Source organism: Acinetobacter sp. YH12116, from assembly GCF_013418895.1.
In the GTDB taxonomy this organism is placed as follows: Bacteria; Pseudomonadota; Gammaproteobacteria; order Pseudomonadales; family Moraxellaceae; genus Acinetobacter; species Acinetobacter indicus.
On sequence record NZ_VPBE01000018.1, the window covers coordinates 1 to 56,936 of the forward strand.

The 56,936-nt window shown below is 45.2% G+C and carries 61 protein-coding genes and 1 other RNA gene (1 of these 62 running past the window's edge); 36 read left to right on the forward strand and 26 right to left on the reverse strand.

What is annotated here, in order from left to right:
- The first annotated feature begins 260 nt into the window (after window positions 1–260).
- Together FTU54_RS10845 and FTU54_RS10850 are read left to right on the forward strand one after the other, a co-directional pair.
- Entirely contained in the window at window positions 261–668 is a 408-nt protein-coding gene (locus tag FTU54_RS10845) for a nuclear transport factor 2 family protein (RefSeq protein WP_075166817.1), read from the forward strand.
- An 82-nt stretch (window positions 669–750) separates the two neighbouring features.
- Window positions 751–1,863, forward strand: a complete 1,113-nt coding sequence (locus FTU54_RS10850) for a YheT family hydrolase (RefSeq protein ID WP_016659027.1) — start codon at window positions 751–753, stop codon at window positions 1,861–1,863.
- A gap of 83 nt (window positions 1,864–1,946) precedes the next feature.
- Here FTU54_RS10850 and FTU54_RS10855 read toward each other — a convergent pair whose 3' ends face one another.
- Window positions 1,947–2,363, reverse strand: a complete 417-nt coding sequence (locus tag FTU54_RS10855; RefSeq protein ID WP_005178512.1) for a hypothetical protein — start codon at window positions 2,361–2,363, stop codon at window positions 1,947–1,949.
- A 225-nt stretch (window positions 2,364–2,588) separates the two neighbouring features.
- Here FTU54_RS10855 and FTU54_RS10860 point away from each other — a divergent pair, with 225 nt between their 5' ends.
- From FTU54_RS10860 to rodA, 6 genes are all read left to right on the forward strand, one after another.
- On the forward strand, window positions 2,589–4,226 hold the full coding sequence (locus FTU54_RS10860) for a CTP synthase (RefSeq protein WP_005178510.1): 1,638 nt from the start codon (window positions 2,589–2,591) through the stop codon (window positions 4,224–4,226).
- A 30-nt stretch (window positions 4,227–4,256) separates the two neighbouring features.
- Window positions 4,257–5,114, forward strand: coding sequence for a 3-deoxy-8-phosphooctulonate synthase (gene kdsA / locus FTU54_RS10865; protein ID WP_005178509.1), 858 nt, complete (start codon window positions 4,257–4,259; stop codon window positions 5,112–5,114).
- A gap of 44 nt (window positions 5,115–5,158) precedes the next feature.
- A complete protein-coding gene (eno, locus tag FTU54_RS10870) occupies window positions 5,159–6,448 on the forward strand; it encodes a phosphopyruvate hydratase (RefSeq protein WP_016659026.1) in 1,290 nt (429 codons plus the stop codon).
- Window positions 6,449–6,455: 7 nt separating this feature from the next.
- Window positions 6,456–6,857, forward strand: coding sequence for a septum formation initiator family protein (locus FTU54_RS10875; RefSeq protein WP_075167982.1), 402 nt, complete (start codon window positions 6,456–6,458; stop codon window positions 6,855–6,857).
- Entirely contained in the window at window positions 6,817–7,554 is a 738-nt protein-coding gene (gene ispD / locus FTU54_RS10880) for a 2-C-methyl-D-erythritol 4-phosphate cytidylyltransferase (RefSeq protein WP_180074747.1), read from the forward strand. The genes FTU54_RS10875 and ispD overlap by 41 nt, the downstream gene beginning before the upstream one ends.
- Window positions 7,555–7,660: 106 nt before the next feature.
- Complete coding sequence (gene rodA, locus FTU54_RS10885) at window positions 7,661–8,797, forward strand: rod shape-determining protein RodA (protein ID WP_005178500.1); 1,137 nt, start codon at window positions 7,661–7,663, stop codon at window positions 8,795–8,797.
- Between the two features lie 47 nt (window positions 8,798–8,844).
- Here the strand turns inward: rodA and FTU54_RS10890 are convergent, their stop codons facing one another.
- Window positions 8,845–9,699 (reverse strand): YbgF trimerization domain-containing protein, encoded by an 855-nt coding sequence (locus FTU54_RS10890; protein ID WP_180074748.1) that lies wholly within the window; start codon window positions 9,697–9,699, stop codon window positions 8,845–8,847.
- A 291-nt stretch (window positions 9,700–9,990) separates the two neighbouring features.
- Between FTU54_RS10890 and ffs the strand changes: the two genes are divergently transcribed.
- An RNA gene (ffs, locus tag FTU54_RS10895) (signal recognition particle sRNA small type) lies at window positions 9,991–10,087 on the forward strand.
- A 138-nt stretch (window positions 10,088–10,225) separates the two neighbouring features.
- Here ffs and FTU54_RS10900 read toward each other — a convergent pair.
- From FTU54_RS10900 to yrfG, 4 genes are all read right to left on the reverse strand, one after another.
- Window positions 10,226–10,837 (reverse strand): regulatory protein RecX, encoded by a 612-nt coding sequence (locus tag FTU54_RS10900; protein WP_005178497.1) that lies wholly within the window; start codon window positions 10,835–10,837, stop codon window positions 10,226–10,228.
- A gap of 89 nt (window positions 10,838–10,926) precedes the next feature.
- The gene (recA, locus tag FTU54_RS10905) at window positions 10,927–11,970 is read right to left on the reverse strand and encodes a recombinase RecA (RefSeq protein ID WP_005178495.1); all 1,044 of its coding nucleotides are present in this window, start codon (window positions 11,968–11,970) and stop codon (window positions 10,927–10,929) included.
- A gap of 145 nt (window positions 11,971–12,115) precedes the next feature.
- Window positions 12,116–12,556, reverse strand: a complete 441-nt coding sequence (locus tag FTU54_RS10910; protein ID WP_180074749.1) for an RNA-binding S4 domain-containing protein — start codon at window positions 12,554–12,556, stop codon at window positions 12,116–12,118.
- Window positions 12,549–13,235, reverse strand: a complete 687-nt coding sequence (yrfG, locus tag FTU54_RS10915; protein WP_180074750.1) for a GMP/IMP nucleotidase — start codon at window positions 13,233–13,235, stop codon at window positions 12,549–12,551. The genes FTU54_RS10910 and yrfG overlap by 8 nt, the downstream gene beginning before the upstream one ends.
- A 12-nt stretch (window positions 13,236–13,247) precedes the next feature.
- Here yrfG and FTU54_RS10920 point away from each other — a divergent pair, with 12 nt between their 5' ends.
- The 3 genes from FTU54_RS10920 to FTU54_RS10930 all read left to right on the forward strand — a co-directional run bounded on the left by FTU54_RS10920 (window position 13,248) and on the right by FTU54_RS10930 (window position 17,937).
- Window positions 13,248–14,105 (forward strand): 3'(2'),5'-bisphosphate nucleotidase CysQ, encoded by an 858-nt coding sequence (locus FTU54_RS10920; RefSeq protein ID WP_180074751.1) that lies wholly within the window; start codon window positions 13,248–13,250, stop codon window positions 14,103–14,105.
- 55 nt (window positions 14,106–14,160) lie between these two features.
- Window positions 14,161–14,895: a histidine phosphatase family protein gene (locus FTU54_RS10925; RefSeq protein WP_005178488.1), complete on the forward strand. Its 735-nt coding sequence runs from the start codon at window positions 14,161–14,163 to the stop codon at window positions 14,893–14,895.
- A 363-nt stretch (window positions 14,896–15,258) separates the two neighbouring features.
- Complete coding sequence (locus FTU54_RS10930) at window positions 15,259–17,937, forward strand: M66 family metalloprotease (RefSeq protein ID WP_373685795.1); 2,679 nt, start codon at window positions 15,259–15,261, stop codon at window positions 17,935–17,937.
- Between the two features lie 281 nt (window positions 17,938–18,218).
- Here FTU54_RS10930 and rpsT read toward each other — a convergent pair whose 3' ends face one another.
- Entirely contained in the window at window positions 18,219–18,488 is a 270-nt protein-coding gene (rpsT, locus tag FTU54_RS10935; RefSeq protein WP_005178484.1) for a 30S ribosomal protein S20, read from the reverse strand.
- A 212-nt stretch (window positions 18,489–18,700) separates the two neighbouring features.
- Here rpsT and FTU54_RS10940 point away from each other — a divergent pair, with 212 nt between their 5' ends.
- The 7 genes from FTU54_RS10940 to FTU54_RS10970 all read left to right on the forward strand — a co-directional run bounded on the left by FTU54_RS10940 (window position 18,701) and on the right by FTU54_RS10970 (window position 26,988).
- Entirely contained in the window at window positions 18,701–19,366 is a 666-nt protein-coding gene (locus FTU54_RS10940) for an NAD-dependent epimerase/dehydratase family protein (protein ID WP_180046786.1), read from the forward strand.
- Window positions 19,367–19,377: 11 nt separating this feature from the next.
- Window positions 19,378–19,890, forward strand: coding sequence for a ribonuclease E activity regulator RraA (gene rraA, locus FTU54_RS10945; protein WP_005178481.1), 513 nt, complete (start codon window positions 19,378–19,380; stop codon window positions 19,888–19,890).
- Window positions 19,891–19,944: 54 nt separating this feature from the next.
- Window positions 19,945–20,721 (forward strand): glutathione S-transferase N-terminal domain-containing protein, encoded by a 777-nt coding sequence (locus tag FTU54_RS10950; RefSeq protein ID WP_034597779.1) that lies wholly within the window; start codon window positions 19,945–19,947, stop codon window positions 20,719–20,721.
- Between the two features lie 125 nt (window positions 20,722–20,846).
- On the forward strand, window positions 20,847–21,203 hold the full coding sequence (locus FTU54_RS10955; protein WP_075167974.1) for a hypothetical protein: 357 nt from the start codon (window positions 20,847–20,849) through the stop codon (window positions 21,201–21,203).
- Between the two features lie 129 nt (window positions 21,204–21,332).
- Window positions 21,333–24,794: a transcription-repair coupling factor gene (gene mfd / locus FTU54_RS10960; RefSeq protein WP_180074753.1), complete on the forward strand. Its 3,462-nt coding sequence runs from the start codon at window positions 21,333–21,335 to the stop codon at window positions 24,792–24,794.
- Window positions 24,795–25,012: 218 nt separating this feature from the next.
- The gene (locus FTU54_RS10965; protein ID WP_005178471.1) at window positions 25,013–25,447 is read left to right on the forward strand and encodes an HIT domain-containing protein; all 435 of its coding nucleotides are present in this window, start codon (window positions 25,013–25,015) and stop codon (window positions 25,445–25,447) included.
- Between the two features lie 83 nt (window positions 25,448–25,530).
- Window positions 25,531–26,988, forward strand: a complete 1,458-nt coding sequence (locus FTU54_RS10970) for an adenylate/guanylate cyclase domain-containing protein (RefSeq protein WP_218949095.1) — start codon at window positions 25,531–25,533, stop codon at window positions 26,986–26,988.
- 95 nt (window positions 26,989–27,083) lie between these two features.
- Here FTU54_RS10970 and fdx read toward each other — a convergent pair whose 3' ends face one another.
- The 8 genes from fdx to FTU54_RS11010 all read right to left on the reverse strand — a co-directional run bounded on the left by fdx (window position 27,084) and on the right by FTU54_RS11010 (window position 33,255).
- Window positions 27,084–27,422 carry an ISC system 2Fe-2S type ferredoxin gene (gene fdx / locus FTU54_RS10975; RefSeq protein WP_005178469.1) on the reverse strand — a complete coding sequence of 113 codons (339 nt, stop codon included), beginning with the start codon at window positions 27,420–27,422 and terminating at the stop codon, window positions 27,084–27,086.
- 15 nt (window positions 27,423–27,437) lie between these two features.
- Window positions 27,438–29,297, reverse strand: a complete 1,860-nt coding sequence (gene hscA / locus FTU54_RS10980) for a Fe-S protein assembly chaperone HscA (protein ID WP_163170183.1) — start codon at window positions 29,295–29,297, stop codon at window positions 27,438–27,440.
- A gap of 39 nt (window positions 29,298–29,336) precedes the next feature.
- Window positions 29,337–29,852, reverse strand: coding sequence for a Fe-S protein assembly co-chaperone HscB (gene hscB, locus FTU54_RS10985; protein ID WP_016659013.1), 516 nt, complete (start codon window positions 29,850–29,852; stop codon window positions 29,337–29,339).
- A 104-nt stretch (window positions 29,853–29,956) separates the two neighbouring features.
- The gene (gene iscA / locus FTU54_RS10990) at window positions 29,957–30,277 is read right to left on the reverse strand and encodes an iron-sulfur cluster assembly protein IscA (protein WP_005178462.1); all 321 of its coding nucleotides are present in this window, start codon (window positions 30,275–30,277) and stop codon (window positions 29,957–29,959) included.
- Between the two features lie 37 nt (window positions 30,278–30,314).
- Complete coding sequence (iscU, locus tag FTU54_RS10995; protein WP_005178460.1) at window positions 30,315–30,701, reverse strand: Fe-S cluster assembly scaffold IscU; 387 nt, start codon at window positions 30,699–30,701, stop codon at window positions 30,315–30,317.
- A gap of 102 nt (window positions 30,702–30,803) precedes the next feature.
- Window positions 30,804–32,021: an IscS subfamily cysteine desulfurase gene (locus FTU54_RS11000; RefSeq protein WP_005178458.1), complete on the reverse strand. Its 1,218-nt coding sequence runs from the start codon at window positions 32,019–32,021 to the stop codon at window positions 30,804–30,806.
- A 1-nt stretch (window position 32,022) separates the two neighbouring features.
- Entirely contained in the window at window positions 32,023–32,496 is a 474-nt protein-coding gene (locus FTU54_RS11005) for an Rrf2 family transcriptional regulator (protein WP_005178455.1), read from the reverse strand.
- Between the two features lie 111 nt (window positions 32,497–32,607).
- On the reverse strand, window positions 32,608–33,255 hold the full coding sequence (locus FTU54_RS11010) for a hypothetical protein (RefSeq protein ID WP_160241254.1): 648 nt from the start codon (window positions 33,253–33,255) through the stop codon (window positions 32,608–32,610).
- 186 nt (window positions 33,256–33,441) lie between these two features.
- Between FTU54_RS11010 and FTU54_RS11015 the strand changes: the two genes are divergently transcribed.
- From FTU54_RS11015 to FTU54_RS11025, 3 genes are all read left to right on the forward strand, one after another.
- On the forward strand, window positions 33,442–33,909 hold the full coding sequence (locus FTU54_RS11015) for a phasin family protein (RefSeq protein WP_005178447.1): 468 nt from the start codon (window positions 33,442–33,444) through the stop codon (window positions 33,907–33,909).
- 169 nt (window positions 33,910–34,078) lie between these two features.
- Entirely contained in the window at window positions 34,079–34,351 is a 273-nt protein-coding gene (locus FTU54_RS11020) for an HU family DNA-binding protein (RefSeq protein ID WP_005178445.1), read from the forward strand.
- Window positions 34,352–34,480: 129 nt separating this feature from the next.
- Window positions 34,481–36,352 carry a SurA N-terminal domain-containing protein gene (locus tag FTU54_RS11025; RefSeq protein ID WP_168399949.1) on the forward strand — a complete coding sequence of 624 codons (1,872 nt, stop codon included), beginning with the start codon at window positions 34,481–34,483 and terminating at the stop codon, window positions 36,350–36,352.
- 69 nt (window positions 36,353–36,421) lie between these two features.
- Here FTU54_RS11025 and FTU54_RS11030 read toward each other — a convergent pair whose 3' ends face one another.
- Window positions 36,422–37,294 carry a DUF2797 domain-containing protein gene (locus FTU54_RS11030; protein WP_075174536.1) on the reverse strand — a complete coding sequence of 291 codons (873 nt, stop codon included), beginning with the start codon at window positions 37,292–37,294 and terminating at the stop codon, window positions 36,422–36,424.
- Between the two features lie 35 nt (window positions 37,295–37,329).
- On the opposite strand from FTU54_RS11030, the gene FTU54_RS11035 reads away from it, so the two are divergent.
- Together FTU54_RS11035 and FTU54_RS11040 are read left to right on the forward strand one after the other, a co-directional pair.
- Window positions 37,330–37,800, forward strand: coding sequence for a DUF6231 family protein (locus tag FTU54_RS11035; protein ID WP_005178437.1), 471 nt, complete (start codon window positions 37,330–37,332; stop codon window positions 37,798–37,800).
- A gap of 107 nt (window positions 37,801–37,907) precedes the next feature.
- Entirely contained in the window at window positions 37,908–38,519 is a 612-nt protein-coding gene (locus FTU54_RS11040) for a YidB family protein (RefSeq protein WP_180074754.1), read from the forward strand.
- A 109-nt stretch (window positions 38,520–38,628) separates the two neighbouring features.
- Here FTU54_RS11040 and FTU54_RS11045 read toward each other — a convergent pair whose 3' ends face one another.
- The 5 genes from FTU54_RS11045 to FTU54_RS11065 form a co-directional block, all read right to left on the reverse strand.
- The gene (locus tag FTU54_RS11045) at window positions 38,629–39,690 is read right to left on the reverse strand and encodes a porin (RefSeq protein ID WP_180074755.1); all 1,062 of its coding nucleotides are present in this window, start codon (window positions 39,688–39,690) and stop codon (window positions 38,629–38,631) included.
- A 347-nt stretch (window positions 39,691–40,037) separates the two neighbouring features.
- The gene (locus FTU54_RS11050) at window positions 40,038–40,451 is read right to left on the reverse strand and encodes an HIT family protein (RefSeq protein ID WP_075167966.1); all 414 of its coding nucleotides are present in this window, start codon (window positions 40,449–40,451) and stop codon (window positions 40,038–40,040) included.
- Between the two features lie 27 nt (window positions 40,452–40,478).
- Window positions 40,479–40,748, reverse strand: coding sequence for a YARHG domain-containing protein (locus FTU54_RS11055; RefSeq protein WP_045795400.1), 270 nt, complete (start codon window positions 40,746–40,748; stop codon window positions 40,479–40,481).
- A gap of 82 nt (window positions 40,749–40,830) precedes the next feature.
- Complete coding sequence (locus FTU54_RS11060; RefSeq protein ID WP_160241257.1) at window positions 40,831–41,703, reverse strand: NAD(P)-dependent oxidoreductase; 873 nt, start codon at window positions 41,701–41,703, stop codon at window positions 40,831–40,833.
- Window positions 41,700–42,806: an alpha/beta fold hydrolase gene (locus FTU54_RS11065; protein WP_180074756.1), complete on the reverse strand. Its 1,107-nt coding sequence runs from the start codon at window positions 42,804–42,806 to the stop codon at window positions 41,700–41,702. The genes FTU54_RS11060 and FTU54_RS11065 overlap by 4 nt, the downstream gene beginning before the upstream one ends.
- A 137-nt stretch (window positions 42,807–42,943) precedes the next feature.
- Here FTU54_RS11065 and FTU54_RS11070 point away from each other — a divergent pair, with 137 nt between their 5' ends.
- The 9 genes from FTU54_RS11070 (at window position 42,944) to trpB (ending at window position 50,683) form a co-directional block, all read left to right on the forward strand.
- Complete coding sequence (locus FTU54_RS11070) at window positions 42,944–44,131, forward strand: O-succinylhomoserine sulfhydrylase (protein ID WP_005178426.1); 1,188 nt, start codon at window positions 42,944–42,946, stop codon at window positions 44,129–44,131.
- Between the two features lie 80 nt (window positions 44,132–44,211).
- On the forward strand, window positions 44,212–44,541 hold the full coding sequence (locus tag FTU54_RS11075) for a YbaB/EbfC family nucleoid-associated protein (RefSeq protein WP_005178423.1): 330 nt from the start codon (window positions 44,212–44,214) through the stop codon (window positions 44,539–44,541).
- A 12-nt stretch (window positions 44,542–44,553) separates the two neighbouring features.
- Window positions 44,554–45,150, forward strand: coding sequence for a recombination mediator RecR (gene recR, locus FTU54_RS11080; protein ID WP_005178420.1), 597 nt, complete (start codon window positions 44,554–44,556; stop codon window positions 45,148–45,150).
- 220 nt (window positions 45,151–45,370) lie between these two features.
- On the forward strand, window positions 45,371–46,513 hold the full coding sequence (locus tag FTU54_RS11085) for an HRDC domain-containing protein (RefSeq protein WP_104472778.1): 1,143 nt from the start codon (window positions 45,371–45,373) through the stop codon (window positions 46,511–46,513).
- A 129-nt stretch (window positions 46,514–46,642) separates the two neighbouring features.
- Window positions 46,643–46,951: a YcgL domain-containing protein gene (locus FTU54_RS11090; protein WP_005178417.1), complete on the forward strand. Its 309-nt coding sequence runs from the start codon at window positions 46,643–46,645 to the stop codon at window positions 46,949–46,951.
- Window positions 46,952–46,972: 21 nt separating this feature from the next.
- Window positions 46,973–47,356, forward strand: coding sequence for a hypothetical protein (locus FTU54_RS11095; protein ID WP_005178416.1), 384 nt, complete (start codon window positions 46,973–46,975; stop codon window positions 47,354–47,356).
- Between the two features lie 37 nt (window positions 47,357–47,393).
- Window positions 47,394–48,245 carry a MoxR family ATPase gene (locus tag FTU54_RS11100; RefSeq protein ID WP_045795395.1) on the forward strand — a complete coding sequence of 284 codons (852 nt, stop codon included), beginning with the start codon at window positions 47,394–47,396 and terminating at the stop codon, window positions 48,243–48,245.
- Between the two features lie 15 nt (window positions 48,246–48,260).
- A complete protein-coding gene (locus FTU54_RS11105; protein ID WP_005178414.1) occupies window positions 48,261–49,448 on the forward strand; it encodes a VWA domain-containing protein in 1,188 nt (395 codons plus the stop codon).
- Between the two features lie 26 nt (window positions 49,449–49,474).
- On the forward strand, window positions 49,475–50,683 hold the full coding sequence (trpB, locus tag FTU54_RS11110; RefSeq protein ID WP_005178412.1) for a tryptophan synthase subunit beta: 1,209 nt from the start codon (window positions 49,475–49,477) through the stop codon (window positions 50,681–50,683).
- A gap of 102 nt (window positions 50,684–50,785) precedes the next feature.
- On the opposite strand, the gene FTU54_RS11115 is transcribed toward trpB, so the two are convergent.
- The 3 genes from FTU54_RS11115 to FTU54_RS11125 all read right to left on the reverse strand — a co-directional run bounded on the left by FTU54_RS11115 (window position 50,786) and on the right by FTU54_RS11125 (window position 52,107).
- On the reverse strand, window positions 50,786–51,217 hold the full coding sequence (locus FTU54_RS11115; protein ID WP_005178410.1) for a CBS domain-containing protein: 432 nt from the start codon (window positions 51,215–51,217) through the stop codon (window positions 50,786–50,788).
- 145 nt (window positions 51,218–51,362) lie between these two features.
- Window positions 51,363–51,737: a DUF2750 domain-containing protein gene (locus FTU54_RS11120; RefSeq protein ID WP_005178408.1), complete on the reverse strand. Its 375-nt coding sequence runs from the start codon at window positions 51,735–51,737 to the stop codon at window positions 51,363–51,365.
- A 136-nt stretch (window positions 51,738–51,873) separates the two neighbouring features.
- Complete coding sequence (locus tag FTU54_RS11125) at window positions 51,874–52,107, reverse strand: hypothetical protein (RefSeq protein ID WP_005178404.1); 234 nt, start codon at window positions 52,105–52,107, stop codon at window positions 51,874–51,876.
- Between the two features lie 224 nt (window positions 52,108–52,331).
- On the opposite strand from FTU54_RS11125, the gene FTU54_RS11130 reads away from it, so the two are divergent.
- Entirely contained in the window at window positions 52,332–52,691 is a 360-nt protein-coding gene (locus FTU54_RS11130; RefSeq protein WP_005178401.1) for a hypothetical protein, read from the forward strand.
- Window positions 52,692–52,793: 102 nt separating this feature from the next.
- Window positions 52,794–53,129 (forward strand): hypothetical protein, encoded by a 336-nt coding sequence (locus tag FTU54_RS11135; RefSeq protein WP_005178398.1) that lies wholly within the window; start codon window positions 52,794–52,796, stop codon window positions 53,127–53,129.
- Here FTU54_RS11135 and FTU54_RS11140 read toward each other — a convergent pair.
- Window positions 53,053–54,636, reverse strand: coding sequence for a pitrilysin family protein (locus FTU54_RS11140; RefSeq protein WP_180074757.1), 1,584 nt, complete (start codon window positions 54,634–54,636; stop codon window positions 53,053–53,055). The genes FTU54_RS11135 and FTU54_RS11140 overlap by 77 nt on opposite strands.
- Window positions 54,637–54,647: 11 nt before the next feature.
- Window positions 54,648–55,967 (reverse strand): M16 family metallopeptidase, encoded by a 1,320-nt coding sequence (locus FTU54_RS11145; RefSeq protein ID WP_373685796.1) that lies wholly within the window; start codon window positions 55,965–55,967, stop codon window positions 54,648–54,650.
- 251 nt (window positions 55,968–56,218) lie between these two features.
- Between FTU54_RS11145 and ftsY the strand changes: the two genes are divergently transcribed.
- On the forward strand, window positions 56,219–56,936 hold the 5' portion of the coding sequence (ftsY, locus tag FTU54_RS11150) for a signal recognition particle-docking protein FtsY (protein WP_180074759.1). Its footprint extends 383 nt past the window's final position; the window shows 718 of its 1,101 coding nt (coding positions 1–718); the start codon lies at window positions 56,219–56,221; its stop codon lies off the right edge, out of view.

Here is a 56,936-nt window from a genome sequence, read left to right on the forward strand (position 1 = left end):
TCATGAAATACGGTATTCTGATGTGACAAAACCTGAATCCTGGTCGTTAAAGTGTTTGTTTGCACTCATATTTTAACTGTTAGGACTCAGGTTTTTTTATTTAAAGCAAACTATGGGACAGCAGTGGGTTGGGAGGGATTCTTGTAGAAAAACCCTTCTAAATCCCCCTTTCTTGCACTTCGTTTTAAAGCAATGCTTTAAAACTTGCTCAGGGGGAGTTTATATAGCAATGAAATATCAAAATAAAAAAGGACCCCAAAATGACCTTACACATCACCAAAACCGCGATTGCCCGTTGGCACCAGATGCTTGAACAGCGTGATATGGCCATCCTGAATGAACTGCTGGCCGATGAGGTGGTGTTTCGTTCTCCGGTGGCCTATCAGCCTTATGCCGGCAAGCAGGTGGTGTTTTTTATTCTGACCAATGTAATTCAGGTCTTTGAGAACTTTAGCTATCACCGTGAATTTTATGCTGCAGACGGTAACAATGTTGTGCTTGAGTTTTCTGCCCAGGTGGGAGATAAAAAACTCAAGGGTATTGATATGATCCGCTTCAATGATCAAGGTCAGATTATTGATTTTGAAGTGATGATTCGTCCTAAAAGCGGCCTCGAAGCTTTGGCTGCCGAGATGGGACAACGGATGGCACAATTTATGCCCACCTGATCTAAGCCCTGAACTCAACTGACTTCATAACATGAGAGAACTAGCATGATATAAGCCAAACCATAAAAGGGGGGAACAAAACATGAAATTTGTGATCCAGAAAATGGCCCAGCTCACCCAGCGCTTGATTGATGAATGGACCGGCGCCGCAGAACCGACCTTATATTTTAATCCCGAAGGTCAAATCCGGCGCTGTATAGATGTTTTACCGCAACTGAAACAGAAATACCGGCCAACCCCGTGGCTGTCCAATACCCATGCGCATCTGCTTTATTTTGACTTAATCAAGAAAAAAACCATCCGCCTGCATTACGATGCCATTGAGCAGCTGAACATGTCCGATGGTGGCGTAACGGCTATTGCCTGGTACGGTCTGCATCTGCCACCACGCACCCCAACCATTATTGTAATGCACACCATTGTCGGAACTGCCGAGAGCATGAGCGAGCTGGTGCGGGATTTACATCAGCAGACCGGCTGGCGTATTGCCTTATGTTTACGCCGTGGTCATGCCAACTTGCCTATGCCGGTTCCGAAAATCTGCCTGTTTGGTTCCACCGAAGATTTACGGGAACAGATCCAGTTTATTCAGAAAAAATTCCCGGTTTCTGCCCTATATGGGGTAGGTTCATCGGCCGGTACCGGTTTGCTGGTGCGTTATTTAGGTGAAGAAGGCGACAAAACGCCGCTAAAAGCTGCTTTTGCACTGTGCCCGGGGTATGACACCGAAATCGGCTTTAACCATGTTCATCCGTTTTATAGTAAGGTCATGACCAAAAAGGTGATTCAGGCCTTTATTGATCCTTATCGGAGTAGCTGGCAGAAAACCAAATCGCTGGCCAAAGTCATTACCGCGCAAAACCTGGCCGAATTTGAACAGGCCTATTTTGAGATGGCCGGCTATCATGATTATGAAAGTTATAGCAAAGCCATTAACCCGATTTATGTGTTCCAGAATGTCAAAATTCCCCTGATGATTTTAAACGCCGAAGATGATCCGGTTTGTCATATTAAAAATCTGGAACCGTATAAAGAAAGTATTCAGAAAATGCCGAATATTATGGTGGTGACCACCAAAAAGGGCAGTCATTGCGGTTTTTATGAAGGTTTAGGTGCGCCACAGTCCTGGGCCACACGTTTAATGGCTGATTATTTAAAGAACCAGCATCAACAGGGTGAACGTTCTTATTCCTGAATGGAACAGCTTCATAAAAAGGCCAATAAAAAACCCAGTACATGGACTGGGTTTTTTTATGCAACAGTGCTTGAAGGCTGAAATCAGTTTTCAAGCGCTGGGGTTGCTGCGGCAATGGCTGCGGCAACAGCGTCATCTTGTGACTGGCTGTCCGGGTCCGGGTTGGCTGGACGGGCTTCTACCGGCTTGTCTTCAGCAGGAGCGGCCTGAGCTGGCTGAGGGGCTGGCGCAGGTTCACGTGGCGTCACTTCACGACGAATTTCAGTTGTGGTGTTTTCAGTTTCAGTACGTTCAACTTCGTATTCCACTGGCGCTTCAGTTTCAGACACTTCTGGCGTTTCTGCTTCAAGTGGCTCGAACTGGGCTGGCTCAGTGATCTGCTCAGTTTGCTGAACCTCAACTTCAACCTGTTCTTCTTCCTGAGGTGCTTCTTTTTTAACACAGGCACTCAGGAATAAACTGGTTGCAATTGCACCACAAATCAAAAATTTTTTGTTCATAATCTAAAAAAGGAGGGTTCAACGAGATGCGCGTATTATAACAGCAAAAAATCAGATGAAAATCCTATGAATAAAATCTAATTTTTTATCGGAAATGCTGATAGAATAGCCAATTGTTTATTGTTCTATGAATTGATGCGGAATGACTTTGCTTTATAGGTGCAGAGTAAAGTAAAATTGCGCAACATTGCAGGCCAGTTTAGGCTCGATTGTACGAGAAACCCAATGACCCATTTTATTTTCGTGACTGGTGGTGTTGTTTCATCACTAGGTAAAGGTATTTCAGCTGCTTCAGTTGCTGCACTTTTAGAAGCCCGTGGTTTGAAAGTAACCATGGTCAAAATGGATCCATACATCAATGTCGATCCAGGGACGATGAGTCCTTTCCAACATGGTGAAGTTTTTGTCACAGAGGATGGTGCTGAAACTGACTTAGACTTGGGTTATTACGAACGTTTCTTGCGTCGTGCGAAGATGACGAAGTTAAACAACTTCACATCAGGTCGCGTGTACCAAGACGTCTTAAATAAAGAGCGTCGTGGTGATTATCTGGGCGGTACCGTTCAGGTGATTCCACACATCACAGATAATATTAAAGAGCGTGTCCTTCGCGCAGGTGAAGGTTATGACGTTGCCATTGTTGAGATTGGCGGCACGGTCGGTGACATTGAATCTCTCCCATTCATGGAATCGGTCCGTCAGCTCATGGTTGAGCTCGGTCATAAACGTACCATGCTGATGCATTTAACCCTGTTGCCATACATCAAGTCTGCAGCAGAGTTAAAAACCAAGCCAACCCAGCACTCGGTTAAAGAATTACTGTCAATCGGTATTCAGCCAGATATCCTGATCTGCCGTACTGAGCACGATGTAGACGCAGATACTACCCGCAAAATTGCACTGTTCACCAACGTTGAAGCGCGTGCAGTGGTGGTATGTAAAGATGCCAAAACCATTTATCAAATTCCACGTACCTTCTATGAGCAGGATGTGGATGATCTGATCTGTGAACGTTTTGGTTTTGATGTGCCAGAAGCAGACCTGTCTGACTGGGATAACGTGGTTGAAGCCTTACTGAATCCGGAATACACCGTACGTGTAGCGATGGTTGGTAAATACGTTGAACTGCCAGATGCCTATAAATCGGTGAACGAAGCGTTATTGCATGCTGGTATTCAAAACCGTGTCAAAGTACAGATTGACTATGTCAATGCAGAAGACCTGGAAAGCCAGGACGTTGCAGCCGTACTGAAAGATGCTGACGCAATTCTGGTCCCTGGCGGCTTTGGTGAGCGCGGTACTGAAGGTAAAATGGCGGCCATCCGTTATGCACGTGAAAACGGTGTACCATTCCTGGGCATCTGTTTAGGTATGCAGCTTGCCGTAATCGAATACGCACGTAACGTTGCCGGTATTGCAGATGCGACTTCAACTGAATTTAACCGCTCAACCAAATCTCCATTAATTGGTCTGATTACCGAATGGTTAGATGAGCGTGGTGAAGTACAGCAGCGTTCAGTTGATTCTGACCTCGGCGGTACCATGCGTTTAGGTGCACAAAAATCAGAACTGGTTGAAGGCACCAAAACCTGTGAAGTGTACGGTTCAGCAGAAATTATTGAACGTCACCGCCACCGCTATGAAATGAATAACCGTTATATTCCTGTTCTTGAAGAAAAAGGCATGAAAATCTCAGGTTATTCACCAGTACAGCACTTGGTGGAAACAGTTGAAATCCCTCAACATCCTTGGTTTATTGCGGTACAATTCCACCCAGAATTTACCAGCTCGCCACGTGATGGACATCCGCTGTTTGCAAGCTTTATTGATGCTGCCAAAAAGCAGTACCAAAACAAGCACTAAGCGGTAAAAGGAATAAACCAGGAAGTTTAAATGTCACAATTAAAAGCACAAGAAGTTGTACGTTTAGGCGATATACAAATGGCAAACCACTTGCCATTTGTACTATTCGGCGGCATGAACGTACTTGAGTCCAAAGATTTGGCCTTTGAAATTGCAGAAACCTATATTGATATCTGCACACGTTTGAATATTCCTTACGTTTTTAAGGCCAGCTTTGATAAAGCCAACCGTTCAAGCCTGAACTCATTCCGGGGCCCAGGCCTGGAAAAAGGGATTGAGTGGCTGGCAGACATCAAAAAACACTTCAATGTTCCGATTATCACCGACGTGCATGAGCCGTATCAGGCTGCGCCGGTGGCTGAAGTTGCTGACATTATTCAGCTTCCTGCCTTTTTAAGCCGTCAGACCGATTTAGTTGAAGCTATGGCCAAAACACAGGCCATCATCAACATTAAAAAAGCCCAATTCCTTGCGCCGCATGAAATGCGTCATATCCTGCATAAATGTCTGGAAGCTGGTAATGACAAGCTGATTCTTTGTGAGCGGGGCTCAGCCTTTGGTTACAACAATCTGGTTGTTGACATGCTGGGCTTTGACATCATGAAAGAGATGAATGTGCCGGTATTTTTCGATGTGACCCATGCGCTGCAAACGCCGGGTGGCCGTGCCGATTCAGCCGGCGGTCGCCGTGCGCAAATCACCACACTGGCGCGTGCCGGTATGGCGACCGGGCTTGCAGGTTTATTCCTGGAAGCGCATCCAGATCCGGATGTGGCCAAATGTGATGGCCCGTGTGCGCTGCGCCTGTCACAATTAGAGCCATTCTTGGCGCAATTAAAAGAATTGGATACTTTAGTTAAAGGATTCAAAAAGTTAGATACTCATTGATGCCCGCAACAGCATCTATTATTCAATCAACTGAGGAATTGTTCATGAGCCAAATCGTTGACATTCGTGCACGTGAAATTTTGGACTCTCGTGGTAACCCAACCATCGAAGCAGACGTAATCTTAGCATCTGGCGTAGTTGGCCGTGCATGTGCACCATCTGGTGCTTCAACTGGTTCTCGTGAAGCTTTAGAACTTCGTGATGGCGATAAAGCACGTTACTTAGGTAAAGGTGTGAAAACTGCCGTAAACAACGTTAACACGCTAATCCGTGATGCGCTGGTGGGTAAATCAGTATTTGAGCAAAAAGACATCGACAATACGATGATTGCTTTAGATGGTACTGAAAACAAAGAAAAATTAGGTGCAAACGCAACGCTAGCCGTATCTTTGGCTGCTGCACGCGCTGCTGCTGATGAAAAGAAAATTCCTCTTTTCCAATACATCGCAGATTTACGTGGTCAAACCATTTTGACTATGCCTGTGCCAATGATGAACATCCTGAACGGTGGTGCGCACGCAGACAACACTGTTGACATCCAAGAGTTCATGATTGAGCCAGTAGGCTTCACTTCATTCGCTGAAGCATTACGTTCAGGCGCTGAAGTATTCCATGCGTTAAAATCAGTATTAAAGAAAAAAGGTTTGAACACAGCTGTAGGTGATGAAGGTGGTTTCGCGCCGAACTTACGTTCAAACGAAGAAGCAATTACCGTAATTCTTGAAGCAATTGAACAGACTGGCTACAAGGCAGGTTCTGACATGATGCTTGCGCTTGACTGTGCATCTTCTGAATTCTACAAGAATGGTCAATACGTACTGGAAGGCGAAGGCAACAAAGCATTCACCAGCAACCAGTTTGCTGACTATTTAGCTGGCCTGGTAAACCAATATCCAATTATCTCAATTGAAGATGGTTTAGATGAATCTGACTGGGAAGGCTGGTCTTACCTGACGTCAATTCTTGGCGACAAGATCCAGTTGGTCGGTGATGACCTGTTCGTGACTAACCCTAAAATCCTGCAACGCGGTATCAACGAAAAAGTGGGTAACTCGATTCTGATTAAATACAACCAGATCGGTACCTTGACTGAAACTTTAGATGCCATCTACCTTGCAAAAGCCAATGGTTACTCAACGGTTATTTCTCACCGTTCAGGTGAAACTGAAGATTCGACCATTGCTGATCTTGCAGTAGGTACAGCAGCAGGACAAATCAAGACAGGTTCTCTATGCCGTTCTGACCGTGTAGCGAAATATAACCAATTACTTCGTATTGAAGAATTGACGAATGCTGCATATCGCGGTAAAGCTGAGTTTAAAGGTTTAAACTAAGCGACAGATGTCAATGTTAAGTGTATTCGACTCGAAATCGAGTAAAGTACTGTTGGGCCTTGCGATCGTTCTGATCGCAGGGTTTCAATATTTATACTGGTTTGGTGAAGGTGGTTATCGTGAACATCAGGAACTGACCCAGAAAATACAACAACAAACCGAACTCAATAATGAATTAAAAGAACGTAACCGGGTTTTGGCCGCGGAAGTTTATGATTTAAAAAATGGTGTAGAAGCCATCGAAGAACATGCCCGTCTTGATCTGGGCTTAATTAAACCACATGAAACTTTTGTACAGATGAGTACCATCAGTACCCAATATAAGCCGATTTATATCAATCCGAATGCCCAGGTAGATTTACGTACCAATGAAGCACCACAGCCAGCTGCAACAACCCCTACACCATAAACTTTGGGCCGTTATTCCGGCAGCAGGCTCGGGCAGTCGCTTTTCCAAATCCGAACTCAAGCAATATCAGATGATCCAGGACCACACGGTGCTGGAGCATACGGTAGCGCGTTTAAATCAGTTGCCGCTGGCAGGTTATGTGCTGGCCATTGGTGCGCAGGATGATGTGGCCCAGCGTTTGCCGTTTGCACATCAGGATAAAGCTCATCTTTGTCTGGGTGGCGCAGAGCGGGTCAACTCGGTACTGAATGCCTTGCAGTATTTATCTGCTATTGCATCGGATGAAGACTGGGTGCTGGTGCATGATGCCGCGCGTCCCTGTGTGGCGGTTGAAAACTTATATGCGCTGGTGAATCAGGCGGTACACAGCAACCAGAGTGCCATTCTGGCCATTCCGGTCCGTGACACCCTCAAGCGCGTAGAGACGCAGCAGCAGATTCAGACCACAGTAGACCGTGCCCAGCTGTGGCAGGCGCAAACCCCGCAAATGGCGCGTTTAGGTGAGCTAAAACGCGCGATTGAACAGGCATTGGCGCAAGAGGTGAATATTACCGATGAAGCCAGTGCGTTGGAGCATGGTGGCTATCCGGTACAGGTGGTACAGGGACGCTCTGACAATATTAAAATTACCTATCCCGATGATCTGGAGCTGGCGCGTTTAATTCTGCAAGCCCAGCACGCCGGAAGTACTGCATAAAAAATCTTTGCTGAAATCATGAGTCGGGTGTGTATTTCCGATTCACTCTGCGCATAGTTCATCCTATAATTGCCGATGATTTGTTATCTGGATTGAATGGGGCGCAATGATACCTTCTCAGCAGTATCGTTTTTTACGTCACTCTTTACGTGATGGAAGAAGCATTAAAAGCGATACCTCTCGCTGGACCAAACTACACCTCGATCCTTGGCTATTATGCTTCCTGATCCTGAATGCAATTTTAGGGCTGATGGTGGTGTATAGTGCCACCGCACAGGATATGGGAATGGTGATGCGTCAGGGCATCAGCTTTGGTATCGGCTTTATTGCCATGTTTATCTGTGCGCAGATTCCGCCCAAGGTCTATCAGGCCGCCAGTCCCTATTTTTATGCCCTGGCCGTGCTCATGCTGGTACTGGTGCTGCTGATTGGTGAAACCCGCATGGGGGCCAAACGCTGGATCAGTCTGCCCGGTATTGGCAGTATGCAGCCCAGTGAATTCATGAAATTTACCATGCCACTGATGATGGCCTGGTATTTTGCTCGTAAACCGTTTCCACCCAAATTCCTGCAAATCGTCGGTGCGCTGGTGCTGCTCGGCATTCCTTTTGTGCTGGTGGCGCTACAGCCGGACTTGAACATTGGCCTGATTATTCCGGGCATTTTTGTATTGTTTCTGAGCGGCATGTCCTGGCGTTTAATTGGCGGGGCATTTGCGGCGATGGCCATTGTTGCACCGCTGGCCTGGATGTTTTTATTACAGGAATATCAAAAGAAACGGATTTTAACCCTGTTTGATCCGGAATCTGATGCACTCGGCGCTGGCTGGAATATTATTCAATCTAAAATTGCCATTGGTTCGGGTGGTCTGACCGGTAAGGGCTATCTGGAAGGCACTCAGTCGCATTTGGGTTATTTGCCGGAGCATCATACTGACTTTATTATGTCGACCTATGCTGAAGAATTTGGCTTCTTTGGCGTATTTTTACTGTTCGCGCTGTTTGCTGCAATTATTATCCGCTGCCTGATTATCAGCCTGAGCTGTTTTCATAATTTCGGTCGCCTATATGCCGGTGCAGTTGGCTTGACCTTCTTCTTCTTTGTGTTTTTAAACTCCGGTATGGTCAGCGGGATTTTACCGGTAACCGGCGATCCATTACCGTTAATGAGTTATGGCGGTACGGCTGTGGTCAGTCTGCTGGCCGGGATGGGCATTGTTATGTCAGTACATACCCATCGTTAAACACGATCCTGCTGTTATAAAAAAAAGCCTCATCTGAGGCTTTTGGGTTATGAGCTTTTCACAAAGCCTGCTTCCTGGGAAGACGGGTATTTGGTCAGCAGGGTGCTACGATACTGCGCGGCTAGTGCATCATTCTTGTCGACATTTTTGGCAATGCTATACAGACGATACACCGCATTAGAGGCTTTAGACGAATTTGGATATTTGCTGGCAACAATTTCAAAATTCTTTTTGGCTTCGTTGTAGTTGGTTGGTTCAATTGCCAGATTAAACTCGGCCAGCCAGAAATAGGCATTGCTAATATACACGCTATTCGGATGGTTTTTAATAAAGTTCTGCATCGGGGCAATGGCTTTTTTTGCACCGCCTTGTTTATAGGCATCCAAAGCGATGGTATAGGCCGCTTTTTCCAGTTCTTCCGTCGAGCTTTGTGTGCTAACCACGGTGGTCGCTGCTGGTGCTGGGGCAGCGGTATTATTTATGGGGTTACTGGTGGGTTGGCTGCTGCTGGCTGTACTGGGAGAACTATCCTGTTGATTATCCTCCTCTACAGCAGGTGCTGCTTCCGGATCAATTTTCTGATTGAGCAGTTCAAGACGCTGGTCTAAATCGGTATAACGGTTGGTCAGTTCATGCTTGAGCTGGGCAATCTCGTTTTCCTGTTCTTCCATTTTGCCACGCAGGGTGCGAATATCATTTTCAAGCTGCTGGTTTTTTTGCATCAATTGCCAGTTCAGGTTGGTGGTGACCGGAGCGCCGCTATTGGAGGCGCCAATGGCCGCCGGGGTGCTGGCGCTGCCGCTGTTCTGACTTAAGCCGCGTGATTCAATGGGAATATTGGCCAGTGCTGGCGCAGAGCAGAGCAGGGTGAGTGCACAGAGTGTATGCTTTTTTAGCATCATTTTCATATCCATCTTTTATCTTTACTGGGAATGAGCGGGCAGGAAAGGGCTCATTCCAAATCATCATCATGTGCACATTAAAAACGGCCCGAACCCGAATTGCAATAAGCTTTTACAAAGTTGTCATGAATTAGGCGTCTGTCAAAATTCTCGGAATTCTGTTGCAAAATAACCAATTAAATACAAACTGTTTTTTTAATAATCAAATAGATGGCTGATTTATATAAAAGCGCAATCAGGACTTGCAAGTTCAATAAAATTGTCTATACTCTGTTTCTGCAATGGTAGCTCTGCCGGTTACTTCGCAATTTCACCCTGTGAACCCCGCCAGGACCGGAAGGTAGCAACGGTAGCAGACGTGGGATGTGCCGAAGCTTTGCTGGTAGGGTTGCCACCATTTTTATAATTCTTAGAATATCGCTTTTTTCTTTTTAATTTCCTTTCGATTTAATCCCTATATTATTTTCTTATATTTGTCGATGTTTCATCCTAGTTAGATGCTTATCTATATCTATCAATTCACTCTTTAATCTTCTGCTTTACGGTTAATCGCCTTCATAATCGCATCCATTTCAAAACCACGATACATTAAAAAGCGGATCTGTCTGGCTTTCAGTTTCGGGTCTTTCGTGACATCAGGACCAAACTTTTTAACTTTTAATTCGTAGGCTTGCTGCACCCAGTCGGTTTCTTTCAGTTCTTCTGAAATTAAAGCGGTATCAATTTTTTTGCTTTTCAGCTTCATTTTAATCTGATTGGGGCCTTTGCCTTTGCGCTTTTGGCTGGACAGCAGGGTTTCGGCCACACGCTGGTCACTCTGGTAATTCTCGCGTGACAGTTCATCGACCAAAACGACCACTTCTTCACGGTTTTCTGCATACAGCGCCAGTTTCTCAATCAGTTCAGCTTTGGAATATTCTTTACGGGTCAGGACTGCAAAGGCATAAGAGCGCAAACGTGAACCGCTTAAACCGGGTTTGTGTTCCTGACTGTTATTATGATCGAATAAACGTTCTTCAGGATCAAATTCAGGCGGGGCAGTTGCAGATACAGATGGTGCTGGCTGATCTTCTGCATCGCCAAATTGCTGCTTTAAGGTTTCATAGTCCAACAGTTTAGTGAATTTCGCATCTGACATAAGCATCTCGCAGAAAAGGGCCATCAGCATAATAACAAAACGCCCCGTAGGGCGTATTGTGTAATGTCTAAAGTCTCAACAGTTGAGTCTTACAGATCTAATGAAAAGTCAGGTTCCTCTTCGTCTTTTTCTTCAACCACGTTGCCTGTGGTTAATAGCTGTTCACGAATCAGTTTTTCAATGGTCTGTGCCAGTTCAGGATGTTCTTCCAGATGGCGAATGGTATTGTTTTTACCTTGGCCAATCTTTTCACCTTGATATGAATACCAAGCACCAGCTTTTTGCACAATCTCTTGCTGCACAGCCAGGTCGACCAGTTCACCTAAATGGTTCACACCTTTGCCGTACAGAATCTGGAACAGCGCTTCACGGAACGGAGGTGCCATCTTGTTCTTCACCACTTTTACTTTGGTTTCAGAACCGACAATTTCATCACCTTCTTTGACCTGACCAACACGGCGAATATCTAAACGTACTGAGGCATAGAATTTCAGTGCGTTACCACCAGTGGTGGTTTCCGGGCTACCAAACATCACACCAATCTTCATACGGATCTGGTTAATGAAGATCACCATACAGTTAGAACGTTTGGCATTACCGGTAATTTTACGTAGCGCCTGGCTCATCAGACGAGCCTGCAGGCCCATATGTGAATCACCCATTTCGCCTTCAATTTCGGCACGAGGGGTCAGGGCTGCAACAGAGTCGACAACGATCAGGTCAATTGCGCCTGAACGTACCAGCATGTCTGCAATTTCTAGCGCCTGTTCACCGTTGTCCGGTTGTGAAACCAGCAGGTTATCAATATCTACACCCAGTTTGCGTGCATATTGAGGATCAAGAGCATGTTCGGCATCAATAAAGGCACAGGTGCCGCCGGCTTTTTGACATTCCGCAATGGCTTGCAGGGTCATTGTGGTTTTACCTGAAGATTCAGGGCCATAAATTTCAATAATACGGCCTTTTGGTAAACCGCCAATACCGAGCGCGATGTCCAGCGTTAATGAGCCGGTAGATACTGCTTCTACAGCCTGTACGGTATTGTCACCAAGACGCATTACTGTGTTTTTACCAAACTGTTTTTCAATCTGGCTTAGGGCAGCATTTAGCGCCTTGCTTTTATTCTCATCCATCTTACAACCTCAATACGATGTCACCAAACTATATACTCAAGTGGATGTATGTACTTCAAACTCTTTCCACCCGAGTATAGTGACAGAATTTATGTTTCTCTTCTATGAAAATCAGTGGCCTTGCGACACATTCTGACGCTCAAAATTAATCATCATGATATGACCAGGAGTGGTCATAGGACTGATCATTTTCTTGTTTAAATTTACTGATTTGTCGTCGGTCTTTTTTACTTGGACGATGATCAGGCCGTGCTAGATTATGCAACTTTCTTTGTGATGCAATCAATTCCCGACGAGCAATACTGACCTCAGTTTCTTCATAAAGTTGCTGGGCCACCGGTGCCGGACCACGGACTGCCGATAAAGACAGTACTTTGACCGTTTTGCGGTCAAAGCCCTGTTGTACGGTCAGCTCCATACCAACCCGGATTTCCTTGGAAACTTTGACGCGCTCACCATTATGATGCACCTTGCCGCCTTCAATGGCCGCTTTGGCAATTGAACGGGTTTTAAAAAAGCGGGCCGCCCAGAGCCACTTGTCAATACGCATGCTTTCTACAGCTTCGTGTTGAGCAGATTTAGGCATATATTTTGTTTTCCTCAGCGTGTTGCAATAGGGGAATCAGATCGGTTAGTGCATGCAGCATCGGATAATGACTATCTGCACGGGCTGCTTTGCCTGATGAAGGCTGCTGAATGGTCAGCAGCTGTTGAATACCGAATTTTGCTGCACCATTGAGTACTTTTTCGGTATCATCAATAAAGTAACAGCGGGCAGGATCAAAAGGATGCTGCTGTGCCAGGTGTTGCCAGAATTCGACAAATTCTTTGGCATATCCAACGCTTTCACTGCTGATCATGACATCAAAATAGTTGGTCAGACCGGTTTGCTCAAGTTTAAAGGCCAGTCCGGCGCAGTCGGCATTGGTGGCCAGCCAGATTGGATAGCCATTGGCTTTTAGGTAATCGAGCAGCTCGATACAGCCCGGTCTTAAAGCCACCTTATGTTTGTGCTCAATCTGCATGGCCAGTACATCGACCCCGACTTTACTGGTCCAGAAGCGCGATGAATACCAGTTGAGGGTATGGTTGTGTTCCTGATAAAACTGGAACAGGGTATCCCGGCTTTCGGCCAGACTGCATTGATGCAACTCGGCATAGCGGACCGGTAACAGCTCATTCCAGATGAAATCATCATAGGCAAGGTCAAGCAGCGTACCATCCATGTCAAAGATGATGGTGGGTTGATCAGAATAATTCGACATATAAGGCTATCTATGTTTAAAAAAACCACAGCACCACAAGATCCACTGATTTTGCAGCTGATGCCCATTGTGACACAGGCATGTGAAATCTTGCGAGAAGAATATCAGCGTTATTGTTCCGGTGCCAATTTTGATATTGAACACAAAAGCGATGAATCGCCCGTAACCCAGGCCGATTTTCGGGTGAATGCCTTCATTACAGAACAGCTGGCCCAGCAGTTTCCAGATGTGCCGCTACTGTCAGAAGAAGGCGCAGTTTATGATCGGGCGCGGTGGGACACGTTCTGGCTGCTTGATCCACTCGATGGCACCAAAGAGTTTTTACATCAACGTCCGGAATTTACCATTAACCTGAGTCTGGTCGAAGGCATTCATACCACCTTTGCCATTCTGGCGATTCCGGGCGAGCAAACGGTGTATATCTGCCCCAAACAGGGCCTGCCGCTACGGTTTAATATCCAGCAACAGCAATGGTACGCCTATCTATATGTAGACAGTGGTCCGCAGATTCAAGTCGGTTTAAGTCAAAGTAGCCAAAATAAACCGGTCTATGAGCAGTATCTACAGGCGCTCGCTACGATTGAACAGGACTATACGGTTTTTCGTGCTGGCAGTGCTTATAAGTTCTGCATGATGCTGGAAGATAAAGTGGATTTATATCCGCGTTTTCACCCAACCAGTGAATGGGACACCAGTGCTGGCCAATGCCTGATTGAACGGATTGGCGGTGGCCTGATTGATTTTCAGGGACGGCCATTTTTATATAACCATCGTGATACGCTGTTAAATGGCAATTTTATTGCCTATAAAAATGCCGAAATGAAAGAGATTGCCTTGCGTGCTCTAGCACTTATGGCGAATGAACATTGAGCTAATTTGCCAACATGCTATAGTGGGCTTAACACCTTTGTATTTGGCTTGATCCATGGCGTTAGAGCTGCTTCCACCGAGTATGTTAAAGGCAATTGATTTGTTGCCCGATGTGCATACTCCCGTGACCTTGTTTACCCGGCATTCCATTCGTGAAAATGTGGCTGGACAGGGACTGGCGGGCTATGATTTGCAGTTAACCGGTCCGGGACGTGAACTGGCGCAAAAATGGGGGGCTTATCTCATTGACCATAGCGGACGCGCCATTCAGCATTGTATCTCTAGTCCGATCCAGCGCTGTGTCGATACTGCCGCCTTAATGATTGAAGGCGCAGATTCGGTACATATTGCGCCAAATACCCATCATATTGAAATTGTCGAGCAGGGCTTGCTGGTCGAGCCAGGCAGTTTTGTGCTGGACATCAAGCAGGCTGGTCCGTATTTTCGCCAGCAGGGTGCGTTGGGCTTTATTAACAGCTTTGTCAATAATGCCTTGCCGGGCATGAAACATCCGATTCATGGCGTGGTGGATGTGCTGGAACTGATTTATAACACTCATCCTAACAGTCCGGGCGGCCTAAGTCTGGCGGTCAGTCATGACACCATTCTGGCTGCGATTATTGCGGTAATTTCAGGGCGTAATGAGGTGTCACAGGAAGACTGGCCACAAATGATGGAAGGGCTGTTTGTCTGGTTTGAAGGTGAAAATTTTCTGGAATCACAGTTGAAATGGATCTGGCGCGGCAAAGTACATACCTTGGATATCTCGCAGTTTCATCAAAAAGTTTAATATAAATTTGCGCTGGGGATGGTTTGTGAAGGTGAGCTATGGCTGGCTTTAATATATCTTGCTCACACTCAAAAAAAATCCACCTAAAATGACTATGTGTTACGCCTATTTCTATTGGGGTGCAAGAGTCTTGTTTGTCTAAAAACCGCCTAAATCAAAATTTTCTTTTCTGCTGCATTTTTGTCCATCATTTAAAAAAAATAAAAATAAGCTGTCTCTTTCTCTGTCCAATAAAGTACAACACATTGCTTTAGATTTTAAATTACTCTAATATAATTTCTTAAGTCATTGAAAAATATGTGTTTATTTTTTTATTTTTAGTCATAAATTGACATTGGGGTAAAATAAATAGTGAAAAGTGTGATCAAGTTTCCGCTTAGTTTGTTAAGTGTAAGTATATTGTCGTTTATGCTGACGGCATGTGGCGGTGGTGGTAGTGATGGAGAAAGTCAACAGCCGAACAATGGGACAGCACCAGATGCTCCGCTGCATGGAAGTCATTATCCTGAGCCAACGCAAGATGTGGTAAGTCCATCTGTTTTGGGTTTTTATGATTTTAATGCCCAGTCTGAATCACGTGAAGTGCGTAATGATTTAACAGGTTCTTTGCAGGCGATGGTGCAGTTTGCCCAAGGCCATGTGGTTGACCCGAATGGTAACGAAGAGAAAAAAATGCCACGTTTAACCGCAGAACGGGAGGCATTGTTATTAATCACACCGATGCAGGAGATGGATCAGATTAATGCACTGCAGGTTGAGGTGTATCAGAATGAACGGCTGTTACGCCGTATCAACCTGGCTGATCCGACTCAAATTCCGGCCTCGGACCAGAGCAATCGTGATGGCCGTGCAGAAGTGCGCTACAGTAAACGGGCCTGGTCAGCGCGCTTAAACTGGGATGAAGTACGTCCGGGCTTAAAATTACGGATCATTGACAGCAAAAACCGCAGTGGTGATTTACTGGCAGAGCAGATTGATTTTGCTGCGCCTGGTGAACTGGTACTAAATAATATCCGGATTGGACTGCTCACTGCGCCGCCACATTCAACAGGACATGCCATGCTGCTTGAACCGGAAAATTCAGGCACAGACTATTTCCAGACCATTCCGGCAGCGCACATGACGGTGGCTAAATATGATGATATTCAGCTGGATCGGGTGATGGTGGCCAACGGCACCATCTACGACAGTCAAAGTGCAGGCGAAGGCGGTGTTTATTCGGGGGATATGCGTGAAAACACGGCGAAATCGACCTTTAGTGTGGGAATTAACTTGGCCAACTGGGGGGTGACCAGTGCTTCGATGCTCAGTCAGCAACAGCCTCAACTGACTCAAACTGTGGTAACTCACCATGCGCGGGGTAAATATAGCAATGGTGAACAGACCCATGGCTTGAGTGGCGGTAACGGCATGTTGACCCTGTATAACTCGGTGGGTAACGAATTTAGCCATGAAATTGGCCATCATTATGGTTTAGGCCATTATCCGGGCTCTTTTAAAGTAGATGATACCACCACCAATTATTTCTGGTCGGCACATCATGCCGATAGTGGCTGGGGCTATATAGGCTATCGCAACAAAATGCGCGGTAATTTGGCTTGGCAGTCCTCCAATCTGGGCGATGGCAAAAACGGGGTGCCAAATTTCCTGAAACTGTATGCGTATGGTTGGGATGCCATGTCAGGCGGTGCCACCAATAGCAGTATTTCACGTTATACCCATTACACCGGTTATAGTACCTTTTTGCGTATCCAGCCGCATTTTACCAATCGTCATGTGTGGGATGAAAGTTCGCCATCCGGCTATAAACGCTGGAATCCGGACAGCCGCCAGATGGAAGTGGTCTATCCGAAAGTGCCGAATTCAAGCGAGGTCTGGTATAACAGCGCCGATGGCTATTATTTAAAACCGCGTTTATTTGGGGTGCCGGTGATTACCATTATTGGCGGCTATGATCCGGAAACCCAGCAAGGGGTGTTGTATCCGGCAGCACGCAGCAACTGGGGCAATGTCTATGATTTGCCGGCTGCACAGCGTGGCGCAGAGCAGGCGGCTTGCTGGTTAGATGTTCAATATACCAATCGCAGCCAGAACGTGGCTTTGGCACCTCATCGTATGCGTGGTAATGCCAATAAGCTGCATGTGAACCTGGCCATTGCAGATCAGCCGCAACAGGTTAATTTGTACTGCAAAAAAGCCAATGAAGCCGAGAAATTATTATCGACACTTACGATTCCTCAATACAGCACTGCCATTTCAGCTGCTGTAAAAATTGGACGTGAGGATGGTTATACGGCGCTTAGAAAAGTGGAATTGCCGGAATTCCAGCAGCAATTGGAAGCACAGGCCAATCAGGCGGTGATCGCTTTAAAGCCAGCTGCACAATTACTATATGATTCTTATGCAGAAAATCGTCATGAATTGAGTGCACTAGCTCAGCAGCAGTTGCAGCGTTATGAACAGCAGCAACAGAACATCTACCGTTTGAATCGCTGGATGAATGTCTACCGTGCCGATCTGGAGCATGCAAAACCTGAAGCGCAAACAGCGCTGGAAGGCTTCGTGACGCAGTTGGGACTGGCCAATGAAGATCTTCTGGCTGAAGCAACGCTACTTAAAAACAGAAATAACTGTTTGAAAGTGGAAACTCTGGCGACAGGTCAGAAAAATGTCTATATCAGTGGTGCAAGCGCCTGTACCGGAGATGACACCGAGCAATGGATTTATGATGGTTTGGGCCGGATTCATAGTAAAGCCGAGATGGATCTGTGTTTAAGCAATAACGGCAATATGGTAACACTGGCCAGCTGTAGCACCACACAGGACAGTCAGGTGTGGACAATGCATACAGAAACCGGAACCATCCGCCAGGGTGCTCAATGTTTTGATCTGGAACATGGCTATTTAAAAGACAATCGTGCCCGTTTAATCCGCTATGGCTGTACCGGTGGGGCAAACCAGCAATGGACCCAGTTAAGCGCTAATAATAGTCTGCAACTGGCTTATTTAACCCCAGAAAACTTAAGACTGATGCTGAAATAACAATTCATATTCAACATTCTAGTCTGAATTATATAAACACCTTCTAAGTAGTTTAGGAGGTGTTTTTTTATGGGGGATGTTGTGGCAATCAAAAATATAGGGGGACAGATTTATTTTCTAGTGATGGTAGGTCGTGTGATGGTTAGATGTTTTTTAGACGGTTTAGTGTGGAATTGAGATGGAATCGATCGGGACGTAAACGTATTGAGGATAAGATCGGACCAAAATAAAATCTACAGATACAAAAAAAGCCCTGAATCAGGGCTCTTTCTGCTTTGCGATTAGTTAGAAGCTAATGCTTTAACTTGCGCGTTCAAGCGGCTCTTATGACGAGCAGCTTTATTTTTATGGATGATGCCTTTATCAGCCATGCGGTCGATTACAGGTACAGCTTTTTTGTAAGCTTCTGAAGCAACAGCATAGTCACCAGCAGCGATAGCAGCTACTGTACGTTTAAGATAGGTACGAACCATAGAACGCAAGCTTGCGTTATGTTTACGTGCTTTAACGTTTTGACGAGCACGTTTTTTAGCTTGAGCAGAGTTTGCCACTCGTGCACTCCTTGAAATAGATTGGTCTGGGCGGGCCGCAATTCAACTGAAAACCACATCAGCAGAATTTCACCAGCCCGTAAACAAGTGCCATATTTTGATTAAACAATGCGTCGAAGTCAAGTCTTGACAAGCTTTGACAACATTTAAGATGCAGAAAAAAATGAAAGAAAACGTTAGATTAGTGTGAGTGCCTGAATATTGGATAAAAAATGACTCAAATCATAAAAAAAGCCATTGTCATTGGATCGACCGGTTTGGTCGGCCGGGCGCTGGTTTCTGCCTTAAATGATCATCCTGCCTGTCAGCAGGTTACGGCGGTGGTGCGTCGCCCGGATACAGCCTTTGAACAGATGGCCAAAGTACAGCCATTGGTGCTGGAAGATTTACTGATGCTGAATGATCAGGATGTCAGCGAGCATAGTCATGGCTTTAGCTGTTTGGGTACCACCCTGAAAAAAGCCGGCTCAAAAGATAACTTTTATGCGACTGACTTTACTATCAATGCCCATTTTGCCGAGCTGTTGCAGCAAACCTCTGCCTATTATCTGCTGGTCAGTGCCTTGGGGGCCAATGCCAGATCGCCATTTTTTTATAATCGGGTCAAAGGTGAACTGGAACAGTACATTCAGAACTTATCTTTAAGCAAAGTTTCACTGCTGCGCCCATCTTTATTGCTAGGCGAGCGTCAGGATGCACGTTTTCTGGAAGATCTGTCACAGCAGCTGTTTCAGCGCTGTTCATCTTTTTTGCCTAAAAATTTTAAACATCGGCCAGTGACAGCCGGGCAGGTGGCTCATACTATGGTCGAGGCTGCCTTAACTCAAACTGAAAAGTTTGAAATTTATGATAATTTACGCATACAACATACAAAATGAGGGAAACACACGTGTCTACAGTCGCTTTCGTTACTTGTGATTTGCTGGATGATAACCCGGATAAACAGCTGCAAGTGGTCACCCCATCAATGGATGGCAAATTTTTCAAAAGCTATGGCGCGCGTAAAAGTTTTGGCGGTCAGGTGGTGACGGTAAAATGCTTTGAAGATAATTCGCGTGTAAAAGAATTACTGGCGACTGAAGGCCGGGGCAAAGTGCTGGTGGTGGATGGTGGTGCGTCAATGCGCTGTGCACTTATGGGCGACCTGATTGCCGAATCTGCAGTAAAAAACAACTGGAATGGTGTGATTATTTACGGTTGTGTACGTGATGTCGATGCCATTGCTGAACTGGATTTAGGCGTACATGCGCTGGCAGCAATTCCACAAAAAAGTAACCGTAAAGGCGTGGGTGAGGTCGATATTCCGCTCAGCTTTGGTGGTGTGAATATTCAGTCGGGTGATTATATTTATGCCGATAATAATGGTATTGTGGTGGCCAAAGAAGCATTGGTGGAGCTGTAATCAACCCGATTCGGCATTCATCTTCTAGAACATAACAAGAACAGGAAGGTCATGATGTTGCATCATCAAATTAAAGTGGTACAGGCATTGGCTTCTGCTTTGACCGAAGGCGGGCGCGGAAGCAATGGCACAGCATTTCCCAAGCAACCTGAGCAGCCGCTCAAGTTGTATGAGTTTGAAGGTTCACCATTTTGTCGACGTGTACGCGAAGTCATGACCTTGCTGAATCTGGATTATGAAGTCTATCCCTGTCCTAAAGGTGGTAAAAAATACCGTCCGCAGGTCAAGGAATTGGGCGGTAAACTGCAATTTCCATTTCTGGTAGATGAAAATACCGGAGATCATCTCTACGAATCGCAGCAGATTATTCATCATCTGTTTAAACACTATGGCAAAAGCGGGAAAACCCCGCGGCGCTATGCACATTATCCAAAAATTCCCTTTGTGGCCTTTGCTGGTACGCTGCTTAATGGTGCACGCGGGGTCTGGGTCAAGAAAAAGATTAAAAACCGTGCGGCACCAGAGCAACTGCTGGAGCTGTGGGGTTTTGAAGCCAGTCCGTATACGCGCATTGTGCGCAGTACCTTAACCGAGCTGGAATTGCCTTTTATTTTCCATAATGTGGCCAAAGAGCGCTGGCAGGATCAGGGGCTGGCCAAATTACGTTTAAAGCCAGGTAAATATGTACCTTTAAAGGGCGGTAAACGTGAGAAAGTCTTGGCACTGATGGGAGAGAATATTCAGGTGCCTTATCTGGTTGATCCGAATACCGGCGCTCATATGTTTGAATCGGATGATATTGTGCATTATTTACAGCGCCAGTATGGTTAAAACTCTCAAGTTAAAAGCATCTTCGGATGCTTTTTTGTTTTTATAAGGATATTGCCGCGTTCAAATGCTGGATCTCCACGCTAAAGCCGATACACTAGGCACAGCGAATTTCAGGATATCAGTATATGTTCAATAAAGTGGCGCAACTGTTTAAAAGCAAGCCCTCTCCAGAAGCAGAATTTCTGGCTGAACATCAGATTCAGTTTGATCCGCAACACGGCTATATTGTCGATGGTATTGTGCTGAATGAGACTTTATCGGAGCGGCTGGAGTATTTGTCTAATCGGCGTATGAACCGTTTTGATGACCTGAAAGAACTGTATTTTACCGCCATGCTGATCAATGAAAAAATTGATCTGGAAATTGCCACGCAAAGCTTTGTGACGCGTTTGGGCAACACAGAAGAAAACCTGTTGCAGTTTAAAAGTATCGTGAAACGCCTGAATGATTATTATCGTCAGTTTTTGCGGGAGAAAAAGTAAGCTTCAATCCATCTTTTCAGCTAGATGTAGTCTCATTTTTCAGATAAAGATTAAGAAAAATTAACGTAATGGATGGAAATGCTCGTGTTAGTATAAGCCGCATGTTGATTAGACCTAAAAGCTATATACATGTTCCAACACGAAAGCTCCCAACTCAATCTGAAACAATTAAAAACGGGCGAAAAACGCTGGGTGGGCAATTTGCAGGGCTCATCCGCGGCCTTGCTGATCAAGCAGCTGAGTACCCAGCATAAACAGTTATTGATTGTGGTGGCGCGTAACAGCCAGCATTTGGGGCAGTTGGAAAGCGAGTTCGAGTTTTATGGTATTCAACCGACTATTTTTCCCGATTGGGAAATCTTACCTTATGACCGTTTATCGCCGCATCAGGATATTGTCTCTGAGCGTCTGGCGATTTTATCGAATATGCCACAGCAGGGCGTGCTGCTGGTGTCGGCTGCAACCCTGGCGCAGCGTGTGGCGCCAACCTCTTGGGTCTTAGGTGAGCATTTTGATATTCAGGTTGGCCAGAAATTTGAACTGGAACAGCAAAAGAAACGCCTGATTCAGGCTGGTTATCATCTGGTCGATACAGTCTATGATCATGGTGAATTTGCGGTGCGCGGCAGTATTATGGATATTTTTGCTTCAGGGCAAGAAGCACCAATCCGGATTGACCTGTTTGATGATGAAATTGAAAGCCTGAAGTTTTTTGATCCGGAAACCCAGCGGACCACCCAAACCATTCAGCAATTTTCAGTACTACCCGCCAAAGAGTTTCCTTTAAAAGAAGGCCGTTCGCTGTTCCGCGATCGTTATGCAGAATTATTCCCAAGTGCAAATCCAAAGAAAAGCCCGGTGTATCAGGATGTGCTCGATGGCATTGCCTCGCCAGGGATAGAGTTCTATTTTCCGTTATTCTTTAGCGCTCAGGCAATGGCTGCCGAAAGTACCTTAATGGCGTACTTACCTGAGAATGGCATTGTCATTACAGATAAAGGGCTGGAAGAAAGTTTAAACAGCTTCTGGCAGGAAGTAAACCGCCGTTATGAAGATCGCCGGCATAATATTGACCAGCCTATTTTACCGCCAGAGCAATTGTTTTTATCATCGCAGCAGGTGCTGGGACAGCTGAACCAGTTTGGCCGCATCATCGCCTCGGCAGATCATTTTGCTGAAAAAGCCGGTGTGGTAAATCTGGCCACTGAAGCACCGCCTAAATTGCCGGTCGATCCGAAACGGGAAAAACCATTTAGTCTAGTCAAAGAGTATATTAACGCGGCCAATCATCCGGTGTTGCTGGTCGCAGAAAGTGCCGGTCGCCGTGAAACCTTGAAAGATGCGCTGCGTTCCAGTCTGGGAGAAATCCCAACGGTTGAGAGCTTTGCTGAATTCCAGAAATCTTTATATGCCGTTGCCATTACCAACGCTCCTTTAGATCGTGGTCTGGTAATTCAGGGCCAGCTTTCGGTCATTTCGGAAAATCAGCTTTATGAACATCGTGTGGTTCAGCGTCGGCGTAAACGTCAGCAGGAAGTCTCGGAAGAGTTTTTAATTCGCAGTCTGACCGAGCTGAGTATTGGTGCACCGGTGGTACATATTGATCACGGTGTGGGGCGTTATGCCGGACTGGTGACGCTGGAAATTGATCAGCAGGATCATGAATTCTTGCAGCTCGATTATGCCGATGGCGCCAAAGTCTATGTGCCAGTGACCAATTTGCATTTAATTAGCCGCTATAGTGGTGGCGATCCGGATTTGGCACCGCTACATAAACTTGGCACTGATGCCTGGCACAAGGCTAAGCGTAAAGCCTTGGAGCAGATTCACGATGTCGCAGCCGAATTGCTGCATATACAGGCACGCCGTCAGTCCAAGCCGGGCTATGCCTTTGAGCTGGATGAAAAACTGTATATGCAGTTTGCATCCGGGTTTGCCTATGAAGAAACGCTGGATCAGGCCAATGCCATTGAAGCGACCTTATATGATATGCAGCAGGCCAAACCAATGGACCGTCTGGTCTGTGGGGATGTTGGCTTTGGTAAAACCGAAGTGGCCATGCGTGCCGCCTTTGTCGCCGTGCAAAATAATAAACAGGTAGCGGTCTTGGTACCGACCACCTTGCTGGCACAGCAGCATTATGAATCCTTTAAAGACCGTTTTGCCGACTGGCCGGTGCGTATTGAAGTCCTGTCGCGTTTTGGTTCATCCAAAACCCATACTAAAATCATTGAAGATTTGGCCGAAGGCAAAGTCGATATTGTGATTGGTACCCATAAAATTTTGCAGGAAAATGTCCAGTTCAAACAGCTGGGACTGATGATTGTCGATGAAGAACACCGTTTCGGTGTGCGCGATAAAGAGCGGATTAAAGCCTTGCGCGCCGATGTCGATATGCTGACCTTAACGGCAACCCCTATTCCACGTACCCTGAATATGGCCTTTAGTGGTATGCGCGATTTATCCATCATTGCCACACCACCTGCGCGTCGTTTAGCCGTAAAAACCTTTGTGCAGGAACAGACTGGTGATTCAGTCAAAGAAGCGATTTTGCGTGAATTGCTGCGTGGCGGTCAGGTGTATTTCCTGCATAATGAAGTCGATACCATTGAACGTGCAGCAGAAAATATCCGCCAGCTGGTGCCGGAAGCACGGGTAGCAGTCGCACATGGCCAGATGCGTGAGCGTGAACTGGAGCAGGTGATGCAGCAGTTCTATCATAAAGAATATAATGTGCTGGTCTGTTCCACCATTATTGAAACCGGGATTGATGTCCCGAATGCCAATACCATTTTAATTGAACGCGCCGACAAGCTCGGCCTGGCGCAATTGCACCAGTTACGTGGCCGGGTTGGACGTTCGCACCATCAGGCCTATGCCTATTTGCTGGTGCCGTCGATTAAAGGCTTAAAAGGTGATGCTGAAAAACGTCTGGATGCGATTCAGCGTGCATCGACCTTGGGTGCCGGTTTTATGCTGGCCACCGAAGATCTGGAAATTCGTGGTGCCGGTGAACTTCTCGGGGAACAGCAAAGCGGTTCGATGCAGGCCATTGGTTATAGCCTGTATATGGAAATGCTGGAAAAAGCCACTAAAGCCATTCAAAAAGGCAAAACCCCAAATTTCGATGCGCCGTTGTCGTTAACAGCGGAAATCAACCTGCACATGCCAGCCTTGATTCCGGATGAGTATCTGGGCGATGTGCATCAGCGTTTATTATTCTATAAACGTATCAGCAATACCGATACACAGGAAAAACTCGACAACATCCGTATGGAACTGATTGACCGTTTTGGTATTCCACCACAACCGGTAAAACAGCTATTTGCCGTGCATCAGCTGCGTCTGAAAGCCGAGCAGCTTGGTATTACCAAAATTGATGTGGGTGCTAATGGCGGCAATATCGAGTTTTCACCAGATACCCCGGTGCAGGCCATTAGTATTATCCAGATGATGCAAAAACATCCGACCTATTTCCGGATGGATGGCGGACAGCGTTTAAAAGTCATGGTGCTGTTGGATGAACATCAAAAACGGATTCAGTTTATTTCCGATTTGCTGGAGCAACTGCTGCGTGAGCTGCCAGCCTGAGTTAGCGCTCAGTCCTGATGCAATTCCTGCTGTTTATTTAATCGCTGACTGCGCAAAGAAGTCTTGATTATTTAAGGAAATTTATTGAAGATAGGGGATTGCTCTGGCTGGCTGCAAATAGTGTGTTATTTGTGGTGAAACGGCCGTTATAGAATATTCACGTCCTTTGGGATGTGATAGTATTAGCCATCATTCTAATTTGCGTCATTTATAAAGATATGTTTAGTTTGCATCCACAACTTGCTCAAGATACTTTTTTTGTAGGCGACTTTCCCCTGTCAACATGTCGTTTAATGAATGATATGCAATTTCCTTGGCTCATTCTTATTCCACGTGTGCCGGGCATTACCGAACTCTATGAATTAAGCCAGGCCGACCAGGAACAGTTCCTGCGTGAATCGAGCTGGTTATCTAGCCAACTGTCACGTGTATTCCGTGCCGATAAAATGAATGTCGCTGCACTGGGCAACATGGTGCCACAATTGCATTTCCATCATGTGGTGCGTTATCAAAATGATGTGGCATGGCCAAAACCGGTCTGGGGAACACCAGCAGTACCGTATAACAATGAAGTGCTGAACCATATGCGCCAAACGCTAATGTTGGCACTACGCGGTCAGGGCGATATGCCATTTGACTGGCGAATGGACTGATATTCGTGTTTGCATCATGCAGGGATGTATGGTGTGACCAGATCCGCTAAGGAGAGTAGAGTACGGTGTCACTAGGTTATTGGATGGATCGAGATCCTACACAATTTGATTACCTGCATCGGGTTATGGGCTATGCCAGTTTATCGCTGATCCTGATTGTCTATCATTACACCTATCCAGACACCCAGTACCAAATTTATATTCCGGTTTTATTGGCATTTTTGCTGTTTATTACCCCGAAACTGTCGCGCTGGCTACAATCTAAATATAACTATCAGATTAAAAGAAATATCTTATTTATTATAGATATTATGATTGTGGCCATCTGTCTGTCGGCCGTGCATTTAAATCTGGTCCTGACCTTTGCGGCTATTTTTGCCTTGCTGTATACCGCCATTAACGTCAAAGTGTCGTTCTTTTTGGTGTCGCTGGCGGCTTTATTTGCAGCGTCGGTATTCTATCTGTGCAATATTTTCGTATTTGGCTTTGGTGAATATTTTGAATACACCACCAATGAGCTGACTATTCTGGCCTTCCTGTGCATGATCGTGTATTTCGGGATGGGCAGTGTTTATCAGACCCGCCGGATTCGTGCCTCTAACCATAAGCGTGAGCATTATTATCAGCAAATGAACCGCTATATGGAGTTTGCCAACCAGTTGAGCCGTTATGCGCCGCTTCAGCTCTGGCATTCGATCATGAAAGGCGAGTCAGAAGCCAAAATTGAATATAAACGTAAAAAACTCACCATTTTCTTTTCCGATATTCAGGGCTTTACCGAGCTGTCTGAAACCCTGATTCCAGACGATTTAGCCTACCTGCTGAATGATTATTTGAGTCATATGACTGAAATTGCCAAGCAGTATGAAGCCACCGTCGATAAGTTTATGGGGGATGCCATCCTGATTTTCTTTGGTGATCCAAGCAGTCAGGGTGTAGAAAATGATGCCAAGACCTGCGTTGAAATGGCCATTGCCATGCGCCAGCAAATGAAACTGCTGCGTGAACGCTGGATTAAAATGGGCTATCCGCCGTTACATATCCGCATGGGCATCAGTACCGGTTATTGCCACGTGGGTAACTATGGTGCGGCGCATCGGATGGCCTATACCATTGTCGGCCGCGATGCCAATCTGGCAGCGCGTTTGCAAAGCGCAGCCGAAGTTGATGAAATCCTGCTGTCAGATGATACCTATCAACTGGTGAAAAATGATTATCTGTGTGCGCCGAAAGCGCCAATTTTCCTGAAAGGTATTCAGGGTCCGGTGAAAACCTGGCAGGTCATGGAAAAATATGCGGCCAGAAAATCCGATTATCAGCGCTGGTTTGACTATGAATACAAAGGTTTTCATCTGTTGCTGAATCTGGATGAAGTGCAAAACTTTGAATATCCGGAAATGATTGGTGTGCTGGAAAAAATGATTAAACGGATTCAGACCCAGCAAAAACTGACCAACTCGCAGGGTATTGTGAAATTAAAACTGGAAGATGAAGTGATTGAAGAAGTCGAGGTTAATCGACCAGATCGGGAATTTCATTAACTTATAAAGATAGATGATCTGCTTGATCGAAGATTGTTGAGTGTTCTATCAAGTCAAAAAAACCACGCCGGAGCGTGGTTTTTCTGTTTTAAGTCTTAGTGATTTTCAGAAGCATGGTTAATGGTGTATTTTGGAATTTCAACTTCCAGATCTTCATCAACCACCTGTACCTGACATGATAAACGTGAGTCAGGTTCTAGACCCCAAGCACGATCTAACAGATCAGCTTCGACATCATTCATTTCTTCCAGGCTGTCAAAACCGCGGCGTACCACCACGTGACAGGTGGTGCAGGCACATGACATATCGCAGGCATGTTCAATTTTAATGCCGTTTTTTAACAGGCTTTCGCACAGGTTGGCATTTTGTTCAACTTCAAACTCAGCACCTTCTGGGCAGAATTGCGCATGTGGAAGTACTTTAATACGTGGCATAGTCTTTACCTTAAATTAGTTTGAGTTTGACCAGTCATCGAGCTTGGTGCCTTTAAGAGCAGCATCAATATGCTGGTTCATGCGAAGCGCAGCAAAAGCATCACTGTGTATTTTAAGCTGTTCAATAGCCTGTTCAATAGCCTGAATATCGGTTGTTTCAAGCTGGCTGTACAAATGGGTTTTCGCACCATTCAATGCGTCCAGTTGTTCTGTGCTCAATAGCTGTGCATCAACTTTTAACGCCTGCTCCAGAGCTTCCAGTTCACGCTGTGCTTCGACCTTGGTTTCCTGTAAATGACGCAGGTGTTTGTCTTCTTCTGCGTATTTGAAACCGTCAAGCAGTAAACGTTCGGTATCTTCGCTCGATAAACCATAAGACGGTTTAATGTCGATGTGCGCAGAGACGCCAGAAGTCGTTTCTTTGGCAGAAACACTAAGCAGGCCATCGGCATCGACCTGAAAGGTCACTTCAATACGCGCCTGACCGGCAGTCATTGGTGGAATACCATGCAGGACAAAACGGCCTAAACTACGGCAATGCTCAACCAGATCACGTTCACCTTGCACCACATGAATCAGCATGGCGGTTTGTCCATCCTGATAAGTGGTGAATTCCTGACGACGCGCGACTGGAATTGCAGTATTACGTGAAATTAAACGCTCGACCAGACCGCCCATGGTTTCCAGACCTAAAGACAGTGGGGTAACATCTAAAAGTAATGAACCATCTTTGGTATTACCAATCAGCTGATTGGCCGTAATAGAGGCGCCAATTGCAACCACTTCATCCGGGTTAATAGTACACAGCGGTTCTTGGTTAAATACCTCACGGACAGCTTTTTGCACGGCATAGGAGCGGGTAGAGCCGCCAACCAGTACTACGTTTTGAATATCGGTCAGTTCCAGTTTGGCATCGCGCAGTACGCGTTTGCAGACACTAATAGTCTTGTCTAACGCCACCTGAATAATGCTTTCAAAAGTCGCACGATCCAGTGTCAGTGTTTGGTCTAACAGTTGCAGTTCTACCGATTCCGCATCCGATAGCGCTTCTTTGGCCTGACGCGCTGCGACCACAAAGTGGGCATATTCAGTATCATTTAAGCTGGCAATATTCAGCTGTTTTTTCGCCCATTTGACAATTAAACGATCCAGATCATCACCACCTAATGCAGTGTGACCACCGGTCGCCAGTACTTCAAATACGCCTTGCGAGAAACGTAAAATTGATACGTCAAAGGTACCGCCGCCTAAGTCATAAATCACATAGTTGCGATCGGTGCTTAAATTGCTGTCCTGATCCAGACCATAGGCCACTGCAGCAGCAGTCGGTTCATTAAGTAAGCGCAGCACATTCAGGCCAGCCAGTTGAGCTGCATCACGTGTGGCTTGACGCTGAGCTTCATCAAAATAGGCCGGAACAGTAATTACTGCGCCATTGACCGGATTTTTCAGGCTGTCTTCAGCACGGTCTTTCAGCTGTTTTAAAATTTCAGCCGAGATTTCTACCGGTGTTTTACGACCTTGTGCAGTTTCAAAAGCCGGCATTTCATTGGCTTCACCCACTAAATCGTAAGGGTGCTGAAACTTGATGTCTGCCTTGGAGCGACCCATAAATCGTTTCACTGAAACAATGGTATTTTTCGGATCGCTGGTGATAAACGGTTTGGCATCATTGCCATATTGCGTGGTATTTTCGGCATAATGAACAATTGAGGGAAGTAACACACGACCTTGTTCATCATGAAGGACTTTGGCTTGCGCCGAAAGAACAGTGGCCACCAGTGAATGTGTGGTGCCTAAATCAATTCCAATCGCAATGCGATGTTCATGCGGTGCGCTTGATTGTCCTGGTTCTGCAATTTGCAAGAGCGCCATTGTGTTACATCCTTTGCACGTTAATTTGAAAAAATAAAATTAAAAATCGTCATCTAGGTCAAAGCTGTCGTCGTCGAGGAAACGATCTTCAGCCTTGTCAATATCGGTCATGACTTTCTGGAAGAAACGCAATTTACGTACTGTATCGCGTGCTTCGCCCCAGTCTTCATCTGCATAATCAATTTTAAATTCGCGAACCAGACCATCAATCCATTGCTGGACTTCGGTTTTCAGGGAAGCCAGTTCATCGGCAGAGCGGGCATCATCCAGCTGCTCACGAATTTCCAGGGCAGACTGTAAAAACTCGAAATCACTGATCGACTGATCCAGATGATAATCCTGTTTTTTTAAGCTCAGTAAATAACCTGCGCGGCTGTCAACCTGAGATAAAACTTTATACGCCTGGTTGATTTCGCTGGACTGAATCAGGGCCTGGTCTTTATCTTCGGCTTTATCGGGGTGATATTGTTGCTGTAACTTTAAAAATTCTGCTTTTAAAGTAGCCAAATCAATATCGAGTGCTACAGGCAGGTTAAACAGCTCAAAATGATTCATGGGAGAGATAATCCGCGATTGATTGCAAAAAAGGACTGCATAAATGCGATTAAAACAGTGTACAAGACACTGTTTTAATCTGCAAAAGAAGGGAAGGTCGGGAGTTAAACCGTGAAGGATTCACCACAACCACATTCACCTTTTTTATTCGGGTTATTGAATTCGAAGCCTTCATTCAAGCCGTTTTTGACATAGTCCATCTCTAAACCTTCAAGATAGACCAAACTTTTCGGGTCAACGAATACTTTTACACCGTGCTGTTCAAATACCTGATCGTATGCATTGACGTCATCAACAAACTCAAGCACATAGGCCAGACCCGAACAGCCGGAAGTTTTCACACCAACGCGAATACCTTCACCCTTACCGCGATTCTTTAAGTAATTGCTGATATGAGTTGCAGCATTTTCAGTTAAATGGATCATGAAAACTCCGTTAATCTGTCTTTAAAACGAGAAACAATTAAGCTTTTTGCTGTTTGGTACGATAGTCTTCAACAGCCGCTTTAATCGCGTCTTCTGCAAGTACAGAGCAGTGTACTTTAACTGGTGGTAAAGCCAGTTCGTTTGCAATATCAATGTTTTTGATGGCTTGAGCTTCGTCCAAAGTTTTACCTTTTAACCACTCAGTTACTAGTGAGCTTGATGCAATTGCCGAACCACAGCCATAGGTTTTAAAGCGTGCTTCTTCAATTACACCGTCGTTATTCACTTGAATCTGTAAACGCATCACGTCGCCACATGCTGGTGCACCGACCATGCCTGTACCTACGTTGTCTGCATTTTTGTCTAAAACACCAACGTTGCGTGGGTTTTCGTAATGATCAATTACTTTTTCGCTATATGCCATTTTGCTTCTCCAAACCTCGGGGTCAGCGTTAATATTAATATGGGGTCAATATTCGTTTTATCAATGAGATGAAGCTGAATAAAGCTTCATCTCAGTGTCGAATTAGTGTTCCGCCCACTCAACTGTAGAAAGGTCGATACCTTCCTTATACATATCCCAAAGCGGAGAAAGTTCACGTAATTTCTCAACAGCAGCTTTGGTAATTGATAACACATGATCAATATCTTCTTCAGTGGTGTATTTACCAAAGCTGAAGCGAATTGAACTGTGCGCAAGCTCGTCAGACAGACCTAGCGCACGCAGTACATAAGATGGCTCAAGGGTTGCAGACGTACATGCAGAACCTGAAGACACTGCTGCATCTTTAAGCGCCATCATTAACGATTCACCTTCAACAAAGTTGAAGCTGACGTTTAAATAGTTGGCTACGTTTTGAGTCGGGTGACCGTTCAGGAACACCTGTTCAAGGTCTTGCAGGCCATTCCAGAGTTTGTCACGTAACACGCGTAAACGGGTTTGTTCAGCTTCCAGGTTTTTACCTGCCAGCTCAAATGCTTCGCCCATACCTACGATTTGATGGGTCGCCAGCGTACCAGAACGCATACCGCGCTCATGACCGCCACCGTGCATTTGCGCTTTCAGACGCACACGCGGGCTACGGCGTACAAATAAGGCACCAATGCCTTTAGGGCCATAGATTTTGTGTGCAGAGAAGCTCATTAAATCAACTTTTAAGGTTGAAAGATCAATCTCGACTTTACCCGCAGCCTGTGCAGCATCAACGTGGAAGAAGATTTTGTTGGCACGGGTAATTTCACCAATTGCAGCAACGTCAGTCACGGTACCAATTTCGTTGTTCACCATCATCAGGGAAACAAGAATAGTATCTGGACGAATTGCGTCTTGAACCATTTCCGGGGTAATTAAACCGGTTTGTGGTTGTGGCTCAAGATAGGTAATTTCGAAGCCTTCAGACTCAAGCTCGCGGCAGGTATCTAAAATTGCTTTGTGTTCAATTTTAGAGGTAATGATGTGCTTGCCTTTAGATGCATAGAATTGAGCCACACCTTTTAGGGCAAGGTTGTCAGATTCAGTTGCGCCTGAAGTCCAGACAATTTCACGTGGGTCAGCTTTGATCAAGTTCGCAACTTGTTCACGTGCATATTCCACTTTTTCTTCTGCTTGCCAGCCATAGGCATGTGAACGAGATGCTGCATTACCGAAGGTGCCTTCGAAAGTTAAGCATTCCATCATACGTTCTGCAACTTGAGGGTCTACAGGAGTTGTTGCTGCATAGTCAAGATAGATCGGACGTTTCATGTCAAATACCTGTAACCGATAAAAGGGCTGAATCAAAAGATGCTGAATTTTGGCGAATTGCAACGGCTTGAACGTTGTCACGAGCTACAAGGTCAGCAAGGGTGATTTTTGCAAGATAATCGGCAATATGGTGGGAGAGTTCTTGCCATAAATCATGGGTTAAGCACATTGCACCATTCTGGCAGTTGCCTTTATGGTCACAACGGGTGGCATCAACCGTTTCATTTACAGCTTCAATGATTTCTAATACGGTGATTGTATCGGCACTGCGCGCCAGGTGATAACCACCATTGGCTCCACGAATACTGGAAACCAGGCCGTGACGCTTTAATTTCGCAAATAACTGCTCAAGGTAAGCGACAGAAATAGATTGTCGAGCTGCAATTTCTGCAAGAGTGATCGTTTGTTCAGTTGGCTGCAAAGCTAGATCAAGTAGAGCAGTCACTGCGTAGCGACCGCGAGTGGTTAAGCGCATGATTCGATACACATGGTTGGACTAGATGTGTAGATTCTATGAATCCTGACTAAAATAGTCAAGTTTTTTTATTATTCGGATATTCGATTCAATCGCAGGGAAATTAAGGATTTAAACGATCCATAAATTATACACTAATAACGCAATTAATAGCAGAGTAATTAGACTAAAAGCCAGATTAATTCGCTTTTGGTTGCGTTGCATGCGACGAATGCGGTTTTTATACTGTTTAACTTCTACCTGCAGGGTATTAATGGTCGAGCGTTGCAGGTCAATTTTCTCCAATAAAGGGGCAATCCGGCGTTTAGAAGTTTCCAGTTCCTGCTCGTGTTCAGGATCGGCTAGCCATTGACGCCAGTCCGACAGCACTTTAGGAATACTGAATAAAGTCAGCAGGTCGCGGAACTCATCTTTTAAAGTCGGGTCGCCTTCAATGCGCATGGTACGAATACTGCGACGATTTCCCAAGACAAAAATCTTGATCAAATCCAGCAATGTGGTGCGGACATCTAACTCAACGGCTTTTTCAGGTGCTTTTAGATCAAACAGGATGCCGTGTTCACTAAACTGCACATAGAAGTCAAAATACGGAATATAGCTGTTAATTTTGACCGCAATTTTCTGGTCTACAAATTTTTTGGCCTGAAGTGCAACAACACGATCATATTTCAAGATAAAGCTAAAGATTGTTTCCAGAACAATCATCACCATCGTCAGCAACAAATGTGATTCATTTTGTCTTTGTTGCGATTCATTCATACAATTTAGTCCCTAACCAGATCGAGTCGTGCATATCCAAGCAGTGCATTACCAGGAAGTAATACATAATATTCTTGCTTTGTAGAACAGTTTAACAAAACGTTCAAGTGCTTAATTTGCTATTATAAGAGCATTTTGTTGGTTTATGATATTGAATGGTATACAAAATAAGCAGGAGAAATGCGAATGGATGAAGCAGCAGTAGAATCGCCAGAACCACAAAACGAAAATGAAAAAGCGTCTAAAAACAAAGCAAGAGTACGTTCAGGGCGTAAATCGGCGCTAGATTTTCGCAAATATACCAAACAGATCTGGCTGGCCGGCTTAGGCGCATTTTCCCGTGCTGAAGAAGAAGGCAATAAATTATTTGACTCACTGGTCAAGGTGGGGGAAGAACTGGAATCCAAAACCACCGAAATTGCCGATCAGACCGTAGAAAAAGTTTCTGAAAAGGCCAAAGAATCGGTGGTCGATACCAAAGATAAGGTCGAACGGATGATTGACCATAGTGTTCATCATTCCTTGAACCGTATAGGGCTGGTAACCGTGAAAGATATCCAGCATTTAGAGCAGCTGGTGCTGCAACTGCACAGCAAAGTTGATGCTTTAATTGAAGAAAATAAGCAATTAAAAGAACAACTCTTGAAAAAGTGAAAATCTCGACAGCTTTGGCATTTTTTTGGCAGATTTTTGCAACTTATTTTGTATAAATGCGTCTGGAGAGTATTGCTTTTACCCTCAAAGCATTGCTATAAAGGCATTACGGTAACTTAAACGAAATCTTTGGACCTTAAATAAACGATATTAAGAGGACGTAATCTTCATGAATAAATCAGAATTAATTGATGCAATTGCAGAGAAAGGGGGATTGTCTAAGACTGACGCTGGTAAGGCTTTAGACGCTACAATTGCTTCAATCACTGAAGCGCTGAAAGCAGGCGACACAGTGACTTTAGTGGGCTTCGGTACTTTCAATGTGAAAGAACGTGCTGCTCGTACAGGCCGTAACCCACAAACTGGTGAAACACTTGAGATTAAAGCAAGCAAAGTACCTAGCTTCAAAGCGGGTAAAGGTTTAAAAGATTCTGTAGCTTGATCTTTTAAACAGTATTAAACGCGCCTCCTGGCGCGTTTTTTATTAATAATCAGAGTTTCGGGTTTTAATACATTCATTCGCTGAGGGTTTTCGGTTAAAATCCTGCACAAGTAAAATATTGGAATACTTATGGAATCTTTTCGTAATGTTATTAAGGGCTGGTTGGGCAAGGTTTTGCTCGTTCTGTTTCTGATCCCTTTAGCACTTGTAGGTATTGAAGGATATTTTAGTGGCGGCAATTCTGCCGACTCGGCAAAATCAGTAAATGGGCAACAGGTTTCCAAACAGGAATTAGAAGCCTTATCCAACTCATTAAAACAACAATATCTCAGCTATACACAGGGCGATGAGACCTTGTTGAATCAGGCGTATATTGAAAATAAAGCACTCGATACTCTGATTGCACGCACCTTGCTGTTACAACAGACTGAACATTTGGGTATTTCCTTAAGCGATGCGCAAATTGAGCAGATGATTGCCCAGCAACCAAGCTTTCAGGAAAATGGCCAGTTTTCTGAAGCACTGTATGCCAATTACCTGCGTTCAGTGGGTATGAGCAGTCAGGCTTTAATCCAGAATCTGCGTCAGGATCATGCCCTGAAAATGCTTAGCGCGAGCTTTATGGATCATGCCTTAGTGAGCGAGCTGGATATCCAGCAGATTGCCAATTTACAAACCGAACAGCGTACCTTGCATTTATCCAGCATTAAACTGGATGAATATAAGAAAAATATTCAGGTTTCAGCGCAAGAAATCAGTGATTATTACAATAAACATTCGACCCTGTTTAAGCAGGTCGCCAATGTTGATGTCGACTTTATTGTTCTGACGCCAGCACATATTTCCGCGACTGAAGCTGCAATCACCGATGCAGAATTGCAACAGGCCTATGACAAGTTTGTTGAAGCCCAGCAAAAAAATGCAGCGCGTGAGGTTAAACATATTTTAATTACCACCGATGCACGTGATGATGCAGCTGCCAAAAAACTGGCGGATCAGGTGTATGCTGAAATCCAGCAGGGCACCAGTTTTGCCGCTGCTGCACAGAAATATTCAGAAGACCCGGAATCTAAAGACAAGGGTGGCTTATTTGAGGCTTATGACGTGGGTGCCTTTGGCAATGCCTTTGATCAGGCAGTCACCAGTCTGAAATCAGGTCAGATTTCTCAGCCGGTGAAAACCCAATATGGTTATCATCTAATTCAGGTTGAAACCGATGCAGTTCAGGTGCCTTCTTTTGAAGCGGAAAAAGCCCGTTTAACTGCAGAACTGAAAAAGACCAAACAGCAAAATGCCTTCTCGGATACGGTAAATAGCCTGAATGAGATGGTGGTGGGTAGTGATGCGCTGGATGTGGTATCTCAGGAAGTCAAAGGCACCAAGGTTGAATCGGTAAAAGGCTTTAGTCTGGCCTCTCAGCATCCAGTATTATCTGATCCAAGTGTGAAGGTGAAACTGTTTAATGATGATGTGAAAAACGGCGATCGTAACGCTTCAAGTAACATTCAAATGGCCAATGGTAATGTCGTTTGGGTGAAAGTACGTGAGTATCATGCTGCGGGTGTGCAAACTCTGGCTGAAGCAACACCACGTGTACGCGCCAAACTGATTGAAGAAAAAGCCTTTAATGCAGCCAAAGCCAAAATCCAGAAATCACTGGATGAGTTCAAGACACAACCGGCTGCAGAAGTCTTGGCTCAGCAGCAAATCCGTTTTGAAGATGCTGGTGTATTTACCCGTGCTGAAGGTCGTTTAAAGCGTGAAATTGAGCGTGCTGCATTCAGCTTGATGCCACCGAAGCAAGGAATGTGGTCTGTGACCACGGCAGCTTTGCCCAATGAACTGGTCGTTGTAGCGGTATCGAATGTGAACCGTACCACTTCAAATGCTTTAACGCCTGAACAGTTACAGGAGCTGGCCAAGTTGTATCAACAGCTGCGCGCCCAGCAAGAGCTGGATGACTATACCCAGTATCTGAAAGCTAAAGCAGATATTGAATAAGTCTGACAGTATCAAAAAAACCGGCGCAAGCGCCGGTTTTTTTATTGTGCTCATATTTATGAGGCAGGGTTATTCAGTACGGATAATCAGTTCATAGCCGGTATATTTACGGATATTAATTACGCCAGTATCTAAAATTAAATACTGACCTTTAATCCCGAAAAGTTTGCCGCGAATCACCGGGGTCTTATCCAGATTATGCGATTTAATTTTTTCAGGATACTGCTCCACCGGATAAATAAACTCACGTGGACGTTCCTGCTCCATCAATTCCAGCGTTTCATTAAACTCAAGATTCTGGTTAAATTCTTCACGAATAGTGCTGATTTTAGGTGCAAATTCTTCAATCAGCTGGTCACGGGTCGCAATTAAATCGACCGGTTCAGCTTCACCTTTGAGCAGTTTGCGCCAGTCAGTTTTATCGGCAATCTGCGAACCAAACATGATTTCCAGCTGGCCAGATAAACGACGAGAGCCGACTTTCATAATCGGTAAGGCCTGAGTTGCGCCCTGATCCAGCCAGCGTGTTGGCATTTGGCCAATACGGGTAATTCCGACCTTTAAGCCACTGGAGTTGGCTAGGTACACCACATGCGGTTGGAAGCAGACAGATCGTGCAAATTCTTCTTCGCGGCAAGTGCCTAAATGATAATGACAGGTTTCCGGTTTCATAATACACATGTCACAGGACGCTTTGGTTTTAAAGCATTTAAAGCAGTGACCTTGTGAATAGGATTTTGGAGTTTTGCTGCCGCAAGAAACACAGTAAATATTGCCGGTCCATTCAATTTCTATTTCTTGACCCAAGCGAAAAGGCAGTTCGATTTCTGAGCGATCCAGAATAAATTTATATTCAACATTTGCCCGGTGTGTCTGTTGATCAGTTACACTAAGGTCCTTTAGACCTGCATGCATTTTATGGCAAATGCCTTGTAGTTCCATAAAAAATACTCACTTTCATCATAAGGAATGCAGTCATGGCTGAGATGAATGTCATCACTTCTATGCTAGACGATTTAACCCAGGAGCAGCCAGTTTCTACTGCATTGTGTATTGGTCAACATCTTGAACAATACGATCATCATCAGACAATTCAATGGCAATATTTTAACGTAACTACGCTTTTAAATCTGCCTTTTACCCAGCGTTTTGATTTGGCTTTTGTACTACTCGATACTGAAGAAATGGCAGATTTGAGCAGCGCGCAGAAATCGCAGCTTTTGGTGAAACTGCGTGATTTGCTGGCCAAACGTATGGTGGTGGTGACTAAACGTCAAGATGAACCTTTATTACGTGCCTTGGGCTTTACCCAGCTGATGGATAAAAGCCAGCCGCAGCATGACCTAATGTTGTGGCAATTTAATATTTTGACCTATAAGCATGTACCGGACTGGTTTAATTCCAAATTCTGGGCTAACCCGGAAAACTGGGATAAATATCGCTGGTAATGCTCAGCTTTTCTGCATTTTTTGCAAAAACATAACAATTTCGGATGTTTCAGATGAATGAAGCATCGTATGCTGAGTGAATGTCATTAAAGGAAGAAATAAAAATCATGACAAACTTAAGCAATATTGTGGAAATTTTGGCGAAACAGGCCTTAGGTTCAAATTCTAATCAGCAGCAATCCCAACAAAGTGCTGGGCTAGGCGGTATTCTCGGTTCAGTTCTAGGTCAACTTGGAAATAATCACCAGCAGAGCGCACAAAGCCAGCAAGGCGGTTTGGGTGGGATTTTAGGCTCTGTGCTGGGTCAGTTTGGTGGTTCCAGCCAGGGGCTAGGCAGTGGTTCAAAAACTTCACTTCTAGTTGCGGTATTGCCATTGGTGCTGGCCTGGATTCAAAAGCAGGGTGGTTTGCAAGGTGCACTGGACAAATTAAAAGGCCAAGGCCTGAGCAGCCAGGTGGATGACTGGGTTTCGACTGGGCCGGGCGAGAATGCCAGTGTGAATCCGCAGGAAGTGCAGAACCTGTTTGATGATGAAGAAGTGGAACAGGTGGCACAGCAAACCCATGCCCCTAAACAGGATATTTATGGCGCAATTTCACAGGTGTTGCCACAGATTATTGACTCTTTAACTCCACAGGGGGAGCAGACCAGTAAAACTGAAGCCAATAATGATATTCAGAATGTACTGAATATGGTGTCAGGTTTCCTGAAAAGATAAGCCTGTTTATATGATGAAGCCAGCCTGAGGTTGGCTTTTTTCATCCATAAATCTGGATATAAAAAACACGCCGAAGCGTGTTTTTTTGCTTTTTAGGTAGAGGTTAGACTTAGAAGTCGTAACGGAAACCTAGAGAAAGAGCAGTAGCATTTTCATCAGCTACGCCACTTACGCTATTTGAACGAGCTTCTTTCCATGGTACTAGGTTCGAATTCTTATCATTTAGCATAGTTGCAAGGTTTGCGTATACACGTACAGCCTTATCTAAACGATGTTCAACACCAACTGCTAAAAGTGTAGAGTTTGCATCGTCGGTGTCAACGTCACGGTGGAAGACTTGACCACGTACATAAGTTTTAGGTGCAACTTTATAGTCTGCTGCTACGCCAAATACTTGAGCATCTGGGTTTTCAGCATCGTTATCATGCGTTAAATACTGATATAAACCACCGAAGTTTAATTCAGGTGTGATTTTATATGCAGCTGCAACACGGAAACCATCTCGCTCACCTGCACCAATTGCTGCGTTTTCTTCGTAGCGCTCATAAGCGGCAGCAAAGTCAACTGGACCTTCTTTATAAGTTAAAGCTAGATCGTATGCTTTATTATCCTCAACACCTTCGCCGTTATCATCTTTAGCAATATTTTTATTGCTATGCATTGAAACTGCAGCTAAAACGTTGAATCCACCACCAAATTTTGGTGATTTATATTCAATGGTGTTTTCATTGCGTTCGTCAAACTTCATATCAGCACGGGTTACGTTACGGATATCACCAACCATGTCACCAAAGAAGTTCACTGGACCGCGAGCAACTTTGAATGGGCTGTCAAAACGACCTACACGCGCTTGACCAAAATCACCTTTTAAACCTACAAAGGTATCACGAGTTGCAAATTTAACACCTTTGTCATCTTTTTCGCCGCTAGCAAAGTTAATTTCTTGTTCAACTTGACCAAAAACAGTCATGCCGTTTTCTAATTTTTGTTCAGCTTTGAAGCCTAAACGAGAAGAGTTTGAAGATAGCCCAACTTCGTTGTAGTCTGCACCATCATCAAGATAGTCTAAAGATACGTGTGCACGACCATATACTTTTACATCAGCAGCCATAGCTAATGCTGGTGTAAATAAGGTTGCCCCAACTGCTAATGCGCAAAGCGTTTTTTTCATGTGTAGCTCCAATACAGACTAGTGTTTTTAGTCCTAAACATTGTTCAGAAGTAGGATTGATCTACCCCCGTTCTCTATTGGTGCTAAGTATTCCTTACAAATGCGACAGTAATATTAAGGAAATATTTCAAAAATATTAAAAAGTACAAATCAGATCAAAAACTTACTTTTAATAGCATTGTTATAAAAAGATAAATTTCCAAATCGAGAAAAATTTTTAAAATGAATCACTTAATTGCAAGCGAATTGACACTTTAGTGTCATAAAAATAGGTTTGGCAGAAGTTCTGCTTAAAAAAAATGGAGCAGCCGCTCCATTCATTTTTACATTTCACCGGGGAAAATATTTTAAAGCGCTGCTTTAATCTTTTCAGCCAGTTGCATGATTTTTTCCTGGTCACCCATCTGCGCAGCATGTTTGCCGAGTTGATGTACCGAGGTTGGAATGAGGTGGAAATGAACATGCGGTACAGTTTGTCCCGCAGCAGCGCCAGACAGCTGCATTAATACAATTCCATCTAGCCCTAAGGCTTTTTCCATAGCTTTGGCAACTTTCTGCACCACCTGAATGGTGTAGGCTGCCACTTGTGGATCTAAGTCGAGCAGGGTAACCGCAGGTGATTTCGGGATGACCAGTGTATGACCATCTGCCTGAGGCATGATGTCCATAAACGCAAGAACCTGTTCATCTTCATAGACTTTAATTGCAGGCAGTTCTCCACGCAGGATTCTTGCAAAAATATTTTGATCATCGTAAGCCATGATATTTCCTTTAATCAATGCATTGAATTATTTACAGTTCAATTCTTTCTGACGCGCCTTGATTTCGTCAAGTCGTTGCTGCTCTCTTTCAGAAAATTTTGGCTTGGTGGTATAGCAGTTGTCATTGCCAAACTTGGCTTTGGCTTCAGGATCTTTAAAGCAGAAGCCTTTTGATGCATAAATTACATCATGATCATTTTTCAGCTTTTGACATTCCTGTGCTGAAGCAAAAGCAGTGGTATTTGCCCCAATGAATGTTGCAAGACTGGTCAATAATGCAACAGTGAGCTTATTCATACGAGTTTCCTCTGTAATAACATTGTGGGTAAGCATCTACTCACAATATTAGGTTTTATTCTGATTATTCAATGGCCAGATCTTACTCAATTGTAATCTTGTTCCAGTCCTCATACATTTTAACGGCGCTGGAGAAGTCGCTATCTGGTTCAGCAGTAGCATTGGCAGCCTGAATCAAACTTTGGGCCAGTCCGAGTACCGGTGCTGAAAGTTTTGCATCGCGTACCAAGTCTAAAGCAATTCCGGTGTCTTTGGCCAGTAGCGGCAGGGCAAAGGTTAGTGGAAATGCGCGATTAAGAATACGCTGGGGTAATACCATTTCCGTTACCGCGCTTTTGCCGCTTGAGGCATTAATACAATCCAGCGCTTCGTTTAAGTTTACCCCATGCGCTTTTAAGGTGGTAAATCCTTCGGCAACGGCGCATAAATTCACAGCCATCAACATGTTGTTAATGGCTTTAACAGCAAAACCAGCGCCCGGTTCACCGACATGCTTGATCAGTTGCCCAAAAGCCTGCATTGCGGGTAGGGCTTTTTCAAAAGCTTGCGCATCACCGCCCACCATCACGGTTAAGGTGCCTTTTTCTGCACCGATGGTTTGTCCACTCACAGGTGCATCTAAAAAATCGACCTGTTGTGCTTTGAGCTGCGCAGCCACTTTTTTGGCAGAATCAGGCACACCGCTGGTACAGTCTACCCAGATAGAGCCGGCTTTTAGCGTCAAACCCTCTAACAGATGTTCTACATCCTGGCTGGTCGGCAGGCAGGAAAAAATCACATCGGCCTGTACGGCCTGTTCAAGCTGAACCGCCTGTGTAGCATATTCCGCTGCGTGTTGCTCGGCTTTGGCAAAATTACGGTTCCAGACATAGACTGTATCAAAATGCTGGGGTAAATGTGCGGCCATGCGGTATCCCATAGCGCCCAAACCAATAAATGCAACGGACTGAATCATGCGGTTTCCTTGTGTATTTTTGTTGATCTTTGCTCGAGCCAACGGGTCAGCTTGGGCCAGAATTCATTGGCACTTTTCTGGCTGGACATCAGGCCTAAGTGACCACCCGGAATAAGAGTAAACGTGACATCGGTACTACTTGTCAACTGGCTTAAAGGCTGTGCAGCGGCAGCCGTCACAATCTGGTCGCTTTGCCCGGCCCCGACAAATAAAGAACAGCAAATATTTTTTAGTTCAATATATTCATCCTTCAGGCGGATAATGCCGTTTTTCAGCGGATTTTGCAGCCAGACATTCAGTACCATGTCCTGATTAATCCCGCCCGGATAATCGATCATATTGTTCAGGAAATTCCCCAGCGTGGCATGTTCATGCAGTATTTGCGGATCATGCAGGTTGAGAAACAGCTGGCGCTGACTGTCCAGCCAGCCTTTAGGATCTAGAATTTTAAAACCTAAAGCGTTGATGATGCCGGGTGTATGAATGAAATGTGGGGGAATAGAGCCCTGATGTAAGGCCTGTTTTAATTTGTGATTATGTGAAATCAGCTGGTTGCTGCGTTTAAACAGCTGGCCGATGCGACCGGAAGCATAACTATCTACCGGGCTGCCCAGCACCATCAGGTTTTTCACAATCTGAGGTTGACGATAGGCGGTATACAGCATCACAAAGACGCCGGCCATACTCCAGCCATGTAGGGAAATCTGCTCGCTATGGGAGTGCTGTCGAATCTGCTCAATACAATGCGGAATCGCAGCATTAATAAAGTACATAAAATTTAAATGACGATGGGTATAGTTTAAACGTCCCCAGTCAATCAGGTAGACATCAAAACCGCTATGCTGGAAATGCTTGATTAAAGAGCGATAGGGGTACAAATCATAAATCGCCATATTAATCGCCAGCGGCGCAACAAAGACCAGCGGCTCCTGATAGGCTTTATTGGGTGAAGCGTAATAACGGATTTGTGCGTGTTGGTATTCGCCAATGATCTCATACGGTGTGGTTTGGGAGATCACCAAAGTCTTGCTGTTAAAAAGCCGGGTCGATAAGTTTTTTAACTTCTTGCGTTGATCTGCAAATTTTTTCTGTACTGGGTTCATAGCCTCTATCTGCTTGTCATGACGCTGAGTTGGATGAAGTCTAAGCGATATTTCCATATTTTACCTTGACCTTAAACACCTTGGGCGCTCAAAATGTTGGCAATTCTTATAACGGTAGTCTAAGGGCGAAAATCGAGATGAGCGAACAAGACGAGATCGAATATCAGTTAGATACTTTGGCAATTCGTACTGGTCATGACCGTACCTTCGAGGGTGAGCATAGTGAACCCATCTTTTTAACATCGTCTTTTGTTTGCGAAAGTGCAGCTGATGCAGCCGCCAAATTTTCTGGGCAAATTGAAGGGAATACCTATTCCCGTTATACCAATCCGACTGTCCATACTTTTGAAAAACGCTTAGCAGTGCTCGATGGCGCAGAACGTGCCGTGGCCACCAGTTCAGGTATGGCTGCAGTACATGCAATTACCCTGGCCTATTTAAAAGCCGGCGATCATGTGGTGTGTTCACGCGCGGTATTCGGTTCGATCATTTCATTATTTGAAAAATACGTCATGAAATTTGGCGTAGATGTAACCTTTGTTGATCTGGAAGATTTAGCGGCCTGGCAGCAGGCGATTCGCCCGAATACACGTTTACTGTTTATTGAAACCCCATCTAACCCGTTGGCACAAGTGGGTGATTTGCAAGCGATTGCCGATATTGCCCATGCAGCCAATGCCTTGTTTGCCGTCGACAATACTTTCTGTACCCCGGTTTTACAGCAGCCGATTAAATTTGGTGCGGATTTAATCATTTATTCATCAACCAAATATATTGATGGTCAGGGCCGTGCCTTGGGTGGTGCTGTTGTCGGTAATCATCAGTTATTGGAAGAAATTAATGGCGTGATTCGTACCCTGGGTAACTCGATGAGCCCGTTTAATGCCTGGGTCTTCCTTAAAGGTCTGGAAACCCTGAACCTGCGAATGAAAGCCCACTGTGCTAGTGCACAGAAGCTGGCAGAATGGCTGGATGCCCATCCAAAAGTGGAAACCGTATATTACGCCGGTTTGCCGCAGCATCCGGGGCATGAATTAGCGAAAAAGCAACAAAGCGGTTTTGGCGGTGTTGTATCGTTCGTGGTGAAAGGTGAGCGTGAAGGCGCATGGACCGTCATTGATAACACGCGTTTCTTATCCATTACCAGTAACCTGGGCGATGTAAAATCTACAATTACCCATCCTGCTACCACCTCACATGGCCGTATGTCTGCCGAAGCCAAACAGCAAGCCGGTATTTCAGAGGGTTTAATTCGTGTTTCTGTGGGTCTGGAAGATATTGATGATATTATTCGCGACCTTAGCCGTGGTTTAGACCTGATTTAATTTATAAATTCTGACATCTTTTTGCTGAATTTTCGTGTAGAGTGCTTAGCCAAAGATGTCAGTTTTGTTCGGAGATTTTTATGAACATTAATATGTTAATGCAGCAAGCGCAGCGCATGCAGAAAGAAGTAGAAAACAATATCAAGAAAGCCAAAGAAGAACTGGCACAAACTGAAGTGCATGCCGAAGCGGGCGGTGGTCTGGTCAAAGTAACCATGACCTGCCGTAACGTTGTGAAGCGTATCGAAATCAATCCTGAACTGTTACAAGACGATCCAGACATGATTGAAGACCTGATTGCTGCGGCCATGAATGATGCAGCGCGTCAGGCAGAAACCATTTCTGAAGAACGTATGAAAGCAGCGAATTCTGGTATGGGCTTACCACCAGGTTTGGCAGGCATGTTCTAAGGTAGCGCATCTGTGTTCAGCGATCGTTTTGATCAACTGGTACAAGCCTTGCGTATTTTGCCAAGTGTTGGGCCAAAATCGGCCCAGCGCATGGCCTTGCACCTGATCATGAAAAACCGTGAAGGCGCGCTGGGTCTGGCTTATGCCTTAAATGAGGCGACCACGCATATTCACGAATGTTCCATCTGCCATTCTTTAACCGAAGATGAAGTGTGCAATATCTGCGCATCTTCGGAACGTGATGAAGAATTACTCTGCGTGGTGGAATCACCAGCCGATGTCATGGCAATTGAACAAAGTGGTAGCTTCCGCGGTAAATATCATGTCTTGGGCGGGCATTTATCGCCGCTTGACGGGATTGGCCCGGAAGAAATCGGGATTCCAGCTTTAATTCACCGTTTAAGCTCGGGTCAGGTCAAAGAAGTGATTCTGGCGACCAATGCCACGGTAGAAGGTCAGGCGACGGCGCATTATCTGGTCGAAGCGACCAAGCATTTACCGGTGCAGATGACCCGGATTGCCCAGGGCGTGCCGCAAGGTGGTGAACTGGAATATATCGACAGTCACACTTTAAGTCAGGCTGTCCATAACCGTATGCGCATGAAATAAGTACTCCGGTGCTTATTTCATCAGATTTCAACTTTTTAAATTGGGTCTTAATCAAATATTGAAACTTTAACTAAGATATAAAAAATATAAACTTTTGTTTATCTTGAGCTTAAACTTTAAAAAAAATCAGCAAAATATACCGTAAGTTTTATTTTTTTATAGCTAAATTATATTTATTGGTTAAAATACCCCTTGAGAAACTTTAACGACTCTCTCTGCTATGTTCCAATTTATTCAACAGCAACAAGACTTTGAAAATGTTTTAACATTAATGAGTCAAAACTCTACCTATGGACTGGATACCGAATTCATCAAGGTTGATACCTTATGGCCCAAATTGGGGGTGTTCCAGATTAATGTCGCAGGAAAAGTTTATTTGCTGGATGGAACAACGCTGAATCTTTCGGCGTTCTGGGAAAAAATCTTCCAGGCGCAGCAGAATATTTTCCATGCTTGCGGCGAAGATATTGACCTGATCTATCATTATGCCCAGCAAAAATCACTGAAAAATGTATTTGATACCCAGGTTGGCATGTCCTTTTTGGGCTATGGTCTGCAGGTCAGCTATCAGAATGCTCTAAAGCAGGTGCTAGAGGTCGATATTGACAAAGACCAGACCCGTTCGGACTGGCTGGCGCGACCATTATCACCGGAACAGTTGCAATATGCAGCCAATGATGTGCTGTATTTAATGCAACTGGCAGAAAAAGTACAGCAGGACTTGCAGCAAAAATCGTTACTGAATCTGGTGGTAGAAGACTGCCGTCATTTAACCCAGGAAATTGGGGAAGATACACCGCTAGAGCGTCTGTATCAGGATGTCGGTAATTACCGCCATTCACGCCGTCAGCTTATGCAGTTACAGCAATTGGTGGTCTGGCGTGAACAGATGGTTAAGGCTTTAAACCAGCCACGCAGCTTTATTCTGAAAAATACCACCTTACTGGATCTGGTTGAAAAAAATCCGAAAAATAATTTTCAGCTGTCACACGTGAAGGAGATCCGTCCGAATATTTTACGTGAACATGGCAAAACCATTTTAGACCTGTTGAAATTCCTGCCCGATCCAGAGCACTGGCCGCTGCGCATGGCGCGTCCAATTCGCCATTCTTCCAAAGAGGTGGGACAGCACATTGAGCAGGTGATTCAGCGCGGCGTCAATGAAACCGGTATCCCCAAAGAAGTACTGATGCGGAAAAAATGGCTGAATGCCCTGTATCAGCATGTGGTATTTAAAAATGATGAGCAGGATTTACCAAGCTATTTATTGGGCTGGCGTTATGATCTGCTGACCAAGCCGCTGATTGAAGTGCTGCATCAAGATCAGCAGTATTTATCCAATCATATGAAAGTGATGGATTAAAAAAACAGCAAACTGCTGCCAGAATTATGATTTGTACACAATCACGACTGATGCGTTAATAATCACTAATGTATCCGTCTTTTTTTTGATGTATGCTTTGGCCTGAGTTAAACGAGTATTGTGCTGAATATGTTCTGTTCAATTTATAAATCGAGCAAAAAAGATGAAATGTATCTTTATGTCGCTCGTATTGAAAGCCAAGATGATCAAGCAGAAGCGGCAGATCCGCTTGAAGTGGTACCGGAAGTACTGCGTACTGCATTTGGTCGTGCAACGTTTGTTATGGATTTAGAATTGCATGAAAACCGTAAACTCGCGCGGGCCAATATTCTGCATGTCATGGATTCGATTCAAACCAAAGGCTTCTTTATTCAAATGCCGCCAGAAGGTTTAATTAATCCGAATGCGGTTGAGCCAGAAGGCTTACGCGGTGCCTAAGTTAAATTCAGGAGTTGAGTGATGGAAAATTTAATGACTTTTTTAGAATCAATTCCTGAAAATACCATTGCCGTTACGGTCTATCTATTGGGTAGCCTGATTATTTTATGGTGCTGGTATGAAATTGCCAAACGTCTGCCTCATCCACTTGGCGGCGTAAGCTGGATTGTGGTCTTTGCCATCTTGCTGACCCCTACCATTTCCGAAGGGCATAATGCAGGTATTGCACCGGCCACCTTTGGTTTGCTGTTTGGTGTATTAACCAAGGAAATGCCGTTGGTCTGGTCCAATTTATCTGCCATTCTGGTGGTGATTGGCTTAGGACTGGTGGTTGGTTATTTCTGGTCTAAATATAGCCAGCGTAAAGCAGGTCTTGCTGCCAAGAACAACAGCGCAGCGCTTTAATTACAAAAATAAGTTTAAATTGAAATAAGGTTATCTCATGTCTGTAGATACACAACACTTCACTGGTACTGATCAATACATCGCCACTGACAGCTTAAAGCTGGCGGTGCAGGCGGCACGTCGTTTACAGAAACCGCTGTTAATTAAAGGTGAACCGGGTACCGGTAAAACCTTACTGGCCGAGCAGGTCGCGCAAAGCCTGGGACTGAAACTGATTACCTGGCATATCAAATCGACCACCAAAGCCCAGCAAGGTCTGTATGAATATGATGCCGTGTCGCGTTTACGTGATAGCCAGCTGGGGGATGACCGGGTTTATGATATTAAAAACTATATTAAGCCGGGCAAACTGTGGGAAGCGTTTAGCAGTGAAGAGCGCTGTGTACTGCTGATTGACGAGATTGACAAGGCCGATATCGAGTTTCCAAACGACTTGCTGCATGAGCTGGATAAAATGTCCTTTTTCGTGTATGAAACTGGCGAAACCATTAGCGCAACGCAGCGTCCGATTGTGATCATCACTTCCAATAATGAAAAAGAACTGCCCGATGCCTTCTTGCGTCGCTGTTTCTTCCATTATATTGATTTCCCTGATGAAGCCACCATGCGCGACATCATCAATGTGCATTTCCCGAATATCTCCACGACTTTGGTGTCAGAAGCCTTACAGGTATTCTTTAAACTACGCCAGATTCCGGGCCTGAAAAAACCACCTTCAACCTCTGAATTGATTGACTGGCTGAGCCTGTTAATGGCGGATGACATGCCGGACGATATTCTGCGTAATGCTGACAAAACCAAAGCCATTCCACCATTGTATGGCGCGCTGATTAAAAACGAGCAGGATGTTCAGTTACTGGAACGCTTAGCCTTTATGGCCCGTCGTTAAGGGAGTAATCGCCACATGTTTGTGCGATTGTTTTATACCTTAAGAAAATACGGCGTCCCGGTCACTACCCGCGAACTGATTGACCTGAACCGTGCAGTGGCAGAAGGTCTGGTCTTTGCCAATCAGGATGAGTTTTATCATCTGGCCAAAACCATTATGGTCAAGGATGAACGCTTTTTTGACAAGTTTGACCGGGCCATGAAAGATTACTTTGATGGTATCTCTACCTTTGATCTGGATGAATTGCTCAATCAAGTCCATAAATTACCCAAAGACTGGTTCGATCTGGAGCTACTGGAAAAGCATTTAACCCCAGAGCAGCGCGAAGAACTGAAAAAAGCCGGTTCATTGGAAGAGCTGATGAAAATGCTGGAAGAGCGTTTACGCGAACAGCATAAAAAGCATCAGGGCGGTAACCGCATGATTGGGACCGGTGGAACCTCGCCGTTTGGTGCATATGGTGATCATCCTGAAGGGGTGCGTATAGGCGGGCCGGGCCGTAAACGTTCAGCGGTTAAAGTCTGGGAACAGCGTCAATACCGTAATCTGGATGATGACCAGCTGCTCGGTTCACGGCAAATGCAAATGGCGCTGCGCCGTCTGCGCAAGTTTGCCCGTCAGGGCGCGGCTGAAGAGTTAGATGTCGATGGCACCATTCGTGAAACCGCCAAACAGGGTATTCTGGATGTGCAACTGGTACCCGAACGGCGTAACCGGGTTAAAGTGTTAATGCTGTTTGATGTCGGCGGCTCCATGGATGCGCACATCGCCCAGTGTGAAAAGCTGTTTAGTGCGGCCAAAACCGAATTTAAAACGTTGGAATATTTTTATTTTCATAACTGCCTGTACGATTATGTCTGGAAAGACAATGTACGCCGTTCACACACCCGTATGAATACCTGGGATTTATTCAACACCTACGGACGCGACTATCGTGTGATTGTGGTCGGGGATGCCAGTATGGCACCTTATGAGCTGAATGCCGTTGGGGGTTCAGTGGAATATATGAATGATGAGGCCGGGCAGGTGTGGTTGCGCCGTTTACGCCAGCATTTTGATAAAACCGCCTGGCTGAACCCGGAACAAGAGCAATATTGGCACTACACCCAGACCATCGGTTTAATTCAGCAAATTTTTGAAAATCATATGTATCCCATGACGTTAAAGGGGATTGAAGATTTAACCCGTTATTTGGCGCGTTAAGCTTCATAAAATAGAAGGAATACTGCATGAACTCTCAGATGAATGGCGTTGCCTTACCCAATGAAGATGGCTTTTTTGGTGAATATGGCGGGCAGTTTATTCCACCGCATCTGAAAGCGGCGATGGATGATATTAAAGTGGCCTACGAAGAAATTCGTCAGACTCCGGAATTTCAGCAGGAACTGGCTGAGCTATTCGCACATTATGTAGGTCGTCCAAGTCCGCTATTTCATGCCAAGCGTTTATCTGAGCAGTTGGGCGGGGCACAAATCTATTTAAAACGTGAAGATTTAAACCACACTGGTGCACATAAAATTAACCATTGTTTAGGTGAAGCCTTGCTGGCCAAATATATGGGCAAAACCAAAGTCATTGCCGAAACTGGCGCTGGTCAGCATGGCGTGGCATTGGCAACCGCCTGTGCTCTGGTGGGTATTCCATGCGAAATTCACATGGGTCAGGTCGATATTGAGAAAGAACATCCCAATGTCGTAAAAATGAAAATTCTGGGCGCCAAGCTGATTTCCGTGACCCGCGGCACTGCAACCTTAAAAGATGCGGTAGACAGCGCCTTCGAAGAATACTTAAAAGATCCGAAAAACTATATTTATGCGATTGGTTCGGTGGTGGGACCGCATCCATTCCCGATGATGGTACGTGATTTCCAGGCCATTATTGGTGATGAAATTAAAGTTCAGGCGCAGGAACGTTTTGGTGCACAGCCGGATTATATTGTGGCTTGTGTCGGTGGTGGTTCTAATGCTGTGGGCGCTTTTACCGCGTTTCTGAATGATCCGGAAGTAAAACTGGTTGGTGTTGAGCCAGCCGGTCATGGCCTGAATACCGATATGCACTCTGCAACCCTCACCTTAGGTAAACCGGGTCAGTTACACGGTATGGCCTGTTATGTGCTAGAAGATGAGCAGGGTGAGCCACTCCCGGTACACTCGATTGCATCTGGGCTGGATTATCCGGGTGTAGGACCACAGCACAGCTTCCTGAAAGATGCTGGTCGTGTCGAATATACCACTGCTACTGATCAGGAATGTCTGGACGCCTTTATTCAGCTGTCTCGGGTTGAAGGGATTGTGCCGGCACTGGAAAGCTCGCATGCGGTCGCATGGGCGATACGTGAAGCACCAAAAATGTCTAAAGATACCAATATTGTGGTAAACCTGTCCGGTCGCGGCGACAAAGATGCGGACTATGTGGCACAAAAGCTAGGGCTGAATTAATCCTGTTTAGTCTCTTTTAAACGAGCAGTTTTAAAAAAGATCGTTTTTTAAAAGACTAGCCATAAAAAACTCTCCTGAAGGAGAGTTTTTTATATTGTCTGTTTAGCTGGCAATATATTGTTGTAGCTGGTCGATCAGTTTACGTTGATCATCCATTACTGCTTTTACCAAGTCGCCAATCGATACTAGTCCAACCAGTTTGCCATCTTCTACTACCGGTAAATGACGTAAATGACGATCGGTCATCAGGCTCAAACAGTCTTCTACACTGGTGCTTTGGGTCACGGTCAGTACCTTTGCGGTCATAATCTCATTGACGGTGGTGTCATAAGAAGAGCGTTCCATCAACGCAATTTTACGGGTGTAGTCACGCTCGGATAAAATCCCGACCACTTGGCCTTCATGGGTCACTACAAGCGCCCCGATGCCTTTATCGGCCATAATTGAAATTGCTTCGAGTACAGTTGCTTCTGGACTAACGGTGTATATTTCCTGGCTATGCTTATCTTTTAATACGTGTGTTACATTGGTCATTCTGTCTGGTCCTTGCCATTTTTGTTCTTGGTATGGGTTCTAACTTAACCTCAATTTTGAAAAATGCCAATAGTTTTATCATTAGAGGCCATAATCAGCAGTCATATTGTTTTCATTGAGGTTTAATGGTGCATGAATCTCTACGTTAAGCGGTCTTTAACTGGGCGTCATTAAAGAAAAAGTGTTTCATTTGCTGTGTGGTCAGCTTGAATTGCTGGCTGGAACAATGACACAGCGCCGGTGTAACTTTTAAACGGGTTAAGGTCGGTAGCAGGGAATTCTGAAAATCCTGCGGGCTAATCTGGCGCGGAGTGTAGTTTGGCCAGTGTTTCTTGGCATATTTATAGGCTTGGACACCGTTTAACCAAAAGGGAAAAATAAAATCATCCTGATCGGAGGTCATGGCCCAACCCTGATGATATAGCCCCCAAAGTACCCCGCAATACATCATTGATTTTAGAATACTGATTTTCATGTGAATATCTTGGGCAGCGGGTTTTAAAGACTTAATCTGGTTCATGTCATATAAACACTAATGTGGTGCCTGTATTGTAGGAAATTCAGATGAATAAAGCGTTTAAGCTTTGCGTTAAATCGTAAACAAATATAAAAAACAAATTTCAGGCATTAAAAAACGCCACCTAGGTGACGTCTGTTTATGCTTGCATGGTGGCCATATTCTGCCAATACTGTGCTTTGAGTGAATCGCGTTCTACGCGGAAGCCTTGATAGTACAGTTCAGCTAAGAACATAGCGGCTTTGCCATGACCCGCGCGGGCAACCTGTTCAAGTTCAGCCACAGCATCTTGGAAGTTCATCTGTGATTGAATGGTGTTAACCGCATTTGCATATGCAATTTCAAGATCATGGTGAGAGATACTCTGAATCATATAAAACTCCTTTATTTTAATTATGATTGCAATAAAGACTGTATAGCCAGTCTAAATAATAGTTTATCGAGGTTGTGTTAAACTAATATTACACATTCGTGGAAATGTCAACTAAGAGATGGGGCAGATCCGTGATATTTCAAGTTTACATGATTAAACATTGAACACTCTATAATTTTATTATGATATGCATATAAGAAAGGTAACATAAAAAGGAGAGCCACATGACAAATACAATAGACGGTTTTAACTTTGATCTGCCTTTACGTGCGGAGCAGATTATCGAGCTGGCCCATCATCACCGTAAAAAACTCGATGAGGCGGTGTTCCATCAGGAAATTCATTTAGGTGAGTATTGTCTGGCGCAGCGTAAACGTGTGCATGACTTTACCAGTACACTCGATCCACAGCAGCGTGAAGAATTCTACCGTATTTATAATGGTGAGCTAATCAGCATTGCCGATGATGATGAACTGCATCCGGCTGATGCCGAAAAAGGGGTCAGTATCTTTGCCATCTTCATTGTGCTGGCCATTGTCGCGGGTATTATCCTGTATACCGTATTCCGCGCGCTGATGACTTAAGCAGCAGTGGCTCAATTTTACTCGCCAGTTCGGGTAAAATTGGGTCATCTATCTTGTGCAAATACCGCTAGCATCCTACACTACGGCTATTCGAGGTAGGCTATGCATGACGCAATACAAAAAATTTCTCAATTATTCATTCAATTAAAATCACGACTCACGTTAGAGCAAATTTATAATGGGGTAGTGGTCAGCATTATTGTCATTATTCTCCTGTTATCTTCCATTGCACTTTATCGCCCGGTCGGGTCCGTACAATTTCAGAATATTGAGTATCTGTCACAGCAGTCGATGTATCCTGAAACTCAGGAGATGGCTGTGCGCTTAATGCAGCAGCCACAGGTGCGTTATGGGCAATATCTTAAATTGATGCAGGCCCATCAGATGGAACTGGGTCAGGCAAAACAACTTCCTCCCCTGGATGTGGAGGCGTATTAATCGCCGGAATATCTCCAACCTGAGGAAGCGATTGACCGCCAGTGGTCTGTAAATTGTACTGCAACAGTTGTTCTAAAGCCGCCTTATCTAAACTTTCACTCACTACAATCACGGTCAGATGTTCCGGATGCAGATGCCGGCGTACCGCAGCTTGCACATCTTCGGCGCTAATTTTGCTGAGCTGTGCTGAATATTCACTCAAGCTCTGTGCCGATTGTCCATAAAATCCCAAACTGCCGAGCTGGGCATTAATACTGGCATTGCTGCTGTAATGGTTGGGATAGGCTCTTAACAAGCCGTTTTTGGTTTCTTCCAGCTGTTTCGGATCAATCGGTTCACGGACAAAATCGACCAGTGCCTTATGCGCGACACGAATACTGTCCATTAGCTGATCTTGCCGGGTTGAGTAGCTGATGCGAAATACACCCGGTGCCTGACTAAAGCTCATGCTGCTAGATGCGCCATAGGTATAGCCACGTTTTACCCGCAGTTCTTTCATCAAAACAGAATGAAAACCACTACCGCCGAGCATACGATTGGCCACTTCTAGAGCCAGCCGGTCTGGATCATGACGTGTGGTGCCAATATGACCGAGCACAATATGCGCCTGACTGGACTGATAGGGCATGTGTACAATCTGAAAGCCATTTGCTGTGATGGGTGTGGGGAGTGGTGCAGCCGCCTGACCTTGCGCTAAGTTGCCGGCAATGCGTTCTGCCAGATTTAAAGCTGCTTTGGCCTGCATTTTCCCGGTAATAGCAATATTCATATTCTGCGCCACCAGAAACTGCTCACGGAACTGTTGCAGATGTTTGGGCTGAATCCGCTGAATACTGCCATTGGTGCCGTTAATTGGCTGGGCATAAGGATGTTGCCCATATAAGCTGCGATACAGCTGAATCTCCATCATCCGGCTGGGATTTTCTTTCAGCTGTTTTTGCCCCAGCTGGTTATTGCTGACCACCATGCCAATACTCTGTTTTTCAAAGGTGGCATGTTTGAGCAGTTCCATCATCATGGCTAAAGCCGGTTCCAGTTTTTCCGGGTCAGACAGCACCCGTAATTTGACAATAAACATATCCCGATAGGCTCGCGCGCTAAACTGCGCGCCGACCTGTTCAAACACGGCAGCCACTTGTTGTGCATTATATTTGGGCGTGCCTTCATCTAAGAGCTGGGCGGCCATATTGGCCACGCCGTATAAGCCGCTTTCAATTTCCCGATCACGCGCGGCACCGGCATTAAAGGTCAGCTGTATATCCAGAATTGGCAAGTCCTGTGTTTCCACAAACAGGGTTCTGACCTGATAACGGTTGTTCAGGTCATGCACATAAGGCGCGCGATAATCCAATTTCTGCTGATTAATATTTCTGAGACTTTGCAGCAGCGGCAGAGATTGTAAGGTATTTGGATTTTCATCCACTTCGGTGGTGGTATTGACATTGGCCTGCGCAGAACTGATCGCAAATAAGCTGGCCACCAGAACGCAGGAACGGAAATAGGGCATGTCGGTATCCTTTAGGGTGACTTGCTGTGTGGACGCAAATATAAGGTGGTCAAATTGTCACGCACAAAATAGACATTGGCGACGCGTTGAATGTCTTGCGGGCGTACGGTTTCAAAATGCTGGGGCAGCTCATCCATCAGGCGATAACTCAATCCATTCACCTCCAGATTACCCATCATCTTGGCCTGTCCCGCTAGATCATCCTGACTATAAAGCAAATTCGACACAAACTTGGCTGTCACGCGTTTTACTTCCGGTTCATGCACCAGCTCGGTTTTCAGGCGTTCAATTTCAGCCTGAATCGCCTGTTCGGCTTGGGCCAGATCCACGCCATCCACCGGTAAAGCTGAAATGGTAAACAGGCTGTCGCCACGATTATACGGATCATAGCTGACGCTTAAGGCACTTAAGAGTTTTTGCTCGCGAATCAGACGCTGTTGCAGGCGCGAAGAAATACCGCTGTCTAATAAATGCTGAATGATGGTCAGTGCATAGGCATCTTGCGGATTGGTCGCAGTCGTTAGTGAACGGACATTCCAGGCCATATACAAATTCGGCACCTGAACCGGAAAATTCAGTTCCATGTGCCGATAGCCCAGACGTTCAAATTCGCGGACATCATTGCGGGCCGGCAGGCTGCGCGCTGGAATATCGGCAAAGTATTTTTGCGCCTGCAGCAAGGCCGCTTCAGCATTAACATCGCCGACAATAATTAAAATGGCATTATTCGGGCTATACCACTGCTTGTACCACTGACGTAAATCCTCCAGCTGGATATTTTGCAGATCTTTCATATGCCCAATAATTGGCTGGCGATAATGACTGGTCGGGTAGGCAATCCATTTAAACCGTTCAAAAGCCAAAGCGCGTGGATTGTCATCGGTACGCTGGCGCCGTTCTTCCATCACCACTTTGATTTCGGTGGCAAAATCCTGCTGGCGCAGCAATAAATTACGCATCCGGTCGGCTTCAAGCTCCAGCGCCATCGGAAAATAGGTTTTTGGATACAGCTGATAATAATTGGTGTAATTGGTAAAGGTCGAGGCATTGACCCGGCCGCCGTAAATCCGGCTGAGTCGGGTAAACTCATCATTCGGCACTTTATGTGTGCCTTTGAACATCATGTGTTCCAGTGCATGGGAAATGCCGAGTAGATTTCCCGACTCATCACTGCTACCAACTTTGTACCAGATTTGAGTCATCACCATCGGCGAACGATGATCTTCACGAATAATGACTTTTAAACCGTTTTTTAACGTGGTTTCAACGGTACTGCGTGCCAGCTCGCTTTGGGTACTGGCCGCCAAAGCGCTCGATGAGAAACCGATCAGAAGTAGGGTAAGGGCGAAACGTTGTTGTTTTAAATGATGAACCACAGCAGGCAAAATTTTATTGTTCAGTATCACAAAGATGATCCGCAATGCATCTGTATTTGCTTTCATTCTTCAGAAACGGGGCAGTGAAAGCAAGGGAATCCTGTAACTTTTTGCAGCCTGCGACACATGATTGGCAATGACAAGTCAAAGCGGGCAGTTTATGTTAGAATCCAACTTTTTAACGCACTGCTTTTCAAGGATTCGGCATGCAACAGCAATCTAATGGGCAAAATAAATTTTTGATTGATGCTGATATCGGGGATGACGATGTCACTTTACCAAGTTTACCTGCGGTAAATGTACCTATCGTTGAAACACCTAAAGTAGAACAAGCACCTGTTTCTGCGCCTGTAGCCACAGAAGCAGCTGAAGAGAAATCAAAAGGCGGTTTCTTTAGCCGTATGAAAGAAGGGTTAACCAAAACCCGTAAAAACTTTGCCGATGGGATGGTCAACATCTTAATTGGTGGCAAAGAAATTGATGATGAACTTTTAGAAGAAGTTGAAGAGCAATTGCTGGTGGCCGATATTGGTGTTGATGCCACCAAAACCATTATTGCCAACCTGACTGAACGTACTGCGCGTGGTGATCTGATTTATTCACACTCGTTGTATAAAGCCTTGCAGGAAGAGCTGGTGGCTTTACTGGCGCCGCGTGTTAAACCGTTACATATTGATTCGAATAAAAATCCATATGTCATTCTGGTGGTGGGCGTGAATGGCGTGGGTAAAACCACCACCATTGGTAAGCTGGCCAAACGTTTACAAGGTGAAGGCAAGAAAGTCATGCTGGCCGCTGGTGATACCTTCCGTGCCGCAGCGACTGAACAGTTACAAATCTGGGGCGAGCGTAATGATGTTGCTGTGGTCGCACAAGGTCATGGTGCAGACAGTGCTTCGGTTATTTTTGATGCCTTTGAAAGTG

Coding starts and splice junctions, on each gene's coding strand:
- eno (WP_016659026.1), top strand. CDS start 5,159: ATGAGCCAAATCGTTGACATTCGTGCACGTGAAATTTTGGACTCTCGT.
- FTU54_RS11005 (WP_005178455.1), bottom strand. CDS start 32,496: ATGCGCTTAACCACTCGCGGTCGCTACGCAGTGACTGCTCTACTTGAT.
- FTU54_RS10875 (WP_075167982.1), top strand. CDS start 6,456: ATGTCAATGTTAAGTGTATTCGACTCGAAATCGAGTAAAGTACTGTTG.
- FTU54_RS11015 (WP_005178447.1), top strand. CDS start 33,442: ATGGATGAAGCAGCAGTAGAATCGCCAGAACCACAAAACGAAAATGAA.
- FTU54_RS11010 (WP_160241254.1), bottom strand. CDS start 33,255: ATGAATGAATCGCAACAAAGACAAAATGAATCACATTTGTTGCTGACG.
- FTU54_RS11100 (WP_045795395.1), top strand. CDS start 47,394: ATGTCTGTAGATACACAACACTTCACTGGTACTGATCAATACATCGCC.
- FTU54_RS10940 (WP_180046786.1), top strand. CDS start 18,701: ATGACTCAAATCATAAAAAAAGCCATTGTCATTGGATCGACCGGTTTG.
- FTU54_RS10965 (WP_005178471.1), top strand. CDS start 25,013: ATGTTTAGTTTGCATCCACAACTTGCTCAAGATACTTTTTTTGTAGGC.
- FTU54_RS11085 (WP_104472778.1), top strand. CDS start 45,371: ATGTTCCAATTTATTCAACAGCAACAAGACTTTGAAAATGTTTTAACA.
- FTU54_RS10950 (WP_034597779.1), top strand. CDS start 19,945: ATGTTGCATCATCAAATTAAAGTGGTACAGGCATTGGCTTCTGCTTTG.
- mfd (WP_180074753.1), top strand. CDS start 21,333: ATGTTCCAACACGAAAGCTCCCAACTCAATCTGAAACAATTAAAAACG.
- FTU54_RS11090 (WP_005178417.1), top strand. CDS start 46,643: ATGTTCTGTTCAATTTATAAATCGAGCAAAAAAGATGAAATGTATCTT.
- FTU54_RS11045 (WP_180074755.1), bottom strand. CDS start 39,690: ATGAAAAAAACGCTTTGCGCATTAGCAGTTGGGGCAACCTTATTTACA.
- FTU54_RS10920 (WP_180074751.1), top strand. CDS start 13,248: ATGTTTAAAAAAACCACAGCACCACAAGATCCACTGATTTTGCAGCTG.
- FTU54_RS11065 (WP_180074756.1), bottom strand. CDS start 42,806: ATGAACCCAGTACAGAAAAAATTTGCAGATCAACGCAAGAAGTTAAAA.
- FTU54_RS11070 (WP_005178426.1), top strand. CDS start 42,944: ATGAGCGAACAAGACGAGATCGAATATCAGTTAGATACTTTGGCAATT.
- FTU54_RS11030 (WP_075174536.1), bottom strand. CDS start 37,294: ATGGAACTACAAGGCATTTGCCATAAAATGCATGCAGGTCTAAAGGAC.
- FTU54_RS10925 (WP_005178488.1), top strand. CDS start 14,161: ATGGCGTTAGAGCTGCTTCCACCGAGTATGTTAAAGGCAATTGATTTG.
- FTU54_RS10855 (WP_005178512.1), bottom strand. CDS start 2,363: ATGAACAAAAAATTTTTGATTTGTGGTGCAATTGCAACCAGTTTATTC.
- yrfG (WP_180074750.1), bottom strand. CDS start 13,235: ATGTCGAATTATTCTGATCAACCCACCATCATCTTTGACATGGATGGT.
- FTU54_RS10850 (WP_016659027.1), top strand. CDS start 751: ATGAAATTTGTGATCCAGAAAATGGCCCAGCTCACCCAGCGCTTGATT.
- FTU54_RS11140 (WP_180074757.1), bottom strand. CDS start 54,636: ATGCCCTATTTCCGTTCCTGCGTTCTGGTGGCCAGCTTATTTGCGATC.
- FTU54_RS10890 (WP_180074748.1), bottom strand. CDS start 9,699: ATGATGCTAAAAAAGCATACACTCTGTGCACTCACCCTGCTCTGCTCT.
- FTU54_RS10860 (WP_005178510.1), top strand. CDS start 2,589: ATGACCCATTTTATTTTCGTGACTGGTGGTGTTGTTTCATCACTAGGT.
- fdx (WP_005178469.1), bottom strand. CDS start 27,422: ATGCCACGTATTAAAGTACTTCCACATGCGCAATTCTGCCCAGAAGGT.
- FTU54_RS11125 (WP_005178404.1), bottom strand. CDS start 52,107: ATGATTCAGAGTATCTCTCACCATGATCTTGAAATTGCATATGCAAAT.
- FTU54_RS11105 (WP_005178414.1), top strand. CDS start 48,261: ATGTTTGTGCGATTGTTTTATACCTTAAGAAAATACGGCGTCCCGGTC.
- ispD (WP_180074747.1), top strand. CDS start 6,817: ATGAAGCACCACAGCCAGCTGCAACAACCCCTACACCATAAACTTTGG.
- trpB (WP_005178412.1), top strand. CDS start 49,475: ATGAACTCTCAGATGAATGGCGTTGCCTTACCCAATGAAGATGGCTTT.
- FTU54_RS11055 (WP_045795400.1), bottom strand. CDS start 40,748: ATGAATAAGCTCACTGTTGCATTATTGACCAGTCTTGCAACATTCATT.
- FTU54_RS11035 (WP_005178437.1), top strand. CDS start 37,330: ATGGCTGAGATGAATGTCATCACTTCTATGCTAGACGATTTAACCCAG.
- FTU54_RS10955 (WP_075167974.1), top strand. CDS start 20,847: ATGTTCAATAAAGTGGCGCAACTGTTTAAAAGCAAGCCCTCTCCAGAA.
- FTU54_RS10845 (WP_075166817.1), top strand. CDS start 261: ATGACCTTACACATCACCAAAACCGCGATTGCCCGTTGGCACCAGATG.
- hscB (WP_016659013.1), bottom strand. CDS start 29,852: ATGAATCATTTTGAGCTGTTTAACCTGCCTGTAGCACTCGATATTGAT.
- FTU54_RS10970 (WP_218949095.1), top strand. CDS start 25,531: ATGGATCGAGATCCTACACAATTTGATTACCTGCATCGGGTTATGGGC.
- FTU54_RS11000 (WP_005178458.1), bottom strand. CDS start 32,021: ATGAAACGTCCGATCTATCTTGACTATGCAGCAACAACTCCTGTAGAC.
- FTU54_RS11130 (WP_005178401.1), top strand. CDS start 52,332: ATGACAAATACAATAGACGGTTTTAACTTTGATCTGCCTTTACGTGCG.
- FTU54_RS10900 (WP_005178497.1), bottom strand. CDS start 10,837: ATGTCAGATGCGAAATTCACTAAACTGTTGGACTATGAAACCTTAAAG.
- FTU54_RS11025 (WP_168399949.1), top strand. CDS start 34,481: ATGGAATCTTTTCGTAATGTTATTAAGGGCTGGTTGGGCAAGGTTTTG.
- FTU54_RS11060 (WP_160241257.1), bottom strand. CDS start 41,703: ATGATTCAGTCCGTTGCATTTATTGGTTTGGGCGCTATGGGATACCGC.
- FTU54_RS11040 (WP_180074754.1), top strand. CDS start 37,908: ATGACAAACTTAAGCAATATTGTGGAAATTTTGGCGAAACAGGCCTTA.
- iscA (WP_005178462.1), bottom strand. CDS start 30,277: ATGATCCATTTAACTGAAAATGCTGCAACTCATATCAGCAATTACTTA.
- FTU54_RS11135 (WP_005178398.1), top strand. CDS start 52,794: ATGCATGACGCAATACAAAAAATTTCTCAATTATTCATTCAATTAAAA.
- FTU54_RS11020 (WP_005178445.1), top strand. CDS start 34,079: ATGAATAAATCAGAATTAATTGATGCAATTGCAGAGAAAGGGGGATTG.
- FTU54_RS11050 (WP_075167966.1), bottom strand. CDS start 40,451: ATGGCTTACGATGATCAAAATATTTTTGCAAGAATCCTGCGTGGAGAA.
- FTU54_RS11120 (WP_005178408.1), bottom strand. CDS start 51,737: ATGAACCAGATTAAGTCTTTAAAACCCGCTGCCCAAGATATTCACATG.
- rodA (WP_005178500.1), top strand. CDS start 7,661: ATGATACCTTCTCAGCAGTATCGTTTTTTACGTCACTCTTTACGTGAT.
- hscA (WP_163170183.1), bottom strand. CDS start 29,297: ATGGCGCTCTTGCAAATTGCAGAACCAGGACAATCAAGCGCACCGCAT.
- FTU54_RS11095 (WP_005178416.1), top strand. CDS start 46,973: ATGGAAAATTTAATGACTTTTTTAGAATCAATTCCTGAAAATACCATT.
- kdsA (WP_005178509.1), top strand. CDS start 4,257: ATGTCACAATTAAAAGCACAAGAAGTTGTACGTTTAGGCGATATACAA.
- FTU54_RS11075 (WP_005178423.1), top strand. CDS start 44,212: ATGAACATTAATATGTTAATGCAGCAAGCGCAGCGCATGCAGAAAGAA.
- FTU54_RS10910 (WP_180074749.1), bottom strand. CDS start 12,556: ATGCCTAAATCTGCTCAACACGAAGCTGTAGAAAGCATGCGTATTGAC.
- iscU (WP_005178460.1), bottom strand. CDS start 30,701: ATGGCATATAGCGAAAAAGTAATTGATCATTACGAAAACCCACGCAAC.
- recA (WP_005178495.1), bottom strand. CDS start 11,970: ATGGATGAGAATAAAAGCAAGGCGCTAAATGCTGCCCTAAGCCAGATT.
- FTU54_RS11115 (WP_005178410.1), bottom strand. CDS start 51,217: ATGACCAATGTAACACACGTATTAAAAGATAAGCATAGCCAGGAAATA.